Genomic DNA, 56212 nt, shown 5'->3' with positions numbered 1-56212 from the left:
CACCTCGCGCAGCAGGACTGGGGCGTGCCGGTCCGGGTCGTCGACCGCGGCGAGCCCGGGGACGTCCCCGCGCTCACGCTCCCGCTGCGAGGCTGACCGTCAGCCCCAGGTGAGCAGCTCCTCGCCGTGCGCGGCCCACGCGCCGACCTCGGCGAGCGACGTCACGTCGTCCGGCGCGGCCTCGAGCGCGACGACCGGGCACACGGCCGACCGCCCGCCGTCGCGCACCGCCCTCGGGTCCCACGAGACGAGCACGGCGCCGCGCTCCACGTGGTCGCCCTGCGCGACGTGCGTCGTGAAGCCCTCGCCGCCGAGCTGCACGGTGTTGATCCCGAGGTGCACGAGCACGGCGCGCCCGTCGTCGTGCTGGACGACGAACGCGTGCGGGTGCAGCTTGACGACCGTGCCGGTGATCGGCGCGACGGCCTCGCCGCCCTGCGCGTCGTCCGGCTCGACGGCGAGGCCGGGCCCGACGAGGCCGGCGGAGAACACGGGGTCGTCGACGTCGCGGACGTCGACGACGGTGCCCGTCACGGGCACGAGCACCGTGAGCGGCGCGGCCATCAGCGCAGGTCCTCGATGTCGGAGGCGATGTTGTCGGCGTCCGGCCCCACGATCACCTGGATCGCGGCGCCCGACCGCACGACGGCGACCGCGCCGGCCGCGGTGAGGGCGGCGTCGTCGACGAGGGCCGGGTCCTCGACCTCGACGCGCAGGCGCGTGATGCACGCCTCCAGGTCGACGACGTTCTCGTCGCCGCCGAGGCCTCGGAGGATCTGCTCTGCCTTGCTCACGGGTGCTCCTCGTGGTCCGGTCCCGGCCGGTGCCGGGTCAGGTGTGCCGACCGGCAGCCGTGCCGGTCGGGGTGCGCGGTGCGCGGGTCGGGGTGCCGCCGGTCGGCGGCGGGGTGGTGCGGCGGTGCGTCACATGAGGTCGGCGAGGTCGGACGCGATCGTGTCGACCTGCGGGCCGACGACGACTTGCACCACCCGGCCGTTGACCATGACCCCGAACGCCCCGGCGCGGCGCAGCAGCGCGGCGTCGACGAGCGCGGGGTCCTTGACGAGCGATCTCAGCCGCGTGGTGCACGGGTCGATCTCGTCGATGTTCGCGACCCCGCCGAGCCCGGCCAGGATCGTCGCGGCGCGCTCCGCGTCGGACTGTGTCATCGGTCGTTCCCTTCGGTCGCCCGTGCCGGGACGGGCACGGGGGCGAGGTGGTCGGTCGGCGCGGTCTCGGGGGTGTGCGCGGCGGTCGCGGGGGTCGGGTCGCTCGCGGCGGCGCGCGGCACGAGCGTGGGGCGGGCCTCGCGCAGCGGCACGAACACGCTGTACCGGTCGCCGCGGTAGCTCGACCGGGAGTACATGAGCGGCGCGTCGCCCGCGAACGTGCGGCGCACGGTGCGCATGACGGCGCGCGACGCGCGCAGGTCGAGCAGCTTGAGCTCCTGGACCGTCGCGTCCGACGCCGTGATGGTGTCCTCGCCCCAGGTCGGCGCCAGCCCGCGCTCGCGCAGCGCCCCGTACAGGCTCTCGGGCACGCCGTCGTCGAGCAGGTCGGGCGCGAGGTCGACGGGGATCCACGCCTCCTCGACGCTCATGGGCGAGCCGTCGGCCGTGCGCAGCCGCACCACGTGGTGCATGGGGTCGCCCGTGGCGCGGCCGAGCGACTCGGCGACCGACGCGGGCGCCGGCACGGTGCCGGCCTCCAGGACCTCCGCGCCCGGCTCCATGCCGCGGCGGCGGGCCTCCTCGCCGAACGTCGTCAGGCGCATCTCGAAGTCCGCGCGCGGCGGCGCGACGAAGGTGCCCCGCCCCTGCGCGCGCTCGAGCAGGCCCTCGGTGACGAGCGCGTCGATCGCCTGGCGCACGGTCATGCGCGAGACGCCGAACTTCTCGGTGAGGCTGCGCTCGGACGGGACCGCGTCGCCCACGGACAGCTCGCTCGCCACGAGGTCGGCGAGGTACGCGCGCACCGTGAGGTACTTGTGCTCGCTCGCCCGGGATCGTGACCTGCTCATCGTCGTGCCGCGTCCTCGTCCTGTCGTCGGTCCTGTGGTCGTGCCCGGCCGTCGTCGGCCGCCCTGCTCCGGTGCCTCGTTGTCCACGCGTGCATTCTCCGCCGTGCGACCTGCGACGGCGCAGGTCGCGGAGCCGCCCGTGTGTCCCCCGTCACCTCCGGGGGTTGACACATCATGAGGTCTAGACCACTCTTCCTGCAAGTGGTCCAGACAACCTGGACCGGGACTCCGGAGCGACGGCCCACGGCCGTTCCCAGTCGGCCTCGTCGCGCCCGGAGACCGGCAACGACGCCCGTACGACGTCGCGCCACAGCCGTCACGACGCACCTCGGCCTGCGCCCCAGGCCCACCCAGGAGGAGACCGACATGACCACCGTCGCCGAACCGACGAGGACGAAGCGGGGGGTGCCCGGCTTCGCGCAGCTCCAGCGCGTCGGGCGCTCGCTCATGCTGCCCATCGCGTCCCTGCCCGCCGCCGCGCTCCTGCTGCGGCTCGGGCAGCCCGACATGCTCGGCGCGGACGGCGTGGCCGGCACGTTCGCGTGGATGCAGCCCGTCGCCGACGTGCTCAACGCCGCGGGCAGCGCGCTCTTCAACAACCTGCCGATCATCTTCGCGCTCGGCGTCGCCGTCGGGTACGCGAAGAAGGCCGACGGGACCACGGGTCTCGCGGCCCTCATCGGCTACCTCGTGTTCTCCGGCGTCAGCGACTCCCTCTCCCCGTACGTGCTCGGGAAGGCCGCCGAGGGCGAGACGCAGGAGCTCATCAACTACGGCGTGCTCGGCGGCATCGTCATCGGCCTCACGGCCGCCCTGCTGTACCAGAGGTACTACCGGATCAAGCTGCCCCCGTACCTCGCGTTCTTCGGCGGCCGGCGGTTCGTGCCGATCGTGACGGCCGGTGCCTCGGTGCTCATCGCCGTGGTCGGCGCCCTGGTCTACCCGGCCTTCGACTGGCTCATCAACGAGCAGATCGGCGGGTTCGTCACCGGCTCGACGATCCTCGGCGCGTTCATCTTCGGCACGCTCAACCGCCTGCTCCTGCCGATCGGCCTGCACCACCTGCTCAACTCGCTGCCCTGGTTCCAGTTCGGCGAGTACACGACGGCCGACGGGAACGTCGCGCACGGCGACATCTTCCGGTTCCTCGCGGGTGACCCCACCGCGGGCACGTTCCTCACCGGGTTCTTCCCGATCATGATGTTCGCCCTCCCGGCCGCGGCCCTCGCGATCGTCCACACCGCCAAGCCGGCCCAGCGCAAGGTCGTCGCGGGCATCATGGGCTCGGCCGCGCTCGTCTCGGTCGTCACGGGCGTCACCGAGCCGCTCGAGTTCGCGTTCGTCTTCGTCGCCTACCCCCTGTACGTCATCCACGCGATCCTCACCGGCACGTCGCTCGCCCTCGTCAACGCGCTCGGGATCCGCGACGGGTTCGGCTTCTCCGCGGGAGCCATCGACTACCTGCTGAACTTCCGCATCGCCGAGATGCCGCTCCTGCTCATCCCCATCGGGCTCGGCTACGCGGTGGTCTACTACGTGCTCTTCCGGTTCGTCATCACCCGGTGGAACCTGCGGACGCCCGGGCGCGAGGACGACACGGACGGCACCGCCGCGGGCGCGGAGGGCGCCGGTACCGGGGCCGCGGGTGCGGCCGACACCCCGGCGTCCGACCGCCCGGAGCCCGCGACCGGCGACGTCGCGACCACGGACGCCGCGGAGCCCGGCACACCGAGCCGGGCCGGCGTGTCGGGCGGGGGCGCCGCGTGACCGTCGCCGACGGCGCGACGCGCGCACCCGCGCGGGTCTCCGACCCGGGGCTGACCGGCGTGCCGGCCAGCCCCGGGCGGGGCGCGGGCGCCGTCGTGCGGATGCCCGACCCGGTGCCCGAGCCCGACCCGGCACCGCTCGCCGCCGACGCCTCGGACGCCGACGTCGACCTCGCGGTGGCGCAGGTGCTCGCCGCGGTCACGACCGTCCAGGAGGACCTCACCGCGCGCGCCGCGCGCGCCGAGGGGACCGCGGCGGAGGTGCTCGGGGTGACGGCCGCGATGGCGGCGGACCCCGCCCTGGCGCGCGACGCCGTCGGGCGCGTGCGCGCGCAGCGGTCCACGCCCGCGCGCGCCGTGTGGGACGCGGCGGGCGTCGTGGTGGGCCGGCTGGAGGCGCTGGGCGGGCTCATGGCCGAGCGTGCGCGCGACGTGCGCGACGTGCGCGACCGCATCGTCGCGACGCTGCTCGGCCTGCCCGCTCCCGGGGTGCCCGACCCCGGGCACGGGTTCGTCCTCGTCGCGGACGACCTCGCGCCCGCGGACACCGCGCAGCTCGACCCCGCGCACGTGCTCGCCGTCGTCACGCGGGGCGGCGGCCCGACGTCGCACACCGCGATCCTGGCGCGCGCCGTCGGCATCCCGGCGGTCGTCGCGGTCGAGGGCGCGCTCGCGCTGCGCGACGGCGAGACCGTCCTCGTGGACGGCGGTCGCGGCACGGTCGAGCGCGACCCGTCGCCCGCGGACGTGGCCGCCGCCCGCGCGGCCCGCGGCGCCCGGGCGGAGCGGCGCCGGTTCGACGGCGAGGGGCGCACGGCGGACGGCCGCCGCGTCGAGCTGCTCGCGAACGTGGCGTCCGGGCAGGACGCGCGCGACGCCGCGGCCGCCGGCGCCGAAGGGGTGGGCCTGTTCCGGACCGAGGTGTGCTTCCTCGGCCGGACCGTCGAGCCGACCGTCGACGAGCAGGTCGCGGCCTACCGCGGCGTGCTCGCCGCGTTCCCCGGCCGCAAGGTCGTGGTCCGCACGCTCGACGCGGGCGCGGACAAGCCGCTCCCGTTCGTCACGCCGGACGCCGAGCCGAACCCGGCGCTCGGCGTGCGGGGCCTGCGAACGGCGCGCCGGCACCCCGAGGTGCTCGACCGGCAGCTCACCGCGATCGCGCGCGCCGCCGAGGCCGAGGCGGCCGACGTCTGGGTCATGGCGCCCATGATCGCGACGCCGGACGAGGCGGAGGCGTTCGTCGCGCTGTGCGCGGACCACGGCCTCGCCACGGCGGGCGTCATGGTCGAGGTGCCCGCGGCGGCGCTCGGCGCGCGGTGGGTGCTCGCCAGGGCGGCGTTCGCGAGCATCGGCACGAACGACCTCACGCAGTACACGATGGCCGCGGACCGCGAGGTCTCCGACCTCGCGCGGCTCTCGACGGCGTGGCAGCCGACGGTGCTCGCGCTCGTCGGGGCCACCGGGTCCGGGGCGGCGCTCAACGGTCGCCCGCTCGGCGTGTGCGGCGAGGCCGCGGCGGACCCGGTCCTCGCGCCGGTGCTCGTGGGGCTGGGCGTGAGGTCGCTGTCGATGACGCCGCGCGCGCTCGCGGACGTCGCGGCGGTGCTCGCGGCGACGACGTCGCAGGAGTGCGAGGAGCTCGCGTTCCTCGCGCTCCAGCAGCCCACGCCCGACGCCGCGCGCGCGGCGGTGCGCGCGCGGCTCCCCGTCCTGGACGAGCTCGGCCTCTGACGACCGTCGACGCCGGACCGGGGTGCCCGCCCCGCGCCGTGCGCACCGGCAGCGCCGTGCGCACGCCGTGGGGCGGGCGTCGCCGTCAGGCGACCTCGGTCTGCTCCAGGAAGGTCGCGAGCGCGTCGATCGACGCGCTCGCGTCGTCGCCGTCGGACTCGGTCGAGAGCACGACCTCGTCCCCGGCGCTCACGCCCAGCGTCATGACGCCGAGGATGCTGGCCGCCTCGACGGGCTCCGCCCCGGGCTTGGCGATGCGCACGGGCGCCGGCTGGGCGGCGGCCGCCTTGACGAAGAGGGCGGCGGGTCGGGCGTGAAGACCTTCGGTGATCGCGACGACGACGGCACGGTCCATGGGTGCTCCTTGGGCAGACAAGTGGTCTGGACCAGTGCATCCTAGGGGATCGAGCGCCGGAAGGGGAGGGTCGCAGGGCCCGGACCTCCCGGGACCTCACACGTCGCGCGCGACCCGGACGCCGTCCCGGCGGTCGAGCGTCGAGCGCGCCGCCGCGAGCCGCGCGATCGGCACGCGGTACGGCGAGCACGACACGTAGTCGAGGCCGATCTCGTCGAACAGCGCGACGGACGCCGGGTCGCCGCCGTGCTCGCCGCAGACCCCGGCGTGGAGCCCCGGGCGGGCGCGACGCCCGCGCTCCAGCCCGATCTGCACGAGCTCGCCGACCCCGTCGCGGTCGACCGTCGCGAACGGGTTCGCGTCCACGACCCCGGACTCCAGGTAGGCGGTGAGGAACGACCCCTCCGCGTCGTCGCGCGAGATGCCGAGCGTCGTCTGCGTGAGGTCGTTGGTGCCGAACGAGAAGAACTCCGCGTGCTCCGCGACCCGGTCCGCGACGAGCGCCGCGCGCGGCAGCTCGATCATCGTCCCCACCGCGTACGACAGCGGCTCGTCCGCGCTCGCGAGCTCCTCGGCCATCGTCGCGTCGACGACCTCGCGCATGCGCCGCAGCTCCTCGGCGAACCCGACGAGCGGCACCATGATCTCCACGCGCGGGTCGTGCCCCGCGGCTCGCACGGCGAGTGCGGCGCGCGCGACCGCCCGCACCTGCATCGCCGCGATCGGGGGGTGCAGGAGCGCGAGCCGCACGCCGCGCGTGCCGAGCATGGGGTTCATCTCGCTCAGCCGCCGCACCTGGGCGAGGAGGCGGCGCGCCGCGGCGAGCCGGGCCGTCGTCTCGCCCCCGCCGGCCGCGGCGGCCCAGCCCTCGAAGACGGCGTCCGTCCCGTGCAGCGGGGCACCCGTGTCCCCGACCTCGTCCTCGAGCCGCTGGACCACGAGCGACTGCTCGACGAGGTCGGGCAGGAACTCGTGCAGCGGCGGGTCGAGGAGGCGGATCGTCACGGGCAGGCCCGACATCGCGGTGAGGATCTCCTCGAAGTCGGCCTGCTGCATGGGGAGCAGGCGGTCGAGCGCGGCGGCGCGCTCGGCGTCGGTCTCGGCGAGGATCATCTCGCGCACCACGGGCAGGCGGTCCGGCGCCATGAACATGTGCTCCGTGCGGCACAGGCCGATGCCCTCCGCGCCGAGCTCGCGCGCCTTCGCGGCGTCCTCGCCCGTGTCCGCGTTCGCCCGCACGCCGAGGCGGCGCACGTCGTCCGCCCAGCCGAGCACGGCGCGGAAGTCGTCCGTGACCTGGGGCGGCACGAGCGGCAGCGCGCCGAGGTAGACGTCGCCCGTCGTCCCGTCGAGCGTGATCGTGTCGCCCTCGGTGAGCACGTGGTCGCCGACCGTGACGCGGCGCGCGTCCGCGTCGATCCGCAGCGCGCCCGCCCCCGCGACGCACGGCTTGCCCATGCCGCGCGCCACGACGGCCGCGTGCGACGTCATGCCGCCGTGCGCCGTGAGCACGCCCTGCGCGGCGATGACGCCCGCGATGTCGTCCGGGTTCGTCTCCCACCGCACGAGCACGACCGCCTCCCCGGCCTTCCCGCGCTCGGCCGCCGTCTCGGCGTCGAGCACGACGCGCCCGACGGCGGCCCCCGGCGACGCGTTGAGCCCGCGCGTCAGCGGGGTCGCGCCGTGGCCGGGGTCGAGCGCCGGGTGCAGGAGCTGGTCGAGCTGGGCGGGGTCGAGCCGCCGCAGCGCGGTCTCCCGGTCGATCACGGCCTCGTCGACGAGCTCGCGCGCCACGCGCAGCGCCGCCTGTGCGGTGCGCTTCCCGGTGCGGGTCTGCAGGAGGTAGAGGACGCCGTCGTCGACCGTGAACTCGATGTCCTGCATGTCGCCGTAGTGCTGCTCGAGCCGGTCCATCGTGGCGCGCAGCTCACGGAACGCGTCGGGCAGCACGGTCTCCATCTCGGCCAGCGGCCGGGGCGTGCGGATGCCCGCGACGACGTCCTCGCCCTGCGCGTCCACGAGGAACTCGCCGTAGAGCTCCTTGGCGCCGGTCGCGGGGTTCCGCGTGAAGCACACGCCCGTGGCGGACGTCGCGCCCTTGTTGCCGAACACCATCTGCATGACGTTGACGGCGGTGCCGAGGTCGTCGGGGATGCCGTTCGCCTTCCGGTACACCCCCGCGCGCGGGTTGCCCCACGACGCGAACACCGCGTCGACCGACCGGCGGAGCTGCTCGCGCGGGTCCGTCGGCAGGTCCTCGCCCGTGTGCTGCCGCGCGACCGCGCGGAACGTCGCGACGAGCCCCCGCAGGTCGTCCGCGTCGAGGTCCGTGTCCTGCGCGACGCCGCGGCGCGCCTTGAGCGCGTCGAGCTCGTCCGCGAACGCGTGCGCGGGCACGCCCTCGACGACCTCGCCGTACATCTGCACGAACCGGCGGTACGAGTCCCACGCGAAGCGCGGGTTGCCCGACTCCGCGGCGAGCCCCTCGACGGACTCGTCCGAGATCCCGAGGTTGAGGATCGTGTCCATCATCCCGGGCATCGACACCACCGCGCCCGACCGCACCGACACGAGCAGCGGGCGCTCGCGCGCGCCCAGGCGCCGGCCGGTGCGCTCCTCCAGCGCGTCGAGGTGCGCGAGCACCTCGTCCCACAGCCCGTCGGGCCACGACCCGCCGCGCTGCATCGCCGCGACGCACGCCGCCGTCGTCACGGTGAAGCCGTCCGGGACGGGCACGCCGATGCGCCGCATCTCCGCGACGCCCGCGCCCTTGCCGCCCAGCAGGGCGCGCATGTCCGCGCCACCCTCCGCGAGGTCGTAGACGTACCGGTCGCTCATGGCTCCTCCTCGTGGTCGGTGGCTGCAGGGTCGGCGGTCGCGCGGTCCGTGGTGCCGGGGTCGGCGTCGGGGGCGAGGGCGCGGCGGCGCGCGGCGACGAGCTCGACGACCCGCCCCGCGGCCTCCTCGAGCGCGAGCGCCGTCGTGTCGAGGACGGGGCACCCCAGGCGGCGCTGGACGCGCGAGACCTCGTCGAGCTCGTCGTGGATGCGCGCGAGGTCGGCGTACCCGGACAGCCCCGCCGCGCCCATCGCGTGCACGCGCCGGCGCCGGATCTCCAGGAGCCGCTCGGGGTCGATCGTCAGGCCCACGACCTTCCAGCGCTCCACCTCGAACAGCTCGCGCGGCGGCGCCACCCCGGGGACGAGCGGGATGTTCGCGGTCGGGTAGCCGAGGTACCCGAGGTACATGGACAGCGGCGTCTTGCCCGTGCGCGACGCCCCGACGAGCACGACCTGCGCCTCGTCGAGCCCGTCGGTGAGGTGGCCGTCGTCGTTCGCGACGGCGAACTCCATCGCGTGGATCCGGTCGAAGTAGTCCGCCGCGAGGCCGACCGGCTGCACGACGCGTGCCGGCTGCGCGCCCGTGCGCGCCGTGAACGCGTCGATCGCGGGGGCGAGGAGGTCGGCGCACGGGACGTCGAGCGCCGCGCACGCGTCGAGCACGCGCGAGCGCAGCGCGTCGTCCACGACCGTGCAGAACACCACGGCCGCCGCCGGGTCGGTACGGAGCTGCGCGACGACGTCGTCCACGCCCTGCGGCGTGTGCAGGCGAGGGTGCCGGACGACCCGGACGTCGTGGCCGGGGAACTGGGCCTGCGTGGCACGCGCGACGCGGGTCCCGGTGTCTCCCGTCGAGTCCGCGACCACGTGGATGTCGATGACGCGCGCCGTCGCCGCCATGGCCCCAGGCTAGGGCGCCCGGCCGGTTCCCCCCAGCCGAACGCCCGCTGGGTGTGGGCCACAGCCGACGGGTCTAGGGTGACCGGCATGTCAGACGCGACGACGCCGCGCGTGGCCTCCCCGGCACCGGGGGAGCCGCCGCGCATCCACGTCACGCTCTCCACGGCGAGCGTCTACCCGCGCAAGGCCCCGTACGCGTTCGAGGCGGCGGCCGACCTCGGGTACGACGGCGTCGAGGTCATGGTGTGGTCCGACGAGACGACGCAGGACGCCGCGGCGCTGCGCCGGCTCTCCGCCGAGCACGACGTCCCGGTCCGCAGCATCCACGCGCCCACGCTGCTCGTGAGCCAGCGCGTGTGGGGCCGCTCGCCCGGGCCCAAGCTGCGACGCTCCGTCGAGCTCGCGCAGGAGGTCGGGGCGAGCACGGTCGTCGTGCACCCGCCCTTCCGGTGGCAGTACCGCTACGCGCGCGAGTTCGAGGACCTCGTCGGCGAGCTCGACGAGACCGAGGGCGTGACCATCGCCGTCGAGAACATGTACCCGTGGCGGAGCCGCAAGCGCGAGATGCAGGCGTACCTGCCCGGCTGGGACCCGTCCGAGCACGGCTACGAGCACGTCACGCTCGACCTGTCGCACGCCGCCGTCGCGCAGCAGGACGCGCTCGCGCTGCTCGACGTGTTCGACGGCCGCCTCGCGCACGTGCACCTCGCGGACGGGTCGTCGTCCATCACGGACGAGCACCTCGTCCCCGGGCGCGGCGACCAGCCGTGCGACCTCGTCCTCGCCGAACTCGTGCGCCGCGGCTGGGAGGGGGACGTCGTCGTCGAGATCTCGACGCGGCGCGCCCGCACCGCGGCCGAGCGGCGTGAGGACCTCGCCGCCTCGCTGTTCTTCGCGCGCACCTACCTCACGCCCGGGCCGCACCCCGGGTACTCGCCGCCGCCCGGACCTCCGCACCGCCACGTCGACGCGTGGGGCGAGGCGGAGGCGCGCGACAGCGCCCTCGCGGACGCGGACGAGCCCGGCTCCACGAGGACGGGCCCACCCGCCGGCTGACGTAGGCTCGGCGGTCGTGGCTCGAGTCAACGGTCTTCTCGCCGACACGACCCCGCTGCGCATCTCCCCGCCGTTCCGCCGCCTGTGGTGGGGGCTCGGGATCTCCAACCTCGGCTCGCAGCTCACGGTCGTCGCCGTCGGGCTGCAGGTCTACGCGCTCACCGGCTCGTCGCTCGCCGTCGGCGTGCTCGGGATCTGCGCGCTCGTGCCGCTCGTCGTGCTCGGCCTCTACGGCGGGGCGCTCGTCGACGCCTACGACCGCCGCAAGGTCGCGCTCGCGGCGTCGACCGCCCTGTGGGTGGTCACGGCACTCATCGCCCTCCAGGCGTGGCTGCACCTCGACTCCGTCGGCGTGCTCTACGCGCTGGTCGCCGCGCAGTCCGCGGCGTTCGCCATCAACAACCCGGCGAGGTCGGCGATCATCCCGCGCCTCGTCGAGCCGCGGCTCCTGCCCGCGGCGAACGCGCTGCAGACGATCGCGTGGAACGTCGCGCTCACCGTGGGCCCGCTGGGCGGCGCGTTCCTCGTCGCGCTGTGGGGCTACCAGGTCGCGTACACGATCGACGCCGTGCTCTTCACCGCCGCGCTGTGGGCGGTGTGGCGCCTGCCGGACATCCCGCCGCTGTCCGCCGACGACGCGCCGGAGCCCGCCCCCGCGGCCCGCCGGCGCCGCGTCGTGGGGTGGCGGTCCGTCGTCGACGGCCTGCGCTACCTCGCGACCCAGCCCAACGTCCGCACGACGTTCCTCGTCGACCTCGCCGCGATGGTGCTCGCGTCGCCGCGCGTGCTCCTGCCCGCGGCGGGCGTCGTGTTCCTCGGGGGCGGGGAGGCGACGACCGGCGTGCTCACCGCGGCGTTCGCCGTGGGCGCCGTGCTCGCGGGCGTGTTCTCGGGCGGGCTCTCGCGCGTGCGGTGGCAGGGGCGCGTCATCGTGTGGGCGATCACGGCCTACGGCCTGTCGATCGTGCTGTTCGGGCTCGTGCTCGTCGGCGTGGGCCCCACCACCCCGACGACGGTCCTCGTGGGCGGGCTCGTCGCGGCGAGCGTCGCGCTCGCGCTCGCCGGCGCGTCCGACGCCGTGAGCGCCGTGTTCCGCCAGACCATCCTGCAGACCGCGACGCCCGACGACATGCGCGGCCGCCTGCAGGGCGTGTTCATCGTCGTCGTCGCGGGGGGTCCCCGCCTCGGCGAGCTCGTGCTCGGCGCGCAGGCCACCTGGGTGGGGGAGGCGTGGGCCGCCGTCGCCGGGGGCGTCGCGTGCGTCGTCGTGCTGTGGCTCGTGGTGCGCGCGCACCGCCGGTTCTGGCGCTACGACGCGCTGCACCCCGAGCCGTAGGCCGCACGGGCGGGGGCGGGCGGAGCCGCCAGGCGCCGCGTCACGGCTCGACCACCGCGGCACCGAGCCGCGCGATGCGCTCGCTGCCCCACGCGCCCAGGGACTCCAGCGCCGTGTTGAGCGCCCTGCCGTGCTCGGTGAGCGAGTACTCGACGTGCGGCGGCACCTCGGGGAAGACCTCGCGCACGAGCAGGCCGTCCGCCTCCATCTCGCGGAGCTGCTGGGCGAGCACCTTGTCGCTCACCCCGGGCAGGCCGCGCTTGAGCTCGGCGTACCGCCGCACGCCGTGCGCGGCGAGCTCCCACAGGACGAGCGACTTCCACTTGCCGCTGACCACGTCCATCGCGGCGTCGAGGCCGCACACGTAGGGTCCGCGGCGCGGCGGGGGGCCCTCCGCGCGCTCGCGGACGGCGGCGGTCCTGGTGGTCGTCGTCATCGCTCGCTCCTTCGTCGCCGCACAGGCCGGGGAGGCCCGTGCACGTCCGTGCCCGACCCGCGGGCGCGACCCGCGTGACCTGCACGCTCACCTGGAGGTGAGAACCCCACCTCGACGTGCGTTCTTCCCGGCCGACCGGATGCCGGGGAGGGTGGACCGCGAGGGCACGCCGCCCCGCCGACCAGCACCCGACCCGGAGGACCGATGCCCGACCACCCGCCCGCCGCACCGCACCCCGTCACCGTCCTCGGCCTCGGCGCCATGGGCAGCGCCCTCGCCGCCGCGGCCGTCGCCGCCGGCCACCCGACCACCGTCTGGAACCGGACGCCGGGACGCGCCGGCGCGCTCGTCGCGGCCGGCGCCCGCGAGGCGAGGACGGCGCGCGACGCCGTCACCGCGTCGCCCCTCATCGTCGCCGTCCTGCTCGACCACGACGCGGTGCACGCCGTGCTCGACCCCGTCGCCGACGCGCTCGCCGGGCGGACGCTCGTCAACCTCACCACGACGACGCCCGAGCAGTCGCGCGAGCTCGCGGCCTGGGCGGCCGACCACGACGTCGTGCACCTCGACGGCGGCGTCATGGCCGTCCCCGCGACGATCGGCGGCCCGGGCTCCGAGATCCTGTACAGCGGGTCGCGCGCCGCGTTCGACGGCGCCCGTCCCCTGCTCGACGCGTGGGGCGCGAGCACCTGGTTCGGCGAGGACCCCGGGCTCGCGCCGCTGTACGACCTGGCGCTCCTCGCGGGCATGTACGCGATGTTCGCGGGCTTCTTCCACGGCGTCGCGATGGTCGGGACCGCCGGGGTGAGCGCGGGCGACTTCGCGCGCCGCGCGGCGCCCTGGCTCGCCGCGATGACGTCCGCGCTCGCCGAGTACGCGGACGTCGTCGACCGGCGCGACTACGCCGGCCCCGGCCAGCAGAGCCTCGCGTTCTCCGACCTCGCCGACCTGGTCCGGGCGAGCGAGGAGGCCGGCCTCGCGACCGACGTCGTCGACGCGGTCCAGGCGCTGGTCCGCCGCCAGGTCGACGCCGGCCACGGCGCCCACGGCTTCGCGCGCGTCGTCGAGAGCATCCGTGCCCCAGCACCCACCACCGCACCCGGAGGAGAAGGATGAGCACCCCCACCCCCGTCACCCTGATCGGCCTCGGCGCGATGGGCCAGGCCATGGTCCGCACGCTCCTGGCCGCCGGTCACCCCGTCACCGTGTGGAACCGCACCCCCTCCCGCGCCGACGCGCTCGTCGCCGAGGGCGCGACGCGCGCCGCGACCCCCGCGGAGGCGGTCGCGGCGAGCGATCTCGTCGTGCTCAGCCTCACCGACTACGCCGCGGCCGACGCCGTCCTCGCCGCGGCGGCCGACGTCCTGCCCGGCCGCACGGTCGTCAACCTCAGCTCCGACACCCCCGGGACGACACGCCGCGCGGCGCACTGGATGGCCGACCACGGGGCGACGCTCGTCGTCGGCGGGATCATGGTGCCCGCGCCGCTCGTCGGGACGGCCGACGCGTACGTCTGCTACAGCGGCCCGGAGGCCGCGTTCCGCGCGCACGAGCGCACGCTCGCGACCCTCGGTGCGCCCCGCTACCTGGGCGAGGACCCCGGGCTCGCGCAGCTCCTCTACCAGGCGCAGCTCGACGTCTTCCTCACCGCGCTCTCGGGCGTCGCGCACGCCGCGGCGCTCGCGGAGGCGGCCGGGGTGCCGCCCACGCGGTTCGTCCCCGAGGCGCTGCGCACGCTGTCCGACACGCCCGCGATGGTCGGCAGCGGCGGCGCGGTCGGCGAGGCGTTCGAGACCGGGGTCCACCCCGGAGCCCTGAGCACCGCCACCATGATGGGCGCGACGGCGGCGCACGTCCTCGGGGCGAGCGAGGAGCTCGGCGTCGACACGGCACTGCCGCGCGCCGTCCTGTCGCACTACGAGGCGGCGCTCGCGGCCGGGCACGGACGCGACGACTGGACCTCGATCTTCGAGGTCGTCCGGGCCCCGCGGGAGGCCGACGACCTCCCCTCCGGACGGGTCGAGGCCGCCGCGCAGGGCGTCGGCACCACGGCATAGTCTCGACGCGTGGCACCCGCGACGCCGACGACCGAGCCGCCCGTGATCGACCCCGTCGTGCTCGACGACCTGCAGCGCGGCGACGCGTACGACCTCGAGCCGGAGGCCGACCTCGAGGGGTTCGAGATCGCCGACCTCCGGCTCGACCGGCTCGACCTGCACGGCGCGAGCGTGTTCGCCTCGCGGCTCGACCAGGTGCGGGCCGACGAGGCCGACCTGGGCGCGGTGACGTTCACGGAGGTCGTGCTGGAGCGCCTCGACGTGCCCGCGCTGCGCGGGACGCGGGGCCGGTGGCGCGACGTCGAGGTGCGCGGTGCGCGGATCGGCTCGGCCGAGCTCTACGAGTCGTCGTGGAGCGGGGTCCGGTTCGTCGGGTGCAAGCTCGGCTTCGTCAACCTCCGCGGAGCGACGCTGCGGGACGTGCGGTTCACCGACTGCACGGTCGACGAGCTCGACCTCGTCGCGACCGACGCGCTGCGCGTCGCGTTCGACGGCACGCGCGTGCGCCGCCTCGACGTGCAGTCGTCCACGCTCGCGCACGTCGACCTGCGTGGCGCGGAGCTCGACGAGCTGAGCGGGGTCGGGTCGCTGCGCGGCGCGACGATCGACTCCGCCCAGCTCGCGCGGCTCGCCGCGACGTTCGCGCACAGCCTCGGCGTCACCGTCGAGGACTGACGCCGCGATGCCGCGGGCGAGAGGCGGGGGATAGGATGCGGCGCGTGACCGCCGCGCCCCGCCCGCACGCCGCACCGCCCGACCCCACAGGCACCGAGGTGCTCGTCGCGGGCCCCGCGTCGTGGAACCTGCTCGTCCGGCTCGACGAGCTGCCCGCCCCGACGCCGCACACGGTCTTCGCGCGCTCGTCCCACCACGCCGTGGGCGGGACGTCGGCCGGCAAGGCGCTCAACCTCGCGCGGCTCGGGCGCACCGTGCTGCTGCGCACGGTGCTCGGGTCCGACGACGAGGCGGAGCACGTGCGGTCCGTGCTCGCGCGCGAGGGCGTGCGCGTCGTCGAGGAGCCGTCGCCTGACGGACGCACCGAGAGCCACCTCAACCTCCTCGACGACGACGGCGGGCGCGTCTCCGTCTACCTGCGCGCCCCGGGCGAGGTCCCCGCGGTCGGCGCCTCGTGGGACGTGACGACCGCGGCCCTCGACGCCGCGGCCGCCGTCGTCGTGGACCTCGCGGTCCCGGCGCTCCCGGTGCTCGACCTCGCGGTGGCACGCGGGCGCGACGTCTGGGTCGACCTGTGCACGACTACGACGGCGGGTCGGCGTTCCACCGGCCGTGGGTCGAGGCCGGCACGCACGTCTTCGTCAGCGGGGACCGGCTGCCGGACTGGCGCGGCTTCCTGCGCGCCCGGGTCGACGCGGGCGCGCGGCTCGCCGTGTGCACGCACGGGTCGCGCGGCGCCGTCGCGCTGACCCCCGACGGAGGGTTCGTCGAGGTCCCGGCGGAGCCGGTGCCGCGCGTCGTGGACACGAACGGCGCGGGCGACGGCTTCTTCGCCGGGTTCCTCGACGCGCACCTGCGGGGCGCGGACGTCGGCGAGGCGATGCGGGCCGGCGCCCGGCACGCCGCGCTCGTCGTGCAGAGCCCGGACCTCGTGCCCGCCTGACGGGCCCAGGTCAGCGTGCGGACGGTGCCGGCGTCGGCACGGGCGAGGCGACCTCCGTCCCGTGCAGCGCGGCCGACGTCGCGGCCCCGCGGTCGCGGACGTGCCCGACTATGGAGAGCAGGAGACCGAGCGCGGCCCACCCGCTGAGCACGAGCCACGGGAACGTGGTGTCGGCGCCGGGGAAGTAGGACAGGTCGCGCAGCAGGGTCGCGGCCGCGCCCGGCGGGAACCACTGGCCGACGGCGCCCCACGGGGGGAGCAGGAACTCGACGGGCACGGCCGCGGCGGACAGCGGGTTGGCGACGAGCAGGAACAGCACCAGCCCGGCGGCGATGCCCGGTCGTCCGAGGAGGCGGACCGCCCCGACGATCGTGGCGGCGATGCCGAGCAGCGCGAGCCCCACGGCGAGCGAGTCGGCGACGTACGCGCCGTGGAGGCCGCCGAGCCCGTGAAGGAGCCCAGCGACGGCAGGCCCGCCCAGCGCCGCGTAGACGACGATCGCGGTGACCCGGCGCCACGTCCCGGCGACGGTGAGCGACACCACGACTCCGCCGACCAGACCGCCGAGGACGAGCGGGAAGGAGGCCGCGGCGAGCGTGGTGCCCCGGGCGTCGTCGGCCGACAGCGGCACGACGTCGGTGACCGCGACGGTCGGCACGGCGTCGGCGGGCGCGCCCTGCGCGGCCGCGGCGGCGTCGACCTGCGCCTGCAGCGCGGGCTGGAGACCGGCGAGGAGCTGGGCGACGGCGGGGCTCGCGGCCGACGCCGTGAGCACCTCGGGCTGCGGCCCGAGCACGAGCGCCCCGTAGGCGTCGCGGGACTCGACGAGGTCGACGGCGGCGGCGCGGTCGGCCACCGGAACGAGCTCGACGGCGCCGGGCGCCCTCTCCTCGAGGCCCGCCCGGACCTGTGCGACGACGGCCGGCTCGCCCGCCACGGCGACGGGCAGGTCCCGCGGCTCGGCGGTGACGGACGGCCAGAGGAACGCGAGGACGACGACCGTGACGACGGCGACGAGGCCGACCGCGGTCGCGGCGACGCGTGCCCAACGGGTCTGCGGGGTGGTGCGGACGGCGGTCATGATGCCTCCTAGAACGAATGTTCGTTCTCTTAGACTCGACCCACGCAGGCCCGCTGTCAAGAACGTTCGTTCGGTTTAGGGTGGGGGCGTGCCCCGGGTCAGCGAGGAGTACCGCACGCGCCGCCGCGACGAGATCGCGGAGGCCGCCCTGCGCGTGTTCCGGCGCAAGGGCTTCACCGCGACGTCGATGGCCGAGATCATCGCGGAGTCCGGGCTGTCCGCCGGCGCGATCTACGGCTACTACGACTCCAAGACGGCGATCGTGCACGACGTCGCGGCGCGCGTGGTCGGGGGCCGCATCGCCGACGTCGAGCGCATCGCCGAGCAGGACCCGCTGCCCCCGCCGTCCGAGCTCGTCGGCGTGCTCCTGCGCGGCGCCGTCCGCGAGATCGGGAGCACGGGGATCCTCGTCCAGCTCTGGGGCGAGGCGGTGACCGACCCGCGCATGCTCGGCTTCGCGGCCGACGTCCTCGTGCAGCTCCGCACCGTCTTCGCCGGGTACGTCGCCCGGTGGCACGAGCAGGAGCACGGGCTCGACCCGCAGGACGCCGCCGCGCTCGGCGCCGAGCAGGCGCCGCTCTTCCTCGCCGCGTGCCAGGGGTTCATCCTGCAGAGCGCGCTGCTCGACGACTTCGACGCCGACGCCTACCTCGACGACGTGACGCGGCACCTGCCGCGCTGATCCCCGGCACGCGCCGGGACGCCGTCCGGCGGGCTCAGGCGAGGCCCGTGTCGCGCGCGACGATCGCGGCCTGCATGCGGGTCGAGACCCCGAGCTTCGCGAGCACGCGCGAGACATGGGTCTTGGCCGTCGCCTCGGTGATGAACAGGTCGGCGGCGATCCCCTGGTTGGACAGCCCGCGACCCAGCGCCGCGAGCACGTCGACCTCGCGGGGCGTCAGGTCCGCGAGTCGCGGGTCGGTGCCGGGCGCACCGGGGGCGCCGTCCGCCGTCGCACCTGCCGGACCCGCCGTGGCCCGCGTCCCCGGCGCCGTCTCCGGGCCGCGCGCGAAGGCCGCGAGGAGACGGCGCGTGACCTCGGGCGCGAGCACCCCGTCGCCGTCCGCGACGCGGCGCACCGCGTCGATCAGGGCGCTCGGCTCCGCGGACTTGAGCAGGAAGCCCGCGGCACCGGCCCGCAGCGCGCCGTCCACGTACTCGTCGAGGTCGAACGACGTGAGCACGAGGACCTCGGCGAGCCCTTCCGCGGTGATCGTGCGCGTCGCCTCGATGCCGTCGACGCCGGGCATGCGCAGGTCCATGAGCACCACGTCGGGCCGCAGCGCCCGCGCGTTCGTGACCGCGGCGGTGCCGTCCGCGGCCTCGCCGACCACCTCGACGTCAGGCGCGGCGTCGAGGAGGAGCCGCAGCCCGGCGCGGATCGCGGCGTGGTCGTCGGCCAGCAGCACCCGGACCGGTCGTGCCGTCATGCGTCCTCCGTCGCCGTCGCGTGCTCACCCACGGGCACCCGCGCGCGCACCGTCCACCCGCCGCCCGGGCCCGGCCCGGCGGCGAGCGCGCCGCCCAGGCCGTCCGCCCGCTCGCGCATCGTCAGCAGCCCCGTCCCCGCGCTCAGCGGGCCGTCGACCGGGGCCGCGGTGCCGCGCGCCCCGTCGTCGTACACCTCGAGCACGACGGCCGCGCCGTCGCGTGCGAGGCGCACGGTCACGGGAGAGCCCGGCGCGTGCTTGAGGGCGTTCGTCACGGCCTCCTGCGCGATGCGGAACAGGGCCTGGTCCGCGGCCGCGGGCAGCGCGGACCCCGCGACGCCGTCGGGGTCGTCGAGCGTGACGGCGGTCGTCGCGCGCGCGGCGTCGAGCAGCGTGTCGAGGCCCGCGAGCCGGCCCGGCGCGGCGACCGCGTCGAGGGAGCCCGCGCCGTCGCGCCGGCCCTCCGTCCGCAGCAGCAGGATCATCGAGCGCATCTCGTCGAGCGACGCGACCGCGCTGGCGCGCACCTGCTCGAGCGCCGCCCGGTCCTGCGCCGCGTCGGGCGGGTGCGCGAGCGCCGCGCCCGAGTGGATCGCGATCGTCGACAGGTGCGACGCGATGACGTCGTGCAGGTCGCGGGCCATGGCGGCGCGCTCGGCCCGGACCGCCTCGTGCCGGTCGAGCTCGGCGATGCGCTCCAGGTCGTGCGCGCGCTGCCGCTCGAGCTCGGCGGTGCGGGCCGCCGCCTCGGCCTCGCGCGCCGCGAGGTCCGCACGCTCGTCCGCGAGCTCGGCGAGCTCGCTCTTCGTCCGGACGTTCGTGGCCCACCACATCGGCACGAGCAGCACCGCACCGAGCTGCAGCGCGACGTACACGAACTGGCGCACGTCGCGAGCGGCCTCGCCCGCGGCGACCGACCCGACGACCGCGACCGTCACCGCGACGCCCCAGAGCCAGGCGCGGGCCCGCGGGCCCGACCACAGGGCGGCCGCGTAGAGCAGGTCCCACAGGACGAGGGTGATCGCGAGGCTGCCGCCCCACCACAGGTCGACGGCCGTGACGAGCACGCCGCCCAGGAGCGCGAGGACGGGGTGCGCGCGCTTGACGAGGATGAGCAGGCACCCCGCGGCGAGCAGCGCGACGCGCCACCACGGCGCGCCCGGCTCGACGACGAACGGCGCCCGGACGAGGCCCACGAGGCCCACCTCGATCAGGAGCCAGCCGAGGACGAACGTCATGACGGCGGAGAGCACGTCGTTGCGGCGGTCCTCGATGCGCCACACGTGGCGCAGCGACCGCGACGCGCCCGCCCTGCCGTCCGACGTGCTCACGACCCCATCCCAGCACAGCATCGCCACCGGCGGATCGGCCGAACGGTGTACGACGGCGCCGCGCCCGGCCCGTGCGGCGCGGCACCGGGGGCCCGGGATCGGTCGTTCGCCCGACGACGCGGTGCCCGCCGCGCGCGAGGCTCGTCGGCATGGACATCCCCTTCGACCTCGACGCCGCCGGAGGACCGGGCCTGGGCCTCGCCGCCCTGGCGGGCGTGCTCGTGGTGCTCGCGCTCGTCGACTCCACGAGCTTCGGCACGCTCCTCGTCCCGGTGTGGCTGCTGCTCGCGCCCGGCCGGCTCCGCGCCGGGCGCGTGCTCGCGTACCTCGTGACGGTCGCCGTCGCCTACCTCGCCGTCGGGGTCGTCGTCATGCTCGGGGCGGGCGCGGTCCTCGACCGGTTCGGCGACGCGCTCGACTCGCGGGCCGCGACGATCGTGCAGCTCCTGCTCGGGATCGGGCTGTTCGCGCTGAGCTTCCGCTTCGACAGCAAGCGCGCCGCACGGCGTGCCGCCCGCGACGGCGTCCCGGCCGACGGGGACCCGGAGCGCGCCGACCGCGTCCCGGGCGGGACGGGCGGCGAGCCGGGCGACGCGGGTGCGGGTCCGGCGCCGGGCCCCGCGCGACCGGGACGGCTGGCGCGCTGGCGCGAGCGCGCCCTGGGGATCGAGGCGGACGCGGCCGGCGCGGGCGCGGTCCGTACGCGCGCGTCGGTGCTGCCGCTCCTGGGCCTCGCGCTCGGGGCGGTCGCGGTCGAGGTCGGGACGATGCTGCCGTACCTCGCGGCGATCGGGATCATCACGACGTCGGACGTCGGCTGGCCCGCGAGCGCCGGGGTCCTCGCCGCGTACTGCGTCGTCATGGTCGCGCCCGCGCTCCTGCTGCTGCTCGGTCGGCTCGTCGCGGCGCGCGCGGTGGACCCGCTGCTGCGGCGCCTGGACGGGTGGCTGACGCGCAACGCGACCGACATGACGGGGTGGGTGCTGGGGATCCTCGGCGTGCTGCTCGCGCTCGACGCGTTCGGCCGCCTCGGCTGGACCTGACGGATCCCCCCCGCACTCGCCGAGCATGCGGCTGTGGCCCGCCCGGACGTCCGGACGGGCCACAGCCGCATGCTCGGCAGGTGGGTCAGTGCGAGGTGCCGTTCGTCGACGACTCGCCGGAACCCGCGAGCTGCGTGCCCGCGAGGTTCGCGATGAGCTGGTTGATGTCCACGCCCGTGAGCTGCTTGATGACGCCCTGGCCCTCGCCGAGGACTGACGCGACGTTCTTCGTCACCGCGGACGCGCCGTCGGTCGAGACGACGGTCATGCCCTGGATGTTGCCGATCGGCTCGGCGGCGGCGCGCACGATCTCGGGCAGGCGCTCGATGAGCTCCTGGACGAGCGCGGCCTCGCCGTACTTCTGAAGCGCGTCGGCCTTGGCGTCGGTCGCCGCGGCCTCGGCGCGACCCTCGGCCTCGATCGCCGCGGCGCGGGCCTCACCCTCGGCCTTGATACCGGCCGCGAGGGCGACCTGGCGGTCGCGCTCGGCCTCACCGGCGCGGCGCACGGCCTGCGCGGACGCCTCGGCGTCCTGGATCGCCGCGGTCTTGTTCGCCTCGGCGATGACGGTGCGCTTGTACGCGTCGGCCTCGGTGGCGGCGTTCGCGGCGTCACGACGCGCGTTCGCCTCCTGGACCTCGGCGTACGCCTTGGCCTCGGCGGGCTTGCGGATCTCGATGTCGAGGCGCTCCTGCGTGACGCGCGCCTGCTCGGCGAGCGCCTCGCGCTCCTGCTGAGCGACGAGGCGGTCCTGCTCGGCGCGCGCGAGCTGACCCGCGGCCTCGGCCTCGGCGTTCGCGCGGTCGGTGTCGGCCTTGATCGCGGCGCGCTTGAGGTCGAGGGCCTTCTGGCGCTCGGCGATCTGCTCGGCCGCCTCGATGACGGCGAACTCGGACGCGCGCTGCGCCTCGGCCTCGGAGACCTCGGCGACCTGGCGGGCGCGCGCCGACTCGGCGCGGCCGAGGTTGGACAGGTAGTCCGAGCCCGGCGTCGAGATGTCGGAGATGTTGAGCAGGTCGACCTGCAGGCCCTGCTCCGAGAGGTCGGCCTTGGTGGACTCGACGACGCGGTCGGACAGGCCCTTGCGGTCGGAGATGATCTGCTCGATCGTCATGTCGCCGACGATGGAGCGCAGCGAGCCCTCGAGCGACTCCTTGATGATCTCGGTCAGCGTGCCCTGCTGGGACAGGAAGCGCTGGGCCGCGCGGCGCACGCCCTCCTCGTCGCCCCGGACCTTGAAGTTGATCGACGCCTTGATGGCGATCTTGATGCGGTTCTTGTCGACGCCCTCGACGGTGATGCCGATCTGGCGCTGCTCGAGCGAGATCGAGAAGCCCTGCTGGAGGATCGGCCACACGAACGTGCGGCCGCCGACGACGACCTTCTGCCCGCTGCCCGCGGCCTCCTTGCGGCCCGCGCCGCGGCCGACGATGACCAGGGCCTCGTTCGGCGGGACGCGGCGGATGCGCTTGCTGATGAAGATGACCACCGCGAAGAACGCGATGACCAGGGCGACGATCGCCAAGGTCGTGATGAGGTTCGTGTCGTCGAACATGGTCCGCGCCGGAGCGCGTCTCCTTCCGTGGGTGCGGGCAGGTCAGGACGTGCGGCGGTCGAGCGGGCCGGTCCGACCGGCGTCGAGCGCCCGGCCGGTCCGGGCCGGTGGAGCGGTGCGGGTGCACGGGGCACCCTGCGTCGGTGCGCGACGGGCGCGCCCGGCGGTCCTCAGTCGTTCGGGTAGTGGCGCTGGACGCGCACGCGGCTCCCGGACTGCTCGAGCACGACGACGCGCGCGCCCTCCGGGATGGGCTCGTCGGACCACGCGAGGCGGCGCTCGAGCTCGTGCGCCGCGTCGAGCGAGACCTCGCCGCGGGCCGGGTCGATCGCGGTCGTCGCGGTGCCCTGCACGCCGACGAGGGACGCGGGCACGCCGTCCTCCGACGCGCGCAGGTGCTTGACGAGCGACTGGACGAGGACCATCACGACGAGCGCGACGACGAGCGAGCCCACGTACGCGAGCCACGTCGGCAGGTCGTTGGACGCGACGATCACGCCGACGGCTCCGAAGACCACGCCACCCACGCCGAGCGTCGTGCCCGACACCGCGCCGTCGCCCAGGTCGACGATCTCGCCGACGAGCAGCGAGAGGAGCAGGAGGGCGAGTCCGGCGATGCCGATGACGATGAACGCGATCATGCGAGGTCCCCTCGGGCGGCGGGCCACGGCACGGAAGTGGCGTGTGGAGTTGTCGTGAACGTACGCACACCTTACCGTGAGCCGACCATGCCGTGGGGCGATCTGGAGATACGTCACATGGGGAGGACTCCCCACGCCGCGCCGGGGGCGGAACGGGGCCGACCGGGCGTCGCGCGAGGCCGCGGGCGGCCTCAGCCCGGCGTGAGGAGGCCGTTCTCGGCGACCGCGTCGAGGCTCAGCGTGCGGTACCCGTACGCCTCGAAGAGCACGGTCACGCGGTCCTCGCCCTCGTACCCCATGACCGTGCCCTCGCCGAACTCCGGGTGCCGCACGGTCGTGCCGGTCGACCACGGCGCGGCCGCGTCGTCCGCGGCGCGCTCGGCCGCGGTGCCCGCCCAGCAGGTGTCGCAGCGCCCGCACGGCTCGGGCAGGTCCTCGCCGAGGTAGGCGAGCAGGAACTGCCGGCGGCACTGCTCCGTCTCGGCGTACGCGCGCATCATCTCCAGGCGCGAGTCGTCGACGCGGCGACGGGCCTGCGCGAGCTCGCGCGCGGCGTCGGCCACCGCGGCGGGCCGCGCGTCGTCCCCGGCGAGCGCCCGTGCGTCCTCGACGAGCGCGCGCAGGCGGGCGAGGCGTCGCGGCAGGCGGGTGCGGCCGTCGTCGGACGCGGCGGCGCCCGGCCCGAGGGCGCGCGCGACCGCGCGCAGGTCGTCGCGGTCGGGCACGCTCACCGCGAAGAAGCGCTGGAGGCCCAGGTCCTCCGGCCGGTAGAAGAGCACCGCGACCGCCGGCTCGCCGTCGCGGCCCGCGCGCCCGACCTCCTGGTAGTACGAGTCGGGGGAGCCGGGCACGTCGGCGTGCACGACGAACCGCACGTCCGGCTTGTCGATGCCCATGCCGAACGCGGACGTCGCGACGACGACGTCCAGCTCGTCCTCGGTGAAGCGCCGCTGGGCCTCGTCGCGCTCGGCCCGGCGCAGCCCGCCGTGGTAGGCCGCCGACCGCAGCCCGGCCTGCGCGAGCGCGTCCGCGATCTCGCCCGTGCGGCGCCGGGTGGCGACGTAGACGATCCCCGTGCCCTGCTCCGCCTCGGTCCGCACGCGCTCGACGACCGCGCGGTCCTTGTCCTCGGCCTCGACCGCGCGCACGACCTCGAGCGCGATCCCCGGACGCGCGAACCCGCGCACGATCACGGCGGGGTCGCGCAGGTGCAGGCGCTCGGCGACGTCCTCGCGCACGGGCGGCGACGCCGTCGCGGTGAGCGCGAGCACGGGCGGCCGCGGGTCCAGGGTGTCGAGGCGCTCGCCCACCCGCAGGTACTCGGGCCGGAAGTCGTGGCCCCACGTCGAGACGCAGTGCGCCTCGTCGACCGCGACGAGACTCGGCCGGGCCGCGCGGACGGCGTCCAGGACCTCCTCGTTCGCGAGCTGCTCGGGCGACAGGAAGAGGAACTCGAGGTCGCCCGCCGCGGCGGCCTCCAGGGCGGCGCGGCGCTCGGCCGCGGGTACCGCCGAGCTCACGGCCGCGGCCCGCGCGTCGTCGTCCCCGAGCTCGAGCAGCGAGCGCACCTGGTCCTGCTGGAGCGCGATGAGCGGCGAGACGACGAGCGTCGGCCCGGGCAGCTCGAGGCCCGGCACCTGGTACACGGCGGACTTGCCGGCGCCCGTGGGGAGCACGAGCAGGACGTCGCGGCCGTCGAGGAGCGCGGTGATCGCCTCGCGCTGCCCGGGGCGCAGGTCGCGGTAGCCGAAGACCTCCCGGGCGGTGTCGCGGACGTCGGCGAGGGTGGGCTCGTCCGTCACGGGCGGGGCACGTTGCGCAGGTTGGCGCGGGCCATCGAGACGACCTCGCCCATGCCGCCGCCGAGGACCTCCTTGCTCATCGCGACCGCGAACCCGCGCACCTGTCCCGCGGTGATCGTCGGCGGGATCGAGAGCGCGCGCGGGTCGGTCACGACGTCGACGAGCGCGGGCCCGGGCCGGTTGAGGGCGTCGGCGAGCGCGCGGCGCAGGTCCTTCGGCTTCTCGACGCGCACCGCGGGGATGCCGATCGCGTTCGCGACCGCCGCGTAGTCCACCTGCGGCGACTCGGTGCCGAACATCGGCAGGCCGTCGACGAGCATCTCGAGGCGCACCATGCCGAGGCTCGCGTTGTCGAACAGGACGACCTTCACGGGCAGGTCGTACTGCTTGAGCGTCACGAGCTCGCCGAGCAGCATCGACAGGCCGCCGTCGCCGGCCATGGCGACGACCTGGCGGCCCCGGCCGGCGTCGCGCGCGGCGGCCGCGGCGCCGATCGCGTGCGGCAGCGCGTTCGCCATCGACCCGTGGATGAACGACCCGATGACGCGCCGCTTCCCGTTGGGCGTGATGTACCGCGCGGCCCACACGTTGCACATGCCCGTGTCGACCGTGAACACCGCGTCGTCGGCGGCGAGCTGGTCGAGCGTGTCGGCCACGTACTCGGGGTGGATCGGCGTCGTGCGCTCGACCTTCTTCGTGTACGCCCCGACGACGCCGTTCATCGCCTTCTCGTGCTTGGCGACCATCGAGTCGAGGAACGTGCGCGACCGCGCCTTCCTCACGAGCGGCAGCAGCGCGCGCACGGTCTCGCCGACGTCGCCCACGACGGCGACGTCGAGGCGCGTGCGCCGCCCGAGGTGGGTCGGGTCCACGTCGACCTGCGCCGTGCGCACCGACTCGGGGAGGAACTGGTCGTACGGGAAGTCGGTGCCGAGCAGCAGGAGGAGGTCGCAGTCGTGCATCGCGTCGAACGCGGCGCCGTAGCCGAGCAGGCCGGACATGCCGACGTCGAACGGGTTGTCGTACTGGATGAACTCCTTGCCGCGCAGCGAGTGCCCCACGGGCGCCGCGATCTTGTCGGCGAGCGCGAGGACGTCGTCGTGCGCGCCGCGCACGCCCGCCCCGGCGAAGATCGTCACCTTCTTCGCGGCGTCGATCGCGGCGGCGAGCTCCTGGACGGCGCCGGCGTCGGGCACGACGCGCGGGGGAGCGGGCCGGCACACGGCGTCCGGCACGGGGGCGGGGGCGTCGAGGTCGGCGACGTCGCCCGGGAGGGTGAGCACGGAGACGCCGCGTGCGCCGTACGCGTGGTGGATCGCGGAGTTGATGACGCGCGGCGCCTGCTCGGCGCTGGAGATCATCTCGGAGTACACGGAGCACTCGGTGAACAGGCGGTCGGGGTGGGTCTCCTGGAAGAACCCGGTACCGATCTGCTTGCTCGGGATGTGGCTCGCGATCGCGAGGACCGGCACGCGGGACCGGTTGGCGTCGTAGAGGCCGTTGATGAGGTGGAGGTTGCCCGGCCCGCACGACCCGGCGCACACCGCGAGGCTGCCCGTCACCTCGGCCTCCGCGGCCGCGGCGAACGCGGCCGCCTCCTCGTGGCGCACGTGGATCCACTCGATGCCCTTGCCGGCGTTCTCGCCGACGTTGGAGCGGTGCACCGCGTCGACGACGGGGTTGAGGCTGTCGCCGACGATGCCGTAGATCCGGCGCACCCCCGCCTCGATGAGCTGCGCGACGAGCAGGTCGGCGACCGTGCGGTTGCGCTTGTCCTGCGGGGAGCGACCGATTCCGAACGGCATGACGTACCTCCACGGGTGGCTGGGGTCGTCCTCCATCGTGCGCCGGGTCGTCCGGGGGCGCAGCGTGAGCGGGCGTCTCGTGCGTCACCCTCCGGCCGACGGGCCCGCGGTCGTTCCCGGCCGCGGGCCCGGCCCGGTGCCTCGGGCCGCCGCCTCAGACCGCGGGCTCGGCGTGCGCGGCGAACGGCGTCCGGCGCTGCGCGACGGCCGCCGCGGCGTCGGCCTGCGCGAGCTCGCCGTGGATCCCCGCGCCGGCCATGACCCCGGCCGCGGCGGACGCGCCGACCTGCGCCATGAGGTCGCTCGAGTTGCCCGCGGCCCACACGCCCGGCACGGCGGTCGCGCCGCGCGGGTCGGCGGGCACGAACCGACCCGCCGGGTGCTCCTCGAGCGTTCCGCCGAGCTGCTCGAACAGCTCGCCGCGCGCGACGAACCGCGGCCCGACGACGACGGCGTCCACGCCGAACGACGTCCCGTCCGCGAGCACGACCGACCGCACGGACCGGCCCTCGACGTCGAGGCGCGCGACCTCGCCCTCGACCACGCGCACACCGAGCGCCGAGAGCTGCTCCCACGTGGCGTCGTCGAGCTCCGGCGCGGTGTGGTGGAACAGCGTGACGTGCGGCGTGAGCTGGCGGAACAGCAGCACCTGGTGCGCGGCGGCCGGGCCCGTCGCGAGGACCGCGACCCGCTGCCCCCGCACCTCCCACCCGTGGCAGAACGGGCAGTGCAGCACGCTCGACCCCCAGCCCTCCCGCACGCCGGGGACGTCGGGCAGCTCGTCGACGAGGCCCGTCGCGAGCAGCACGCGGCGCGCGCGGACCGTCCCGCCGTCGTCGAGCGTGAGGCTGAAGCCGGACCGGACGTCGCCGTCGGCGTGGACCACGCGCGCGTCGCGGACCTCGGCGCCGTAGCCCACGGCCTCGGCGCGGCCGGTGGCGAGCAGCTCGCGCGGCGGGACGCCCTCGCGGCCGAGCAGGTTGTGCGCGCCCTCGGCGGGCGCGTTGCGCGGTTCGCCGGCGTCGAGCACGACGACGGAGCGCAGCGACCGCGCGAGCGTCACCGCGGCGCTCAGCCCGGCGGGGCCGCCGCCGACGACGGCGACGTCGTACGGGGCGTCGGGGGTGGGGGTGGCAGGGGTGGTGGTCATGGCTCTCCTCGGCAGGGTTCGGGGTCTCAGCGCGGCCGGCGGGCGGCCCAGACGATGCGGCCGCCGCGCGCGGCGACCGTGTGCTCGCCCGGCGCGCGACCCGGGGCGGCGGGGTGGGTCCTGGTGGGGGCGGTCGGGTCGCTCGGGGCGGTCGCGGCGAGCACGGCGTCGAGCGCCGCGAGGCCGTCGGGGTCGAGTCGGTCCGCGAGGTGCGCACGCTGCCGCGCGGCCGTGGCGTGCGCCCAGCGCGACGCGGCGGGGCCGGGCGGCACGACGGCGGTCGGCTCGCGCCGGTCCACGACCTCCAGCCCCGCGTCGGTCAGGAAGGGCGTCCAGTCGGGGTAGCGGTTCCAGCCCGCCTGGGCGATCGCGCTCTCGAGGTGCGCGGCGAGGTCGGCGTGCGCCGCGTCGTCGGGCAGCACGGGCGCGGTCGCGGTCATCTCGACGACGACGAGGAGCCCGCCAGGCACGAGGGCGTCGCGGGCGTCGCGCAGCACGCGCGCCGGGTCAGCGACGTGGTGCAGCGAGGCCGACGCCCACACGACGTCCGCCGTGCCGACCTCGGGCCAGCCCGCGTCGAGGTCGGCCTCGACCGTGCGCACGCGGTCCGCGAGCCCCGTGCCGACGAGTCCGGCGCGCAGCCGGTCGAGCATCGCGGCGTCCGCGTCGACGGCGACGACGTCGGCACGGGGGAAGGCGCGCGCGAGCGCCCGCGTGCCGGTGCCGGTGCCCGCGCCGAGGTCGACGACGGTGCGCACCGCGTCCGGCGCGTGCTCCACCGCGACCGCGACGGCCGCGTCGAGGAGGCCGCCGAACACCTGCGCGTCGAGGTCGAGCACGTCGGCGCACCCGGTGCCGTCGTGGGTGTGGTCGTGGTGGGGCGTCCCGGTGGGGTGCGCGGGGAGGGAGGTCATGCGTCCACCGTAGGACGCTCATGCGCACAAGACATAGGATCTTGCCCATGACGCAAGAAGTCGATCTCGACGCGGTCGTCCGCCAGCGCATCCGCGGCCTCCGGCTCGCACGGGACTGGACCCTCGACGCACTCGCCGCGCGCTGCTTCCTCAGCGCCTCGACGCTCAGCAGGATCGAGACCGGGCACCGGCGCATCGCGCTCGACCAGCTCGTGCCCATCGCCCGCGCGCTCGGCACGACGCTCGACCAGCTCGTGGAGCCGGTCGACGACGAGGACGTCGTGATCCGGCCCGAGCCGCAGCGCCGCCCGGGCGAGACGACGTGGCTCCTGTCGCGCGACCGCCCGGGGACGATGGTCGCGAAGATGCGCATCACGCCCGAGCGCGCCGTCGGCCCCGAGCACCAGCGCGTGCACCCCGGCCACGAGTGGTTCACCGTGCTGTCGGGGACGGCCGTCGTCTACCTCGCCGACCGCCGGATCCTCGTGCACGAGGGGCAGGCGGCGGAGTTCTCGACGATGGTGCCGCACTCCTTCGGCGCGCACGACGGCCCGGTCGAGATCCTCACGATCTTCGACCAGGAGGGCGAGCGCGCGCACCTCTCGGGCGCCGACCCGGCCTGACGGGGCGCACCCGGGGCCCGGCGCGTCAGGGCGCGGGCGCGACGTCCTCGCGGTCGGCGCTGCGGCGCAGCGACCGGAGCGCGGCGAGCACGAGCACGACGGCGAGCACCGCGGCGGCCACGACGACCTCGAACCCGGCGTGCGCGCCGCCCGCGTCGACGCGCGACCCCGCGACCGACGACCCGATCGACACCCCGACGCCGAGCGACGTCCCCACCCACGCGAGCCCCTCGGTGAGCTGGTTGGGCGCCACGAGGTTCTGCACGAGGTTGTTGCCGTTGATGAGCGTGGGCGCGATCGCGAAGCCGGTCACGAACATGACCGCCGCGAGGACCGGGACCGACGTGACGAAGAAGAACAGCGACACGCCCGCGGCGAGCGCGAGGATCCCGAGGACGAACCGGCGCCACAGCGGCGAGACCCAGTGGCGCGCGCCGTAGACGAGCCCCGAGATGAGCGAGCCCATGGCGAACACCGCGAGGATGACGCCCGCCGCGCCCTTCTGGCCCTGCTCCTCGGCGAACGCGATGGTCGACACGTCGGTCGCGCCGAACACGATGCCCATCGCGACGAAGATCACCGCGAGCACGACCATCCCCGTGGAGCGCATCGCCGAGCGCTGCTTCACGCCCGCCTCCGGCACGACGACGGGCGGCTCGGTCGCGCGCTGCGAGAGGAACCACAGGCCTCCCACGACGGCCGCGACGAGCGGCACGAGGAGCCCGGCCGACGGGGACACGCTCGTCGCGAGGACCGTGGCCAGCACCGGCCCGACGACGAACACGAGCTCGTCGAGCGCGGACTCGAGCGAGTACGCGGTGTGCAGGCGCCGCGCGTCGGGCACGACGTGCGTCCACCGCGCGCGGACCATCGAGCCGTACGAGCCCGACGTCCCGCCGGTCAGCGCGGCGAACACGTAGAGCGTCCACTCGGGGGCGCGGAGCACCGCGCACAGGATGAGACCGCCGAGCCCGAGGGTCGTGGCCGCGAGCATCGGCAGCATGACGGCGCGCTGCCCGGTGCGGTCGACGAGGCGCGCGATCTGCGGCGAGACGATCGCCTGCGCGACGACGAGCGCGGCCGCGACCCGGCCGGCGAGCGCGTACTGGCCGTAGATCCCCTGGATCATGAGGATCGTGCCGATGCCGACCATCGACATGGGCAGGCGGGCGACGAGCGCGGCGGCGGAGAACCGCCACGCGCCCGGCAGCGAGAGGACGTCGCGGTAGGGGTTGCGCGAGGTCGCTCGGGCGGTGCCGGGCGGCGTCTCCTCGGTCGTCAGGTCGTCCCGCCGGGGCTCGGGGTGCTCGGGGTCGCCGGAGCGCGACGGGGAGTCCTGGACCACCGTCCCAGTGTCCCACCGAGAACCCGTCCGACCGGTAGCGAATTGCCCGCGCCGCAGGTCGTGTGACGGCCGTCTCGCGCTGTTGTCCTCGCGGCGCGCGGCGGCGACGATGGGCGCCATGAGCGACAGCAGCGCGCCGAGCGCCTCGACCGTCACCGTGACCGACGAGGGCGACCGGTTCGAGGCCCGGACCGACGACGGCACGGTGGCCGGGTTCGCCGCCTACGAGCGCACCCCGGGCACGGTGATCTTCACGCACACGGAGGTCGACCCCGCGTTCGAGGGGCGCGGGGTCGGGTCGGCGCTCGCGGCGGGCGCGCTCGACGCGGTGCGGGCGTCGGGCGAGCGCGTCGTCGCGCTGTGCCCGTTCGTCCGGGCCTACATCCGTCGCCACCCGGAGTACCAGGACCTCACGACGCGCTGAACGACCGGGAGCCCCGGTCCCGCAGGACCAGGGCTCCCGGTGGGGGCGTGCGGCGTCAGGAGATCGTGCCGGTGCCCTCGCCCTCCATGCGCTCGTCGTGCAGGAGCTCGCCCTCGGCGTCGACGGGCGTGATCACCGCGTCGAACGTGATCGGCGAGCCCGGCTGGTAGCGGAAGTTCGTCGCGTACGAGTAGGACTGGCCGGTCGCGAACGGGTACACCGTCGGCTCGCGGTACGCCTGGTCGTGCATCGCGTCGGCGTGCACGCCCTGCGCCTCGTACAGCGCGTCGTCGACGATCGTGTCCATGCCCTGCATGTACGGCCAGTCGTCGTAGCGCTCGTCGATGCTCACGAGGCTCGAGCCCAGGTCGATCGGCGCGCCCTCGTTGGTGATGACGTAGTTGACGAACACGATGTCGTCGCCCTCGGCGATGATCGGCTCGTTGTTCTCGGGGTCGACGAAGAGGCCGTCCTTCGACGCCTGCGTGACGCCCACCTGGTAGACGTCGACGCGGACGTCGCCGACCGTGAACGTCGAGATCTGCTCGCCCGGGTCCGTGACGGGGTTCGCCCAGTCGGGCAGCTCGCCGCTCGCACCGGCGTCGCCCGCCGCCTCGTCGTCGACCTCCTCCGCGTCCTCGACCGGGGCCGTCTCCTCGGCCGCCGTCGTCTCCTCCGGCGCCGGCGTCTCGGGGGAGCCCCCACCCACGTTGATCGTGCACGCGGTGAGGCCGAGCGCGAGCGCGGCGGCGGCGGTCAGGCGGGCGGCGGAACGGGCGGGACGCATGAGTACTCCGGGAAGTTCGGGGAGGGGTGCCGCACGGACCATACCCGGACGCGCGCGCCGCGCACGATGGGGAGGGGTGCCCATGACCGCGCCCGGACGCGGGACCTTCGCCTGTTGCGCGAGGGTCCGGGCGCGAGGACCCTTCCCGTATGCCTCGCCGCACCCTCTCCCCGGCCACGCCCGCGCGCACCGGACCGGCCCGCCCCGCGGCGCGACGCCGGGAGCGGAGCCGGTGAGCGCGCTGCGCGTCGAGCGCGCCGACGTGGTCGTCGTGGGCGGGGGCGCCGCCGGGCTCAGCGCGGCGCTCGCGGTCGCCGAGGCGGCGGCCCGCGACAAGGGGCGCGCGCCCGTCGTCGCGCTCGTGTCGAAGGTCTACCCCCTGCGCTCGCACACCGTCGCCGCCGAGGGTGGCGCGGCCGGGGTCGTGGGCGACGACGACTCGCTCGAGCAGCACGTCGCGGACACCGTGGCCGGCGGGGCGGGGCTGTGCGAGGAGGACGCCGTGCGGTTCGTCGTCGAGCGCGCGGCGGGCGAGCTGTACCGGCTGGAGCGGTGGGGCCTGCCGTGGTCGCGCACCGACGACGGCGACGTGGCGGTGCGCCGGTTCGGCGGCATGAGCCGCGCGCGGACGTGGTTCGCCGCGGACAAGACGGGCTTCCACCTGCTGCACACCCTGTTCCAGACGTCGCTGCGGTACTCCGGTCCCGACGGCCCCGTGCGCCGGTACGACGAGCACCACGTGCTCGACCTCGTGGTCGACGACCCGGGCGGGCCGGACGCGCGGGTGCGCGGCGTCGTCGTGCACGACCAGCACCGCGGCGAGCCGCTGCTCCTGGAGGCGCCCGCCGTGGTGCTCGCCACAGGCGGCTCGGCGCGGGCGTGGGGGACCAGCACGAACGCGGGCATCTGCACGGGCGACGGCACCGCGATGGCGCTGCGGGCGGGCGTGCCGCTGCGCGACATGGAGTTCCTCCAGTTCCACCCGACCGGTCTCCCGGGCAGCGGCATCCTCCTCACCGAGGCCGCGCGCGGCGAGGGCGGGGTGCTGCTCGACGCCGAGGGTCGCCGCTACCTCGCCGACTACGGCCTCGGGCCCGAGACGCCCGTCGGGGCGCCCGTGCCGCGCACGATGGAGCTCGGGCCGCGCGACCGGCTGTCGCAGGCGTTCTGGCACGCCGACCGCGACGGCCGCACGATCCCCACGCCCGACGGCGGCGTCGTGCTCCTCGACCTGCGGCACCTCGGCGCCGCGCGGCTCGCGGAGCGGCTCCCGCTCGTCACGGGCCTCGCGAAGCAGTTCGCGGGCGTCGACCCCGCGACCGAGCCCGTCCCCGTGCGCCCCACGGCCCACTACACGATGGGCGGCGTCCGCACCGACGCGCGCGGCGCCACCTCCGTCGCCGGGCTGTTCGCGGCGGGGGAGTGCGCGTCCACCGGCCTGCACGGCGCCAACCGGCTCGGGTCCAACTCGCTCGTCGAGACGCTCGTCGTCGGGCGCGCGGCGGGGGAGGCCGCACTCGCGTGGTCACGCGAGGCCGGGCACCTCGGGGCCGACGGCGGCGCGGCCGGCGCGGGGGCCGGCGTCGGCCCGGCGTCCGCGGACGGCCAGGTCGTCGACCGCGCCGCCGAGATCGCCGACGGCTACCTCGCGATGCGTGGGCGCGGCACCGAGCCGCCGGCCGCGATCCGGGCCGAGCTCGGCCGCGTGCTCGACGCCGACGCCGGGATCTACCGCGACGCCGACGGGCTGCGGCGGGCGCTCGCGACCGTCGAGGACCTGCGCGCGCGGTACGCCGCCGTGCGCGTCGTCGACACGAGCGCCGTGCTCAACACCGACTGGGCCACGACCGTCGAGCTCGGCGCGACCCTGCTCGTCGCGCACGCGACCGTCGCCGCCGCGCTCGCGCGCGAGGAGTCCCGCGGCGCGCACCAGCGCCTCGACTTCCCGGACGTCGACGACGTGCCGCGCCACTCGGAGGTCCGGCTGGACGCGGGCGGAACGATCGAGGTGGCGCACGTCCCCGTGGGCGCCGAACACGACATGAGCGCCGGAAAGAGACCGATAACGACCCCCATGTCGTTCTCGGCGGAGAGGGGAGCGGGTTCGTGAGCGAGGCAGACCTGCCGGTGGAGGCGCGGACGGTGCGGCTGGAGGTCGCGCGGACGTCGGTCGATGGCGCCGACACGGGGCGGCGCGACGTGTTCGACGTGCCCTACGACGACCGCACGTCCGTGCTCGACGCGCTGCAGTGGGTCAAGGACCACGCGGACCCCACGCTGACGTTCCGGTGGTCGTGCAAGATGGCGGTCTGCGGGAGCTGCGGCGTCATGGTGAACGGCCGCCCGGTGCTCGGGTGCGAGACGTTCGTGCGCGGCTACCGCACGTCCGGCCTCGTCGTCGAGCCGCTCGCGCACGCCGAGGTGCTCCGCGACCTCGTCGTCGACACCGACGCCTTCCTCGGCAAGCTCGCCACCGTCCAGCCCTGGCTCGTGCCCGACGGCGCCACGCGCCTCCCACTCGTCGACGCGCCCGCGCCCGTAGCCGGGTCGGGCGCCGGCGACGACGCCGCGGACCCAGCGACGGCGGACGACAGCGACGCGCTGCGGGCGCACGGACCGGCGTCGGGCCACCGGCAGACGCCGGGCGAGCTCGCCGCGTTCAAGGGCTTCGCCGAGTGCATCGACTGCATGCTCTGCTACGCCGCGTGCCCGCAGCTCGACGTGGCGCCGGACTTCCTCGGCCCGGCCGTCGTCGCGACGGCGCGCCGCTGGGACGAGGACTCGCGCGACGCGGGCGAGCTCGACCGCGCCGACGTCCTCGACACCGAGTTCGGCGCCTGGCCCTGCATCCAGGTCGGCGCGTGCACCCAGGTCTGCCCCAAGGGCGTCGACCCGGCCCGCGCGCTCCGCGACGCCCAGCGCGTCGCGACCGAGACGTGGGACGCTCGCAGTCGGCGCGGGTGAGTCGCCCGGCGCGACCGTCGGCCGCACCGCTCGACCGGTGCGGCGCATGGTTCAGGGCCGTGGACCCGGTGCTCCCGGACGCTCAGATGCGCCGGGGCCCCGGACCGTCCGAGCCGAGTGCGTCCTCGGGGTTGAGCAGGCGGCACGCCTTGAGCGAGAGGCAGCCGCAACCGATGCAGCCGGTCAGCTCGCGCTGCAGGTGGTCGATCTGGGTGCGCCGCAGCTCGAGCTGGTCGTTCCAGAGCTTGGCCACGCGCCGCCAGTCGCGCTGCGACGGCGGGTGGTCCAGCGGGAGGCTGGTGAAGACCTCCTGGACGTCGGCGAGGGGTATGCCGAGCCGTTTCGCGACGACGACGAGCGAGATGCGCCGGAGCATGTGCCGGGGGTAGCGGCGCTGGTTGCCGGCCGTGCGGGTCGAGGCGATGAGGCCGAGCTGCTCGTAGTAGTGCAGCGCTGACACGGCGACGCCCGTGCGGCGCGCGACCTCGCCGACAGCGAGGAGATCGTCGGGTTCGAGCGACACGGATACCTCCCTTGACCTCAAGTTTACTCGAGGTATTAGCGTCGCGGCGGGTCGTCCACCGGGGCGCCCGCAGGGGGGCGTACGCCCCGACCGGACGTGGCGAGAGGACGGCCCGAGATGACCCAGACCGAGCAGGACCGGCAGGACACGGGGACGGCAGGCACGTGGCGCGAGCTGCTGGGCGGGCGGTACGCCCCCGTCGCGGCGGTGCTCGCGGGCGGCGTCTGCTGGAGGCGAGCAACGTCTACCTCACGACGAGCCTGCTCCCGACGATCGTCGCCGAGATCGGCGGTGCCGAGTTCTACGCCTGGACGATGACGACCTTCCTGCTGGCCTCCGTCGTCACCTCCATGCTCGTCAGCAGGGTCCTCACGCAGCAGGGCGCCGTCCGGGCGTACCTGCTCGCGCTCGGGCTGTTCGCGCTGGGGTCGCTGCTGTGCGCGGCCAGCCCGTCGATGCTCGTCCTGCTGCTCGGCCGCACGGTGCAAGGGCTCGGCGGAGGGCTGCTGGCCGGCCTGGGGTACGCCCTGATCCAACGAGCCTTGCCCGCGCGGCTCTGGGCCCGCGCCGCGGCGCTCGTCTCGGCCATGTGGGGCGTCGGGAACATCGTCGGGCCGGTCGTGGGAGGCGGGTTCGGGCAGGTCGGCGCCTGGCGCGCCGCGTTCGTCAGCCTCGCGGTCGTCGCGGCGCTCGTGTGCGTGCTCGTCGTCCGCTCGATGCCGCGGACGGCGCGGAGCCGCTCCAGCGAGTCGGTGCCGTGGGCGTCGCTCGTGCTGCTCGCGAGCGCCGTCGCAGCGGTGGGCGTCGCGAGCGTCGTGCCCTCCGGAGTCGCGACCGCGGCGGCGCTCGTCGTCGGGGTCGTGCTCGGCGTGTGGTTCGTCCGTCACGAGCGGAGCGGGCGCAGCGGGATCCTGCCCCAGGTCACGTTCGCGCACGGGTCCTCGCTGCGCTGGGTCTACCTCACCGTCGCAGTCCTCGCGTTCGGCATCGGCACCGAGGCGTTCATCCCGCTCTTCGGGCAGGAGATCGGAGGACTCGGTCCGCTCGTCGCGGGACTGCTCGGGGCGGCCCTCTCGCTCGGCTGGTCCGTGACCCAGATGGTCACCGCGAACGCCACGACGGTCCGGGCGCGGCGGGGCCTGATCACGGTGGGCCCGCTGGTGGTCGCGCTCGGTCTCACCGCGTACGGGTTGCTCCATCACGACGGGCCGTCGGGCACGGTGATCGCCCTCTGGTTCGTGACGCTCTTCCTCGCGGGAGCCGGGATCGGGCTCGGGTTCCCGCACCTGACGGTCGCCGCGCTGGGGAGCACGGTCGGCGAGGAGGAGGGTGCCAAGGCCGCGGCCGCGGTCAACACCGTCTTCCTCATCGCGACGGCGCTGAGCGCCGCCCTCGCCGGCGTCCTCGTGAACCTCGGGACACCCGACCTCGTCCGGTCCGCCCAGCTGCTCATGCTCACGTTCGCCGGTGTCTCCCTCGTCGGGACGATCGTCGCGCGCCGCGCCGCGGCGGGAGTCAGGGCGGTCGCGTGAGGCGGTGGGCCAGCCGGCCCACCGCGCCGAGGGAGAACCCTGGTCCTGCCGAGAGAGAACCGCGGTTCGCCGAGGGAGAACCAGGGTTCTCCCTCGGCAGGGAGGTCAGCCTCCGAGGGCGGCGGAGACGACGTCCTTCGCCTCGGCCTGGACCTGGGTGAGGTGCTCTGCGGAGACGAACGACTCGGCGTAGATCTTGTACACGTTCTCCGTGCCCGACGGCCGGGCCGCGAACCACGCGTTCTCGGTCGTCACCTTGAGCCCGCCGATCGCGGCGTCGTTGCCGGGCGCGTTGGTGAGCTTCGCGGTGATCGGCTCGCCCGCGAGCTCGGTCGCGGTGACCTGCTCCGGCGACAGCCTGCCCAGCGTCGCCTTCTCCTCGAGCGTCGCGGGGGCGTCGACCCGCGCGTACCAGGACTCGCCGTAGCGCTCGACGAGGTCGCGGTGGTGCTCGGAGGGGCTGCGGCCCGTCGTCGCGATGATCTCGGACGCGAGGAGCGCGAGCAGGAGCCCGTCCTTGTCGGTCGACCACACGCGGCCGTCCGTGCGCAGGAACGACGCCCCCGCGGACTCCTCGCCGCCGAACCCGACCGTCCCGTCGAGCAGGCCGGGCACGAACCACTTGAACCCGACGGGGACCTCGACGAGCCGGCGACCCAGCCCGCCCGCGACCCGGTCGACGAGCGCCGACGACACGAGCGTCTTGCCGATCGCCGCGTCGTCGCGCCAGCCCTCGCGCGCGCCGCCGTAGAGGTACTGGATCGCGACGGCGAGGTAGTGGTTGGGGTTCATGAGCCCGGCGTCGGGCGTGACGATCCCGTGGCGGTCGGAGTCGGCGTCGTTCCCGGTCGCGACGTCGAACGGCGCGCCGCCCTCCGCGTTCCCCGACTCGCCGGTCATGCCCGCCACGAGCGACGCCATCGCGTACGGCGACGAGCAGTCCATGCGGATCTTGCCGTCCCAGTCGAGCGTCATGAACGCCCAGCGCGGGTCGACCTGCGGGTTGACGACCGTGAGGTCGAGCCCGTACCGCTCGCCGATCTCGCCCCAGTACTCGACGGACGCGCCGCCCAGCGGGTCGGCCCCGATCCGCACGCCGGAGTCGCGGATCGCGTCGAGGTCGAGGACGTTCGCGAGGTCGTCGACGTACGTGGTGAGGAAGTCGTGCTTGTGCACGTGCTCGGACGTGAGCGCCTGGGTCAGCGGCACGCGCGGCACGCTCGCGATGCCCGTGCGCAGGATCTCGTTCGCACGGTCCGCGATCCAGCCGGTCGCCTCGGACCCGGCGGGGCCGCCGTGCGGCGGGTTGTACTTGAAGCCGCCGTCGCGCGGCGGGTTGTGCGACGGCGTGACGACGATCCCGTCCGCGAGGCCGGGGCCGGTGGTGCGGACGCCGTCGACCGTCGTCGCCTCGTTGTGCAGGAGGATCGACTGCGAGACGGCGGGCGTCGGGGTGAACGAGTCGCGCGCGTCGACGTACGTCTCGACGCCGGCGGCGGCGAGGACCTCGAGCGCGGTCTGCCACGCCGGGAGCGACAGCGCGTGGGTGTCGCGCCCGATGAACAGCGGACCGTCCGTGCCCTGCGAGCGGCGGTACTCGACGATCGCCGCGGTGATCGCGACGATGTGCGCCTCGTTGAACGCGTGGTCCAGGCTCGACCCGCGGTGGCCGGACGTGCCGAACACGACCTTCTGGGCCGGGTCGTCGACGTCGGGCGTGAGGTCGTAGTACGCGCCGACCACGGCGTCGACGTCGATGAGGTCGCTGGGCTGGGCGGGCGTGCCGGCGCGGGGATCCATGGGGTCGATCCTGCCAGGGGACGCGGCCGCACGTCAGCCGGGGCGGGGGTCCTCGGCGGGCCGCTGCGCGTTCGCGCGGTCGATCGCCATCTCGACCGCGTCGAGGAGGCGGTCGAGGCTCGCGTCGAGGGGGCCCTGGGGCGCGTCGAACCCGCCCGCGACGTAGATGCGCGTCATGACCGGGTAGCGCTCGACGTCGAACCAGTCCTCCCAGAAGCTTCCGAGCGTCGTCCAGTACTCGTCGTTGCCGATGCCGGTCGCGTCACGGTCGGCGGTCTCGGCGATGTTCGCGCGCGCGAGCCCCTGCACGTAGTTGTCGACGAGGCCGAGGGTCTCGACGACCTGGACCTCGGACAGCCCCGTGTCGACGAGCGTGCGCAGCCCGGCCTCCTGCGCGTCGAGCACGTGCGGGGCGAGGGGAGCGCGCCACATGTTGGTCTGCAGGATCCAGGGGTGGCGCTGGTACAGGCCCCACATCTCGTGCGCGTACTGCGCGAGCGCGGGCCGCCACGGCGCACCCGCGGCGGGCAGGTCGAGCTCGCCGTAGGCGCGGTCGATCATGAGGTCCACGAGCTCGGTGCGCCCGGGCACGTACGTGTAGAGCGACATGGCGCCGACGCCGAGCTCGGTCGCGACGCGGCGCATGGACAGCGCGTCGAGGCCGCCCTCCTGCGCGACGGCGATCCCGGCGCGCACGACGTCGTCGAGCGTGAGGCGCGGCTTGCGCCCGCGCGTCGCGGGTGCGGGCGGGTCCCACAGGAGCGCGAGGCGGCGCGTGATCTCGGGCGTGCGGACGACCTCGGTGAACTGGGCCCGCGCGTGCTCGGCGGCCTGCACGGCCGACGCGACGCCCGCGTCCGCGGCGGCGACGACGCCGCGCGGCCGTGCGGGCGCACCGGGCTCCGGGCTCGTCGGGGCGGTCTGCGGGGTGCCCGACGCCGCGAGGTCGTCCTCGCGGTCGTCGCTGCGGTCGGTCGTCACGTGCGTATCCTCCCCGACTTCCGGCCCGGACGAAGGCTTGCCTATTCCCGTACACCGTATGCTAGCGTGATTCGTCCATTTCGGTACGGCGTACGAAGGGGCGTGCTCCCGGTGATCCGAGCCCGTGGCCTGACCAAGACCTTCCACCGCAAGAAAGAGACCGTCGAGGCCGTCAAGGGCATCGACGTGGACGTGCGCGAGGGCGAGCTCGTCGCGTTCCTCGGCCCCAACGGGGCCGGCAAGTCCACGACCCTGAGGATGCTCACGAGCCTCCTCGAACCGACCGCCGGGACCGCCGAGGTCGCCGGCTACGACGTCGCGCGCGACCCGGCCCGCGTGCGCTCGCGCATCGGATTCATCGGCCAGGGCAACGGCGGCGGGTACTCCTACCGCGTGCTCGACGAGCTGCACAACCAGGGCCGCTTCTACGGCCTGCCGGCGTCGGAGTACGCGCGCCGCGCGGCCGACCTCGTCGCGGCGCTCGACCTCGAGGGCCTCGAGAAGCGCACGGTGCAGTCCCTCTCGGGCGGGCAGCGGCGCCGGCTCGACGTGGCGCTCGGGCTCATGAACCACCCGCCGCTGCTGTTCCTCGACGAGCCGACGACGGGCCTCGACCCCCACGCGCGAGCCAACCTGTGGGAGCACATCGCCGCGATGCGCGAGCGCTACGGCATGACGATCGTCCTCACCACGCACTACCTCGACGAGGCCGACAGCATGGCCGAGCGCGTCGTCGTCATCGACCACGGCGAGATCATCGCCGACGCGACGCCCGACGCCCTCAAGCGCGACCACGCCGACGACGTCATCACGCTCGCGGTCGTCCCCGCGCCGGGCGGTGCGCCCGCCACCGGCGGCGAGGCGCCTGGGGCGCGCCCGGGGGAGGTGGCCGACGTCGTCGGCCGCGTCCGCGCGTCCCTCGCCGAGGGCGTGGGTCAGGTCGAGACCGCGAGCGGCGCCGACGGCGTCGTCTCCGTGCGGATCTCGACGACCCACGGCGCCGACCGGCTCCCCGAGGCGATCGAGGCGCTGCGCGTCGGCGGGCTCGCCGTGCGCTCGGCGGCGCTCCAGCAGGCGAGCCTCGACGACGTGTTCCTCAACCTCACCGGGCGCAGCCTGCGAGAGGAGGCGGCATGAGCACGCGGACCGACCTGACCGGGGACCGGGCCACGCCGGTCACGGAGGGCGCGGACGCGGTCCCGCGGACCGGTGTCGCGAAGTTCGTCGGCGACACCTGGGCCGTCTTCACGCGCGAGATCCTGCTCGTCCTGCGCGACCCGTTCACGCTGATCTTCTCGCTGCTGCAGCCCCTGATCTTCCTCGGGCTGTTCGGGCCGCTGCTCACGGGTGCGGTCGGCGGGTTCGGGGGCGGCGCGCCCGGCGGGGGCGGCTCCACCGCCGACACCCTGCAGTGGTTCGTCCCGGGTGTGATCGTCATGATCTCGCTCTTCGGCACCTCGATGAGCGGGTCCAACCTGCTCTACGAGATGATGACCGGCTCGTACGAGCGCGTGCTCGCCACGCCGCTCGACCGCTCCGCGATCCTCGTGGGCCGCTCGCTCAAGGAGTTCGCGCCGCTCGTCGTGCAGGGCCTGCTCATCGCGCTCGTGTGCGTCCCGTTCGGGTTCACGCTCTACCCGCTGCACCTGCTCGTGGGCCTGCTGCTCCTCGGGCTGTTCGGCGTCGGCGTCGGGGCGCTCTCGATCGCGCTCGCGCTCGCCGCGAAGAACCGCGAGTGGCTGTTCTGGGGCGTGCAGCAGTCGCTCCTGTTCCCGCTGCTCATCCTCTCCGGAATGATGCTGCCGCTCGAGGCCGGACCCGCCTGGATGCGCACCGCCGCGCTGTTCAACCCGCTGACCTACGTCGTCGACGCCGAGCGCGCCCTGCTCGCCGGGTCGTTCACCGACCCCGACGTGCTGTGGGGGTTCGTCGCCGCAGCCGTGACGTGCGCCGTCGGGCTGTGGGTCGGCATCCGCCGGACCCGCCGGACCGTCTGATCACCGGCTTTCTGCCGAGGCGCGCTCGCCCCGGCCTGGGCGGACGGCGTGCCGAGCGGCCCGCAGTTCAGGAACTCCCAGGCGGTGCAGGGAGCGCGAGACCGCCCACCGGGCCGAGCATCGGACCGCACGCGTCGAGGAGTCGGAGCTCTCCCGGTGCGTTCCACGGGCTAGACCGAGGTCGGGTTCGGTGTGCCACTCCACAACGCCTGGTGTGCCCAGCCCTGGGGTGCTCCAACCGCGGCGATGGTCAGGCCGGGTGCGGAAGGGAAGGACTCGAGCAGCTCGACGAGTCCCCGGCGCCAAGCGGCGTCGTCACCGATCGACCGCAGGAGGTAGGCGATCACCGCTAACGCGTTGTACACGCCGAAGGTGCTCTTGGCGGTGTCTTCGGCGCGGAGGTGATCCAGGAGGGGCACCTTCCCGGCTTTCGGGCGGCTCGGCGCGTTCTGCAGCTTGCGGTTGAAGAGGCGTGCGTGGTGCGCGGCGACGTTCCGGACGTAGTTCACGCTCGCAAGCCAGCTTGTCATGAGTCGTTTGGTCGGGACACCGAAGGCGGCGGCGATCTCCAGCGCGTCCTGCTCGTGAAGTCCCTGGTACGGATGAGAGAGGTGGCCGAGCTCGAGGATCTCCGTGAGCGCCCAGATCGGCATCTGGCCGTCGTACTTTTCCTTGAAGTGGGCGACGAATGCTTCGTCCGACCCGTTGCATCGTTCGCCGACGCGGCGAAGCTACTCGGTGTGCTTGCTCGGCTGGGTCCGCCAGCCGGTCGAGTCGTCGATCTGTGCGATGCTCCTATGTCAATCGCCCTCTCCTCACGCCGCCGCGGGCAGGGCGGTGAGGGCGTGATTATCGTCGCGTGGTCCGCACTCTGGGGCTGCTGCGCGTCCTGCATCGAGTCGTGTCTCATCGGAGCGCATGGCGATGAATACCCGGTCGGAGATGCGCCTGCGCAGTAGCCGCAGGGCCTCGGTGCGGGTCTTGCCGGCCGCGATGAGCTTGGCGTAGTAGACGGACCCCTCGGCACCGATCCGGATCTGGGTGACGGCCGCCATATGCAGGGCGGTGTTGATCCGACGGTTGCCGCCGCGCGAGAGTCTGACGCGGACGTTGTTGCCCGACCAGACCGGGATCGGGGCGGTGCCGTTGAAGCGGGCGAAGGAGTCCTTGGACTTGAAGCGTCGGGCTCCGGCGGTCTCGCCGACGATCATCGCCGCGCCGAGCACGCCCATCCCGGGCACCTCGAGCAGGCTGGGGTGGCTCACTGCGACGAGGCGGGCCAGGCGCTTCTCGATGTCGTTGATCCGGCGGGTCAGCGATCGGATGTCGTCGAGCAGGTCGCGGGCGATCTCGGCCACGGCGCCGGGACGCCCGTCGAGGTGGTCGATCAGCTCGTCCAACAGCTGGTAGCGGCGCAGCGCGCGGGAAGGAACGCGCAGGTCAGGGTCGAGCTCGTGCAGCAACCAGCGCACCTTGGACTGCATCGCGGTGCGGCGCGCGACGAGGGTTCGGCGGTGGTCCGAGAGCAGCTTGACCTCCCGCATGGGGCCGGGGAGCTCGGCGGTCGGAAGGTCGTCCTCCCGCAACGCCACCCGCGCCACGGCCTCGGCATCGATGGGATCGGACTTGCCCGGTTCACGGCCCGAGCGACGCATGCCCGCCATCAACCGGGTGTGGACCCGCACGACCCGGTGGCCGGCGTTGAGCAGGTCCGCCTCGAGGCGGCGGGTGAGGTGACGACAGTCCTCGACGGCGACCTGCACGGACTCGAACTGCTCCAGCCAGGACAGAATCTGCCGGTGACCGGCTGCGCGGGCTTCGACGGTCAGGACCGCCAGCCGCTTGCCGACATCGTCGACCGCCACGAGCGTGTGCCAGTTCTTGTGGGCGTCGATCCCGACGACCGTCATCCAGGGCCTCCCGAGCTCCATCGCGTTTACCAGGGCGGCGGCGATGATCGAGGGCGGGCACGCCTCAGTCGGGCAGGATGAGCGAGCAGGCTCCTATCAGGCCACGCCCGCGACCACCGACGCCGGTCCGGCGGAGCGGCACATCGCGGAAAGGCCACACGGGCAGCGAAGAAACGAGCCAGCCCCGCCGGACCACCCTCAGTCTGGTACTGAGGCGGTGAAAGCCGGAAGGAAGTTGTCGGGGTCGAGGTGCGCCAGAGGGGACCGGCGCCCGAGTACGTAGCCGATCCGCATCCGAACGGCGACTTCGATGCGTTCGACGCCGTCCAGGACGTGCAGCCGTAATTGCCGGTCGAAGTCAATGACCCGCGCGATGTGCTTTGCCGAGGCCCCTGGACGATACGTGCTCAGCACCTCGACCCGGGTCTTGCCGTCTGCTCCGTCCGTGTGCTTCTCGGAGTCGCGAAAGGGGTAGAGGTAGCCCGTGAGGCGGTAGTAGCCGATCCCACGGAGGAGCGCGAGGGTGTGCTCACGCGGTTCGACATCGACCCCGCGGTCAGCGAGCTTGGTGGCTTGCTCGTCGACCGAGAGCCACGTCTTCGTGTAGTCGCCCATGACCCCCCAGCCGGCGAAAGAAAATCAGCCCGCTGCCTGACGGCAACGGGCTGATCGTGATGGGACCAGGATAGCCGGGGCTGCTTCTGCCTGTCCAGGTACGCAGGATGACCGCCCGCTCTGCACGCTCAGCGGGCCGTGTGTCGCGGAAGGCGTCGCCAGGGGACGGCGTGGCCCGTCGCGAGCGAGGCCCGCGCGTCGAGGACGCGCTGGTTGGTGCTGCCGCGGAACGTGAGCGTGAGGTCGCGGCGCGCGAGGTCGAACCGGCCGTCCACGAGCACGTCGACCTCGGCGAGGAGCGCGCGCTGGTCCGCCGGGCCCGCGCGCAGCTCCTCCAGCGTGTAGCCCGTCCAGCACCACACGTCCTTGCGGTCGCCGTGCTCCGCGCGCACGCGGCGCACGAGCCGCAGGCACACGCCCGTGTTGAGGAACGGCTCCCCGCCGAGCAGTGACAGGCCCTGCACGGCGGGGTGCGCGAGGTCGGCGAGGACGCGGTCCTCCAGGGCGTCGTCGTACGGCTGCCCGTAGCGGAAGCTCCACGCGGCCTCGTTGAAGCAGCCCTCGCACGCGAACAGGCACCCGCTCACGTACAGCGCGCAGCGCACGCCCTCGCCGTCGACCATGACGAACGGCTTGTAGTCCGCGACGTACCCCTGGCTGACGCGGTCCGAGCGCCAGCCGGGGCCGGGGGTGCGCGCCACGGCCGCCCCCTCACGCGCCGGCGGGGTGTGCCGTCGGGCCGGCGAGGTGCTTGGCCCGCGCCGCGATCTCGGCGTGGCGGCCGTGCACCATCGGGCGCTGCTGCGGGTTGCCGAGGTACCCGCACGTGCGCTTCACGACGTCGCACGTGCGCGGGTCGGCGTTGCCGCACGACGGGCACGCGAAGCCCCGCGCGGTCGGGTCGAAGTCGCCCGCGAACCCGCACGCGTAGCAGCGGTCGATGGGTGTGTTCGTGCCGAGGTAGCCCACGCGGTCGTACGCGTAGTCCCACACGGCCTCCAGCGCCCGCGGGTTCTGCTGGAGCACGGGGTACTCGCAGTAGTGGATGAACCCGCCCGACGTGTACCGCGCGTACTCGGCCTCGAAGTCGAGCTTCTCGAACGGCGTCGGGCTCTTGCGGACGTCGTAGTGGAAGCTGTTCGTGTAGTAGTCCTTGTCGGTGATGTCGGGCACCGCGCCGAACCGCTCCCGGTCGAGGCGGCAGAACCGGTCGGTGAGGCTCTCGCTCGGCGTCGCGTAGACGCTGATCCGGTACCCGAGCCGCGCCGTCCACCCGGCGGCGTGCGCGTGCAGGGACCGCAGGACGTCGAGCGTGAGCTTCTTCGCCTCCGGGTCGTGCTCCCACGCGCCGCCGTAGAACGCGGCGGCGACCTCGTAGAGCCCGATGTACCCGAGCGACACCGTGGCGCGGCCGTCGCGGAACAGCCGGTCGACGTCGTCGTCCGGGGCGAGTCGCTGCCCGAACGCCCCGTGCACGTAGAGGATCGGCGCGTTGCCCGGCGTCGCCTCCTTGCAGCGCTCGATGCGGAAGACGAGCGCGTCGTGCACGGTCTCCAGGCGCTCGTCGAGCAGGCGCCAGAACGCGTCGAGGTCGCCGTCCGCCTCGAGCGCGATGCGCGGGAGGTTGAGCGTCACGACGCCCAGGTTCATGCGGCCCTCGGAGACGTCCCGGCCGTCCTCGTCCTGCCAGCCCTGGAGGAACGACCGGCAGCCCATGGGCACCTTGAAGGAGCCCGTGAGCTCGACGATCTTGTCGTACGACAGCACATCCGGGTACATGCGCTTCGTCGCGCACTCGACGGCGAGCTGCTTGAGGTCGTAGTTCGGGTCGCCGGGGTCGAGGTTCACGCCGCGGCGCAGGGTGAGGACGAGCTTGGGGAAGATCGCGGTGCGGCCCTCGCTGCCGAGCCCGCGGATGCGGATCCGCAGGATCGCGCGCTGGATCTCGCGCTCGAGCCAGCCGGTGCCGAGCCCGAACCCGACCGTCGTGAACGGCGTCTGCCCGTTCGACGTGAACAGGGTGTTGATCTCGTACTCCAGCGACTGCATCGCGTCCTCGATGTCCTTGGACGTCTTGGCGCGCGCGTACTCCTCGTGCACGGACTCGTCGGGGATCCAGCGGCGCGCGTCCGCGAGGTGCTTCTCGAGGTTGCGCGCGGCGTACGGGGCGAGGAGCTCGTCGATGCGGTTGACCGAGCAGCCGCCGTACTGGCTGGACGACACGTTCGCGATGATCTGGCTGATCTGTGCCGTCGCGGTCTGGATCGAGCGCGGCGGCTCCACCTGCGCGTTCCCGATCCGGAACCCGCTCGACAGCATCGACCGGAAGTCGATGAGGCAGCAGTTCGTCATGGGGGCGTACGGGTGGTAGTCGAGGTCGTGGTAGTGCAGGTCGCCCTTCTGGTGCGCGTTCGCGACGTGCGGCGGCAGCATCCGCAGCCCGATCGCCTTGCCTACGGCCCCGGCCGTGAGGTCGCGCTGCGTGTTGAAGACCTCGCTGTCCTTGTTCGCGTTCTCGTTGACGACCGTGGACTCCTTGTCCAGCAGCCGCACGATCGCGTGGTCGAGGTCCGTCGCCCGGCTGCGCGCGACGTCGCGCTGCACGCGGTAGTCGATGTACGCGCGTGCGACGACGTACTCGTGCGACTCGAGCAGCACGTGCTCGACGACGCCCTGGATCTCGTCGATCGTCACGGTCGCGTCGAACCGCGCCGCGATCTCCGCGTCCACGCGTGCGACGACCTCGTCGACGCGGCGCCGGTGCGTCGCGTCGAGGTCGCCGTGGACGGCCGCGAACGCCTTGGTGACGGCGGCGCGGATGCGGGCGTCGTCGAACGGGCGGCGCCGCCCGTCCCGCTTGAGGACCTCCAGCGGCGCGGTCGTCGTGGTGGTCGGTGCTTCCTGGTCGAGCTCGACGGTGCTCATCGGACCCGTTCTCTCTGCCCACCGGACTCGCCGCCGCGCGGGGATGCGCGACGGCCCGCACCCCAACATGTGGGGTCTGGATCACGGCTGCGCCACCATATCTAGTCATCGAGGTGCAGGTGACGCCGAGGTCCGGCGTGGCGCGGCACACGGGACAGGTCGGGACGAACGTCCCGGCCGGACGGGCCGGAGGGCCGTGCCGCGGCGGGACCTCCCGCGGCCGGGCACGCGCGCCGCGGCGATAGCGTCGAGGGGTGTCCCGACGTCCGCCCGGCTGGGTGCCGAACCAGCACGGCGCGTGGCCCATGCTGCTGCTGCCGTTCGTCGTCGGCACGGTGCGCGGTGTGCAGGACGCCGGGTTCCGGCCCGTCACGCTCGCGCTCGGCGCCCTGTGGCTCGCCGGCTACCTCGCGTACTTCGCCGGCGGGCTCTGGCTGAAGTCGCGCCGCCGTTCGCGCTACCGGCGCCCGATGCTCACGTACGCCGCGGTCGCCGCGGCGCTCGGGCTGGTCGTGCTCCTGCTCGACCCGCCGCTCGCGGTGTGGGCGCCCACCTTCCTGCCGTTCCTCGCGCTCGGCCTGTGGGCGTCGGCGCAGCGGACGGAGCGCTCCGTCGCGGCCGGCGGGGCGATGACCGTCGCCGCGTCCCTCATGACGGTCGTCGCATACGCGGCGTGCCGGCCACCGGGCGCCTCCGCGCTCGCCGTCCCCGCCGTCGTCTGGCTCGTCGCCGGGCTGCTGCTCGCCTACCTGTTCGGCACCGTGCTCTACGTCAAGACGATGATCCGCGAGCGCGGCGTGCGCGCGTACGTCGTCGCGTCGGTCGCGTACCACGCGGCGGTCACCGTCGCGGCGGCCGTGCTCGCCGTCGTGCACGACCCGTCGTGGTGGTGGGCGACGGCGTTCCTCGCCGCGGCGACGGCCCGCGCCGCCGTGCTGCCCGGTCGAGCGCTGAGCCCCCGGGCCGTGGGGATCGGGGAGATCGTCGCGACGCTGCTGCTCGCCGCGGTCGCGCTCGTCGTCCGGTAGGTCCCGCGTGCGACCCGCGGGCGCCGCTCGTAGCGTCGAGAGACCCGCGGCGCGCCGGGCGCCGCCCAGCCTTGGAGGCCACCATGAGGGCGGACGCGATGCTGCGCTCCTACCCGGGCGACGTCGACCTCGACCACGACCTGCTGACCCGCGCGCTCGACGCGCTCGCCACGTGCGCGCAGGCGTGCACCGCGTGCGCCGACGCGTGCCTCGCCGAGGACATGGTGGCCGACCTGCGCCGGTGCATCACGACGGACCTGAACTGCGCGGACGTCTGCACGGCGACCCTCAGGGTCCTGTCCCGGCACACCGGGTACGACGCGGCGGTCACGCGCGGCCAGCTCCAGGCGTGCGTCGCGGCGTGCGGCGTGTGCGCGGCCGAGTGCGAGCAGCACGCCGGGATGCACGAGCACTGCCGCGTGTGCGGCGAGGCGTGCCGCACGTGCGAGGAGGCATGCCGGGAGCTGCTCGCGTCGATCGCCTGAGGGCCGGGCCGCGGCGCGCGAGGACGTGCGGGGCCGGCTCGTGGGGAGGCCGATTGCGCCGACGAGGACCCGCCCGTCCGGTCGGCCCGGTCGCTAGGGTGGGCGCCGTGACCGACCACCGCACCGACCCGCCCGTCAGCGCCGACGAGGTGGCCACGCTGCGGGGCTTCCTCGACTTCCACCGCGACACGCTGCGGTGGAAGACGTCGGGCCTCGACGCGGCCGAGCTCGCCCACCGGCTCCCGCCGTCGTCGATGACGCTCGGCGGCCTGCTCAAGCACCTCGCGTTCGTCGAGTCCCAGTGGTTCTCCCAGGTGCTGCTCGGCGAGCCGCTCATGGCCCCGTTCGACACCGCCGACTGGGCCGAGGACCGCGACTGGGACTGGACGTCCGCCGCGGGCGACACGGCCGTGGAGCTGCGCATGCTCTTCGACCGCGCCGTCGCGGCCTCCGACGCGATCCTCGACGCCGCGCTCGCCGACGGCGGGCTCGACCGGCTCAGCGCCCGCGCGAGCAGCCAGACGGGCGAGCGCTGGACCCTGCGGTGGATCCTCGTCCACATGATCGAGGAGTACGCCCGGCACAACGGTCACGCCGACCTGCTCCGCGAGGCCGTCGACGGCACGGTCGGCGAGTAGCCGCCGCGCCCGCGGCCGACGGGGGCAGGTTGCCCTCGGTCCGCCCGCCCGGGACGATGACCGGCGTGACCGCTCCCGAGCCCGCCCCGTCCGCCCCTCCTGCGCGCCGCGCGACCACCGCGGCCGTCGTCCTCGCGGGCCTCGTCGTGCTCGGCGCCGTGCTGCTCGGCGCGGCGGCGTGGGTCGCGAGCCGGCCGGTGACGTCCGGGTGGTTCGCGTACGCGCCCGAGGCCGGGGTGGCGTTCAGACCCTCCGGCGCGTACCCGGTCGGCGCCGCGGCGCTGCTCGCCGGCGCGGGCGCCCTCCTGCTCGGCGGGGTGCTTGGCTTCGTGCTCGGACGTCGCGACCGCCCGACGGTGAGCGCACCCGGGCCGGCCGGCCGCACCGGTCCCGCGCCGTCCGGGCCCGGTGACGACGCCTCGCCGACGCCGTGAGCGCGCGCTACGGTCTCCACGAGCACCTGGACCGCGGCCTCGACGACGTCTTCGGGGCGACGTTCGACGGCTCACGCAGCACGAAGGGCGACGTCGTCGCGCACGCGCTCGCGTCCCTCGACGCGGCTGCGCTCTCGCGCGCCGGGCGGGTCGTCATGGTCGGCGACCGTGAGCACGACGTGCTCGGGGCCGCGGCGCACGGCGTCGCGTGCGTCGGGGTCGCGTGGGGCTACGCGCGCCCGGGCGAGCTCGCCGCCGCGGGCGCGGCCGCCGTCGTCGGGACGCCCGCCGAGCTCACGGCGGCGCTCGTGGGCGAGTAGCTCCCCGAGGCGCTCAGGCGCGCGCGAGCACGAGGACGGGGGCGAGGAGGCCCGCGCGGGTCGCGGCGACGCTGTTGGCGAGGCGCGCGGCGAAGTCGTCGCCGAACACGACGACGAGGCCCTCCTGGCGCGGCCCCCCGGACGCGGCGAGCGCGGGCCGGCGGTCCTCGACGCGCAGCACGTCGAACCCGGCGTGCGCGAGCGCGTCCTGGTAGGCGTCGGGGGTCTCGACGAACGACGCGTCCGGGGTGGTCGCCCACGGCTGGGGGAACGGCAGGTCGCCCTCGCCGACGCGCATCTGGTCGAGCAGCGCGAACGGCGCACCGGGGCGCACGACGCGGTGCACCTCGGCGAACAGCGCCGCCTTGTCCGGGACGTTCATGCCCACGTGGAGCTGCATCGCGCGGTCGTGCGACGCGTCGGCGCAGGGCAGCCGCTCTCCGTCGCCGAGCTCGACGGTCACGAGGTCGGTGAGACCGGTCCGGTCGGTGAGCTCGCGCGCCGTGTCGACGAAGTCCGGGCTGACGTCGACGCCGGTGACGTGGCAGCCGTGCCGCCGCGCGGCGAGGCGCGCCGGACCCCCGAGCCCGCAGCCGACGTCCAGGAGGACGATCCCCGCGGTGAGCCCGAGCAGGTCGAGCAGCGCCGTGGTGGCCGGGGCGCCCCCCGCGTGGAGCTGGTCGTACGGCGTGAGCGCGTCGACGTCCACCGGGCCCGCACCAGCGCCCGCGGCGGCGAGGATCCTCGCCGCGAGGTCTCGTCCGGCGTAGAGCCGCCGGACCTGCTCCGTCGTGGCCATGGCGGCCTCCGTGCTCGTCGCGCGCCCGACCGGGTCTTCCTCCTCGACGGTACGCCCGGCCTCGCAGGGTCGCCCGCTCCGCCACGCCGCACCGAGAGAGACCGGTTGACCTTGACGTAACGTCAACTTCTAGCGTGGTCCACGTCGTCGCACCCGCGACGCGAAGACCGGGAAGGAGACACGCCCGTGCCCACCACGAGCGCGACGCGCGGGCGCTCGGCCGACTGGTCCATCCAGGAGGTCGCGCGCCTCGCGGGGACGACGAGCCGCACGCTGCGGCACTACGACGCGGTCGGGCTGCTGCCGCCCACCCGGGTCGCGGCCAACGGCTACCGCCACTACGACGCCGACGCGCTCGTGAGGCTCCAGCGGATCCTGCTCCTGCGGGACCTCGGGCTCGGGCTCCCCGCGATCCGCGAGGCGCTCGACGGGACGCCGGACGGCCCCGGCGACGGGACGGCGTCGGGCACGGCAGGGCGCGCCGCCCAGGTGCGGGCGCTGCGCGGCCACCTGGAGTGGCTGCGGGCGGAGCGGCAGCGGCTGGCGCGGCAGATCGCGTCGGTCGAACGGACGATCACCACGATGGAAGGAGGTGGCGAGCTCATGGCGGACGACATGTTCGACGGGTTCGACCACACGCAGTACAAGGACGAGGTCGAGGACCGCTGGGGCAAGGACGCGTACGCGCGCGGCGACGCGTGGTGGCGCGAGATGTCCGACGACGACCGCACGGCCTGGCTCGCCCGCACGCGCGAGCTCGGCGAGGACTGGGCGGCCGCGGCCGCCCGGGGGGTCGACCCGGAGTCCGAGGAGGCGCAGGCGCTGGCACGTCGCCACGTCGAGTGGCTCGGCGGCATCCCGGGTACGCCGGGTGCCGGCGCGGCCCCGGTCAAGGAGTACGTCGTCGGGCTCGGCGAGATGTACGTCGCGGACGAGCGGTTCGCGAAGAGCTACGGCGGGGTCGAGGGCGCCACGTTCGTGCGCGACGCCCTGCGCGTCTACGCGGACGCCCACCTGTAGTCGGCGCCCGGGCCGGGACCTCCGGCCCGGGCACGAACCGCGCGACGTCACTAGCCTGGACCGTGGCGGGACACGGCGCCCCGCCGCGTGCCAGGAGGCAGCCATGGCCATGACGTCGTCGTCCACCGGCCCCGCCACGACCCGCAACGTCGCCCTGGTGGGGCACAGCGGGTCGGGCAAGACCACGCTCGCGGAGGCGTTCCTCCATCGCGCGGGCGCGATCCCGCGGGCCGGCTCCGTCGCCGAGGGCACGACCGTGTGCGACCACGAGCCCGAGGAGGTGGCGCGCGGCATCTCCGTGGGCCTCGGCGTCGCGCACCTCGACTGGCGCGCGCCCGACGGCACGACGTACCAGGTGACGCTGCTCGACACCCCCGGGTCCCCGGACTTCGCGGGATGCGTCGACTCGGCGCTCGCCGTCGCCGACCTCGCGGTGGTGGTGGTGAGCGCCGTCGACGGGGTGCAGGCGGGCACGCTCGAGGTCTGGCGACGCTGCGACGAGGCGGGGATCCCCCGCCTCGTCGTCGTCTCCCAGGAGGACCGCGCGCGAGCCAGCTTCCGCACCGTGCTCGACGCGCTGCGCGGCACGCTCGACGCGCCGTTCGTGCCGCTCGAGCTCCCGCTCGGCGAGGAGCAGTCCCTGCACGGCGTGGCCGACGTCCTCACGGAGCGCGCGCGGGAGTACGACGGCGACGGGAAGGGCCACGAGGACGACGTCCCCGCGGACGTGCGCGACGAGGAGCACGCGCTGCACGACGAGGTCGTCGAGGAGATCGTCACGCACGACGACGACCAGCTCGAGGCGTACCTCGCGGGCGACGAGCCCGGCGCGGCCGACCTCGAGCGCACGCTCGCGCACGAGGTCCTCACGAGCGAGGCCGTGCCGGTGCTGCTCGCGTCCGCCGTCACGGGCGTGGGCGTGGACCGCGTGCTCGACCTCGTGTGCGAGCTCGGGCCGTCGCCCGCGGACCGCCCGGCCGTCGTCGTGCTGCCCGACGGCTCGGGGGCCGACGCCGCGACGTCCGAGGTCGTCGCGGACCCGGCGGGGGACGCGCTGCTGCACGTGTTCCGCACCGTCGTCGACCCGTTCGTCGGGCAGGTGTCCGTGTTCAAGGTGCTGTCCGGCACCGTCGCGACGGGCGACCGGCTCGTGAGCACCACGACCGGCGCCGAGGACCGCGTGCACGCGCTGTTCCGCCTGCGCGGGCGCGAGCACGTCGCGGTCGAGCGCGTCGTGGCGGGCGACGTCGCCGCCGTCGCGAAGCTCTCCGCCGCCGCGACCGGGACCCTGCTCGCAGGGCGGCGCACGCCCGTGGCGGCGCCCGACCTGCCCGCGCGGCCACCCGTCTACGCGCTCGCGCTGCGGCCCGTCTCGCAGTCCGACGACGACAAGCTCTCCGCCGCGCTCGCGCGCCTGCGCGTCGAGGACCCGACGCTGCACGTCGACCTCAACGGCTCCCAGGCCGTGCTCGGCGGCCTCGGCGACACGCACCTCGCCGTCGCCGTCGAGCGGCTCGAACGGTCGTTCGGCGTGCGCGTCACGACCGAGCCCGTCCAGGTCGCCTACCGGGAGACGATCACGCGCGCCGTCGAGGTCGAGGGCCGCGTGAAGAAGCAGTCCGGCGGGCACGGGCAGTTCGCCGTCGTGCAGCTCCGCGTCTCCCCGCTCCCGCGCGGCGAAGGGTTCGCGTTCGTCAGCTCCGTCGTCGGAGGCTCGGTGCCGCGCCAGTACCTGCCCGCCGTCGAGCGCGGGGCGCGCGAGGCCATGGAGCACTGCGGGCCCCACGGCTACCCCGTCGTCGACCTGCGCGTCGAGGTCCTCGACGGCAAGGCGCACTCCGTCGACTCGTCCGACATGGCGTTCCGCACCGCAGGCGGCCTCGGCGTGCGCGAGGCCCTCGCCGCGGCAGGGACCGTCGTGCTCGAACCCGTCTCCGCGGTGTCCGTGACCGTCCCTCCCGACGCGCAGGGCGACGTCATGGGCGACCTCTCCGCACGCCGCGGCCACATCACCGCGACCGACTCCCTGCCCGACGGCCGCGTGCGCGTCGACGCGCTCGTCCCCGAGGCCGAGCTCACGCGCTACGTCCTCGACCTGCGCTCCCTCACCGGCGGGCGCGGGTCGTTCACGGCCGTCCCCGACCGCTACGAGGTCCTGCCCGGCGGCGTCGGGGCGAGTCGCTAGGGGTGTTCACCTCGGCGAGTCGCGGTGCGACCATCACCAGTTTGGCGCCGATAAGGTCCGTTACGTCCTTATCGCGGCAAGTGCACTGACGAGAGTTAGCGCGCGGCTGAGCGCCGTCCGGTCGGGCGCAGGCACCGGCTCCCGATCGCCCTCCCCGGGCTCCGCGTGACGTGGGAGGAGCCTCTCCAAGAGGTCAGTCAGTGGTGTCCTGGATCCGCCCGTGTGCTGCGGTGAGTTGTTCGTGGTAGTTAGACGCCATCACGGCAGTCAGGCTGCTTTCCAGCTGGGCTTCGAGGTCCCACAGCACCCGTAGTTCCGCCTGGTCAGCGAACGGTACATGCCCGTCTGCGTTCAGGCGCGCGAGAAGCTCGAAGAGGACTAGGCCCTGGCCTGCGAATGTTCTTGGCATGTGTCCGGTAATGTCCGGGTTGTGGGTGTGGGGCGTGGTGAGCTGACTGACACGGCGTGGGCGCGGATCGAGCCGCTGCTGCCGGTCGCGACCGGGCGTGGTGGGCGCTGGCGTGATCACCGGCAGGTGATCAACGCGATCTTGTGGCGGCTGCGCACCGGGGCGCCGTGGCGCGACGTGCCGGCCAAGTACGGCCCATGGAAGACGGCGCACGAGCGGTTGCGGTTGTGGGCCGCGGACGGTACCTGGGACAAGATCTTGGACCAGGTGCAGGTCAAGGACGACGCGGTCGGGAAGGTCGAGTGGGTGTTCTCGGTCGACTCCACGCACGTGCGGGCTCATCACCATGCGGCGGGAGCCCGCAAAAAGGGGGCTGTCAGACAGGGTGGGTCAACGACCTCGCCCTCGCGGGTGAGGCACTCGGCCGCTCGCGCGGCGGACTGACGACCAAGATCCACCTCGCCACGGACGGGCGCGGACTGCCGATGAGCGTGATCCTCACGCCCGGCCAGGCCGGGGACAACCCGCAACTGGTGCCGTTGCTGGAGCAGGTCGCCGTGAAGCGTGACGGGCCGGGTCGGCCGCGCAAGCGTCCGGACCGGGTGCTCGCCGACAGGGCGTACTCCAGCCCCTCGACCCGACGAGCGATGCGCGCCCGGGGCATCGCGTTCACCAGTCCAGAGAAGGCCGACCACGCCGGCCACCGGCTACGTCGGGGCAGCCGAGGCGGGCGCCCGCCCGCGTTCGACACCGAGATCTACAAGGGCCGCAACGTCGTCGAGCGCTGCTTCAACCGGCTCAAGCAGTTCCGCGCGCTGGCCACCCGCTTCACCAAACGCGCCGCCTACTACCGCTCCGAACTCACCATCGCCGCGATCATCCTCTGGCTCCGCGATTCACCGGACACGCCCTAGGGCAAAATGGCCTGCACTATCGAGATGTGACGGGTCGCTTTCGGAGGTGCGCAGTGAGTGGACGCCGGCGGCACCCTCCGCTGATCGTTGTCGCGTCGGCGCTCGTGCTCCTCAGCTCGTGCGCCCCTGCGTCGCCAGAGGCGGCACCACCCGAGGACAGCGCGGGTGGGGACTCGATCGCCGTAGACCGCTTCCTGACCGAGGACTCGGACCTTGCACCACCTCCGGAGGGCAGGACCAACGCGGTGCTCGAGACATCCAGCGCGCCACCTCTGCTGACCGTAACGATGTGGGGAAGTTCAAGCTGCGTGGACGTCCCCGTCGACATCGTGTGGAAGGACTCGTCGACGCTGTCCGTCTCGATGGGCCCGAGCGGCTCGCGTGAGTGCACTGCCGATCTCACGGCCGTGAGTCAGGTGATTGAGGTGCCGACAGACCACCCTGCTACCGATGTCACCACCGTGGAGGTAGACGCTGAGCCGGTCCGCTTCGTACGTGCCGGCTGATGTGCACCGGGCTTTCTAGCGTTCGTCGCCGGACGCTGAACGCGCTTTGCTCGCGCGGCCACCGCGGCTGCTGCGAACTCGTCTGCGGGCGCCGACCAGCCGAGCACGCGACGTGGACGTTCGTTGAGCCGTGTTTGGATCCGTTGTTGCGCCCCGGGTCTGATGGAGGCTCTCATTCCAC

54 protein-coding genes and 2 pseudogenes (1 of these 56 cut by a window edge) are annotated in these 56212 nt (G+C 74.7%); 27 read left to right on the top strand and 29 right to left on the bottom strand.

All coding sequences use genetic code 11. The features are described 5' to 3' along the window. Positions 1–96 carry the 3' end of an NHL domain-containing thioredoxin family protein gene (locus GJV82_RS06480; RefSeq protein WP_318657363.1) on the top strand. It extends 1935 nt beyond the left edge of the window, so 96 of the gene's 2031 nt are visible here — the last part of the coding sequence; its start codon lies off the left edge, out of view; the stop codon is at positions 94–96. A gap of 3 nt (positions 97–99) precedes the next feature. On the opposite strand, the gene GJV82_RS06475 is transcribed toward GJV82_RS06480, so the two are convergent. The 4 genes from GJV82_RS06475 to GJV82_RS06460 form a co-directional block, all read right to left on the bottom strand. Next, the gene (locus GJV82_RS06475) at positions 100–564 is read right to left on the bottom strand and encodes a PTS sugar transporter subunit IIA (protein ID WP_024839828.1); all 465 of its coding nucleotides are present in this window, start codon (positions 562–564) and stop codon (positions 100–102) included. Beyond that, complete coding sequence (locus GJV82_RS06470) at positions 564–851, bottom strand: PTS transporter subunit EIIB (protein WP_081772229.1); 288 nt, start codon at positions 849–851, stop codon at positions 564–566. Before GJV82_RS06470 ends, GJV82_RS06475 begins: the two co-directional genes overlap by 1 nt. Before the next feature lie 72 nt (positions 852–923). Then, entirely contained in the window at positions 924–1169 is a 246-nt protein-coding gene (locus tag GJV82_RS06465; protein ID WP_024839826.1) for a PTS transporter subunit EIIB, read from the bottom strand. Further along, positions 1166–2020, bottom strand: a complete 855-nt coding sequence (locus GJV82_RS06460; protein WP_115941741.1) for a GntR family transcriptional regulator — start codon at positions 2018–2020, stop codon at positions 1166–1168. Before GJV82_RS06460 ends, GJV82_RS06465 begins: the two co-directional genes overlap by 4 nt. Before the next feature lie 366 nt (positions 2021–2386). On the opposite strand from GJV82_RS06460, the gene GJV82_RS06455 reads away from it, so the two are divergent. Beyond that, positions 2387–3787 carry a PTS transporter subunit EIIC gene (locus tag GJV82_RS06455; RefSeq protein ID WP_155098658.1) on the top strand — a complete coding sequence of 467 codons (1401 nt, stop codon included), beginning with the start codon at positions 2387–2389 and terminating at the stop codon, positions 3785–3787. Then, entirely contained in the window at positions 3784–5517 is a 1734-nt protein-coding gene (ptsP, locus tag GJV82_RS06450; protein WP_318657362.1) for a phosphoenolpyruvate--protein phosphotransferase, read from the top strand. The genes GJV82_RS06455 and ptsP overlap by 4 nt, the downstream gene beginning before the upstream one ends. Positions 5518–5602: 85 nt before the next feature. On the opposite strand, the gene GJV82_RS06445 is transcribed toward ptsP, so the two are convergent. From GJV82_RS06445 to GJV82_RS06435, 3 genes are all read right to left on the bottom strand, one after another. Continuing rightward, the gene (locus GJV82_RS06445; RefSeq protein WP_024839822.1) at positions 5603–5872 is read right to left on the bottom strand and encodes an HPr family phosphocarrier protein; all 270 of its coding nucleotides are present in this window, start codon (positions 5870–5872) and stop codon (positions 5603–5605) included. A gap of 96 nt (positions 5873–5968) precedes the next feature. Beyond that, positions 5969–8710, bottom strand: coding sequence for a pyruvate, phosphate dikinase (gene ppdK, locus GJV82_RS06440; protein WP_155098657.1), 2742 nt, complete (start codon positions 8708–8710; stop codon positions 5969–5971). Beyond that, complete coding sequence (locus tag GJV82_RS06435) at positions 8707–9612, bottom strand: pyruvate, water dikinase regulatory protein (protein WP_155098656.1); 906 nt, start codon at positions 9610–9612, stop codon at positions 8707–8709. The genes ppdK and GJV82_RS06435 overlap by 4 nt, the downstream gene beginning before the upstream one ends. 87 nt (positions 9613–9699) lie before the next feature. Here GJV82_RS06435 and GJV82_RS06430 point away from each other — a divergent pair, with 87 nt between their 5' ends. Both GJV82_RS06430 and GJV82_RS06425 read left to right on the top strand, forming a co-directional pair. Beyond that, entirely contained in the window at positions 9700–10668 is a 969-nt protein-coding gene (locus GJV82_RS06430) for a sugar phosphate isomerase/epimerase family protein (RefSeq protein WP_155098655.1), read from the top strand. Between the two features lie 16 nt (positions 10669–10684). After that, entirely contained in the window at positions 10685–12004 is a 1320-nt protein-coding gene (locus GJV82_RS06425) for an MFS transporter (RefSeq protein ID WP_318657361.1), read from the top strand. 40 nt (positions 12005–12044) lie between these two features. Here the strand turns inward: GJV82_RS06425 and GJV82_RS06420 are convergent, their stop codons facing one another. Continuing rightward, a complete protein-coding gene (locus GJV82_RS06420) occupies positions 12045–12440 on the bottom strand; it encodes a winged helix-turn-helix transcriptional regulator (protein ID WP_155098654.1) in 396 nt (131 codons plus the stop codon). A gap of 204 nt (positions 12441–12644) precedes the next feature. Between GJV82_RS06420 and GJV82_RS06415 the strand changes: the two genes are divergently transcribed. Genes GJV82_RS06415 through GJV82_RS19945 form a run of 5 tightly spaced genes read left to right on the top strand, consistent with a single transcriptional unit; the run spans position 12645 to position 16115 of the window. Beyond that, on the top strand, positions 12645–13556 hold the full coding sequence (locus GJV82_RS06415) for an NAD(P)-dependent oxidoreductase (RefSeq protein WP_155098653.1): 912 nt from the start codon (positions 12645–12647) through the stop codon (positions 13554–13556). Next, complete coding sequence (locus GJV82_RS06410; RefSeq protein WP_155098652.1) at positions 13553–14497, top strand: NAD(P)-dependent oxidoreductase; 945 nt, start codon at positions 13553–13555, stop codon at positions 14495–14497. Before GJV82_RS06415 ends, GJV82_RS06410 begins: the two co-directional genes overlap by 4 nt. 9 nt (positions 14498–14506) lie before the next feature. Next, on the top strand, positions 14507–15172 hold the full coding sequence (locus tag GJV82_RS20700; RefSeq protein ID WP_155098651.1) for a pentapeptide repeat-containing protein: 666 nt from the start codon (positions 14507–14509) through the stop codon (positions 15170–15172). Positions 15173–15216: 44 nt separating this feature from the next. Next, a complete protein-coding gene (locus tag GJV82_RS06400) occupies positions 15217–15921 on the top strand; it encodes a PfkB family carbohydrate kinase (RefSeq protein ID WP_318657360.1) in 705 nt (234 codons plus the stop codon). Beyond that, positions 15885–16115, top strand: coding sequence for a carbohydrate kinase family protein (locus tag GJV82_RS19945; protein WP_318657359.1), 231 nt, complete (start codon positions 15885–15887; stop codon positions 16113–16115). Before GJV82_RS06400 ends, GJV82_RS19945 begins: the two co-directional genes overlap by 37 nt. Before the next feature lie 10 nt (positions 16116–16125). On the opposite strand, the gene GJV82_RS06395 is transcribed toward GJV82_RS19945, so the two are convergent. Next, on the bottom strand, positions 16126–17196 hold the full coding sequence (locus GJV82_RS06395) for a hypothetical protein (protein ID WP_155098650.1): 1071 nt from the start codon (positions 17194–17196) through the stop codon (positions 16126–16128). 88 nt (positions 17197–17284) lie between these two features. On the opposite strand from GJV82_RS06395, the gene GJV82_RS06390 reads away from it, so the two are divergent. Continuing rightward, entirely contained in the window at positions 17285–17878 is a 594-nt protein-coding gene (locus tag GJV82_RS06390; RefSeq protein WP_024839813.1) for a TetR/AcrR family transcriptional regulator, read from the top strand. A gap of 34 nt (positions 17879–17912) precedes the next feature. On the opposite strand, the gene GJV82_RS06385 is transcribed toward GJV82_RS06390, so the two are convergent. Next, positions 17913–18626, bottom strand: coding sequence for a response regulator (locus GJV82_RS06385; protein WP_155098649.1), 714 nt, complete (start codon positions 18624–18626; stop codon positions 17913–17915). Further along, entirely contained in the window at positions 18623–19957 is a 1335-nt protein-coding gene (locus tag GJV82_RS20695) for a sensor histidine kinase (RefSeq protein ID WP_196217193.1), read from the bottom strand. The genes GJV82_RS06385 and GJV82_RS20695 overlap by 4 nt, the downstream gene beginning before the upstream one ends. A gap of 149 nt (positions 19958–20106) precedes the next feature. Here GJV82_RS20695 and GJV82_RS06375 point away from each other — a divergent pair, with 149 nt between their 5' ends. Next, positions 20107–21000: a GAP family protein gene (locus GJV82_RS06375; protein WP_155098647.1), complete on the top strand. Its 894-nt coding sequence runs from the start codon at positions 20107–20109 to the stop codon at positions 20998–21000. An 85-nt stretch (positions 21001–21085) separates the two neighbouring features. Here GJV82_RS06375 and GJV82_RS06370 read toward each other — a convergent pair whose 3' ends face one another. The 6 genes from GJV82_RS06370 to GJV82_RS06345 form a co-directional block, all read right to left on the bottom strand. Beyond that, on the bottom strand, positions 21086–22555 hold the full coding sequence (locus tag GJV82_RS06370) for a flotillin family protein (RefSeq protein ID WP_024839809.1): 1470 nt from the start codon (positions 22553–22555) through the stop codon (positions 21086–21088). A 170-nt stretch (positions 22556–22725) separates the two neighbouring features. Next, positions 22726–23196 carry an NfeD family protein gene (locus GJV82_RS06365; protein ID WP_024839808.1) on the bottom strand — a complete coding sequence of 157 codons (471 nt, stop codon included), beginning with the start codon at positions 23194–23196 and terminating at the stop codon, positions 22726–22728. Between the two features lie 191 nt (positions 23197–23387). Continuing rightward, complete coding sequence (locus GJV82_RS06360; protein ID WP_318657358.1) at positions 23388–24998, bottom strand: RecQ family ATP-dependent DNA helicase; 1611 nt, start codon at positions 24996–24998, stop codon at positions 23388–23390. After that, positions 24995–26803, bottom strand: coding sequence for a pyruvate dehydrogenase (locus tag GJV82_RS06355; protein ID WP_155098646.1), 1809 nt, complete (start codon positions 26801–26803; stop codon positions 24995–24997). Before GJV82_RS06355 ends, GJV82_RS06360 begins: the two co-directional genes overlap by 4 nt. Positions 26804–26957: 154 nt before the next feature. Continuing rightward, positions 26958–27953, bottom strand: a complete 996-nt coding sequence (locus tag GJV82_RS06350; RefSeq protein ID WP_155098645.1) for an NAD(P)/FAD-dependent oxidoreductase — start codon at positions 27951–27953, stop codon at positions 26958–26960. A gap of 26 nt (positions 27954–27979) precedes the next feature. Further along, on the bottom strand, positions 27980–28867 hold the full coding sequence (locus GJV82_RS06345) for a class I SAM-dependent methyltransferase (RefSeq protein WP_155098644.1): 888 nt from the start codon (positions 28865–28867) through the stop codon (positions 27980–27982). A gap of 47 nt (positions 28868–28914) precedes the next feature. Here GJV82_RS06345 and GJV82_RS06340 point away from each other — a divergent pair, with 47 nt between their 5' ends. Beyond that, positions 28915–29490 (top strand): helix-turn-helix domain-containing protein, encoded by a 576-nt coding sequence (locus GJV82_RS06340; protein ID WP_155098643.1) that lies wholly within the window; start codon positions 28915–28917, stop codon positions 29488–29490. Between the two features lie 25 nt (positions 29491–29515). On the opposite strand, the gene GJV82_RS06335 is transcribed toward GJV82_RS06340, so the two are convergent. After that, positions 29516–30835, bottom strand: coding sequence for an MFS transporter (locus tag GJV82_RS06335; RefSeq protein WP_404812935.1), 1320 nt, complete (start codon positions 30833–30835; stop codon positions 29516–29518). A 118-nt stretch (positions 30836–30953) separates the two neighbouring features. Between GJV82_RS06335 and GJV82_RS06330 the strand changes: the two genes are divergently transcribed. Beyond that, positions 30954–31259: a GNAT family N-acetyltransferase gene (locus GJV82_RS06330; protein ID WP_051471484.1), complete on the top strand. Its 306-nt coding sequence runs from the start codon at positions 30954–30956 to the stop codon at positions 31257–31259. Between the two features lie 55 nt (positions 31260–31314). Here GJV82_RS06330 and GJV82_RS06325 read toward each other — a convergent pair whose 3' ends face one another. Further along, entirely contained in the window at positions 31315–32046 is a 732-nt protein-coding gene (locus GJV82_RS06325; RefSeq protein WP_024839800.1) for a hypothetical protein, read from the bottom strand. A gap of 232 nt (positions 32047–32278) precedes the next feature. On the opposite strand from GJV82_RS06325, the gene GJV82_RS06320 reads away from it, so the two are divergent. After that, positions 32279–34156, top strand: coding sequence for an FAD-binding protein (locus tag GJV82_RS06320; RefSeq protein WP_187308609.1), 1878 nt, complete (start codon positions 32279–32281; stop codon positions 34154–34156). Next, complete coding sequence (locus GJV82_RS06315) at positions 34153–35010, top strand: 2Fe-2S iron-sulfur cluster-binding protein (protein WP_115941762.1); 858 nt, start codon at positions 34153–34155, stop codon at positions 35008–35010. The genes GJV82_RS06320 and GJV82_RS06315 overlap by 4 nt, the downstream gene beginning before the upstream one ends. 82 nt (positions 35011–35092) lie before the next feature. On the opposite strand, the gene soxR is transcribed toward GJV82_RS06315, so the two are convergent. After that, on the bottom strand, positions 35093–35533 hold the full coding sequence (gene soxR, locus GJV82_RS06310) for a redox-sensitive transcriptional activator SoxR (protein WP_115941763.1): 441 nt from the start codon (positions 35531–35533) through the stop codon (positions 35093–35095). A 164-nt stretch (positions 35534–35697) separates the two neighbouring features. On the opposite strand from soxR, the gene GJV82_RS06305 reads away from it, so the two are divergent. Further along, on the top strand, positions 35698–37065 hold the full coding sequence (locus tag GJV82_RS06305) for an MFS transporter (protein WP_318657357.1): 1368 nt from the start codon (positions 35698–35700) through the stop codon (positions 37063–37065). Positions 37066–37170: 105 nt separating this feature from the next. Here the strand turns inward: GJV82_RS06305 and pgm are convergent, their stop codons facing one another. Both pgm and GJV82_RS06295 read right to left on the bottom strand, forming a co-directional pair. Further along, positions 37171–38865, bottom strand: coding sequence for a phosphoglucomutase (alpha-D-glucose-1,6-bisphosphate-dependent) (gene pgm, locus GJV82_RS06300; RefSeq protein WP_155098640.1), 1695 nt, complete (start codon positions 38863–38865; stop codon positions 37171–37173). 33 nt (positions 38866–38898) lie between these two features. Then, positions 38899–39846, bottom strand: coding sequence for a TetR/AcrR family transcriptional regulator (locus tag GJV82_RS06295; protein WP_155098639.1), 948 nt, complete (start codon positions 39844–39846; stop codon positions 38899–38901). Positions 39847–39957: 111 nt separating this feature from the next. On the opposite strand from GJV82_RS06295, the gene GJV82_RS06290 reads away from it, so the two are divergent. Then, positions 39958–40983 (top strand): ABC transporter ATP-binding protein, encoded by a 1026-nt coding sequence (locus tag GJV82_RS06290; protein ID WP_115943489.1) that lies wholly within the window; start codon positions 39958–39960, stop codon positions 40981–40983. Then, on the top strand, positions 40980–41843 hold the full coding sequence (locus GJV82_RS06285; protein WP_155098638.1) for an ABC transporter permease: 864 nt from the start codon (positions 40980–40982) through the stop codon (positions 41841–41843). Before GJV82_RS06290 ends, GJV82_RS06285 begins: the two co-directional genes overlap by 4 nt. 170 nt (positions 41844–42013) lie before the next feature. Here GJV82_RS06285 and GJV82_RS06280 read toward each other — a convergent pair. The 5 genes and pseudogenes from GJV82_RS06280 to nrdD all read right to left on the bottom strand — a co-directional run. Continuing rightward, positions 42014–42541, bottom strand: a pseudogene (locus GJV82_RS06280) (Abi family protein); the annotation flags it as partial. A 117-nt stretch (positions 42542–42658) separates the two neighbouring features. Beyond that, complete coding sequence (locus GJV82_RS06275; RefSeq protein ID WP_225873151.1) at positions 42659–43753, bottom strand: IS110 family RNA-guided transposase; 1095 nt, start codon at positions 43751–43753, stop codon at positions 42659–42661. Positions 43754–43951: 198 nt separating this feature from the next. Beyond that, entirely contained in the window at positions 43952–44368 is a 417-nt protein-coding gene (locus GJV82_RS06270; RefSeq protein WP_155098637.1) for an Abi family protein, read from the bottom strand. Between the two features lie 128 nt (positions 44369–44496). Continuing rightward, positions 44497–45069 (bottom strand): anaerobic ribonucleoside-triphosphate reductase activating protein, encoded by a 573-nt coding sequence (nrdG, locus tag GJV82_RS06265; protein WP_318657356.1) that lies wholly within the window; start codon positions 45067–45069, stop codon positions 44497–44499. A 10-nt stretch (positions 45070–45079) separates the two neighbouring features. After that, complete coding sequence (nrdD, locus tag GJV82_RS06260; protein WP_155098636.1) at positions 45080–47293, bottom strand: anaerobic ribonucleoside-triphosphate reductase; 2214 nt, start codon at positions 47291–47293, stop codon at positions 45080–45082. 254 nt (positions 47294–47547) lie between these two features. Between nrdD and GJV82_RS06255 the strand changes: the two genes are divergently transcribed. The 5 genes from GJV82_RS06255 to GJV82_RS06235 all read left to right on the top strand — a co-directional run bounded on the left by GJV82_RS06255 (position 47548) and on the right by GJV82_RS06235 (position 50198). Then, a complete protein-coding gene (locus GJV82_RS06255) occupies positions 47548–48321 on the top strand; it encodes a YwiC-like family protein (RefSeq protein ID WP_151192052.1) in 774 nt (257 codons plus the stop codon). Positions 48322–48404: 83 nt separating this feature from the next. Then, positions 48405–48806, top strand: coding sequence for a four-helix bundle copper-binding protein (locus GJV82_RS06250; protein ID WP_115941770.1), 402 nt, complete (start codon positions 48405–48407; stop codon positions 48804–48806). Between the two features lie 107 nt (positions 48807–48913). After that, complete coding sequence (locus GJV82_RS06245) at positions 48914–49444, top strand: DinB family protein (protein WP_051471512.1); 531 nt, start codon at positions 48914–48916, stop codon at positions 49442–49444. Between the two features lie 65 nt (positions 49445–49509). Further along, positions 49510–49878: a hypothetical protein gene (locus tag GJV82_RS06240; RefSeq protein ID WP_155098634.1), complete on the top strand. Its 369-nt coding sequence runs from the start codon at positions 49510–49512 to the stop codon at positions 49876–49878. Beyond that, positions 49875–50198 carry an HAD hydrolase-like protein gene (locus GJV82_RS06235; RefSeq protein WP_318657355.1) on the top strand — a complete coding sequence of 108 codons (324 nt, stop codon included), beginning with the start codon at positions 49875–49877 and terminating at the stop codon, positions 50196–50198. The genes GJV82_RS06240 and GJV82_RS06235 overlap by 4 nt, the downstream gene beginning before the upstream one ends. A gap of 13 nt (positions 50199–50211) precedes the next feature. Here GJV82_RS06235 and GJV82_RS06230 read toward each other — a convergent pair whose 3' ends face one another. After that, the gene (locus GJV82_RS06230; RefSeq protein WP_155098633.1) at positions 50212–50997 is read right to left on the bottom strand and encodes an SAM-dependent methyltransferase; all 786 of its coding nucleotides are present in this window, start codon (positions 50995–50997) and stop codon (positions 50212–50214) included. A 186-nt stretch (positions 50998–51183) separates the two neighbouring features. Between GJV82_RS06230 and GJV82_RS06225 the strand changes: the two genes are divergently transcribed. After that, a complete protein-coding gene (locus tag GJV82_RS06225) occupies positions 51184–52017 on the top strand; it encodes a MerR family transcriptional regulator (protein ID WP_318657354.1) in 834 nt (277 codons plus the stop codon). 103 nt (positions 52018–52120) lie between these two features. Beyond that, a complete protein-coding gene (locus GJV82_RS06220) occupies positions 52121–54202 on the top strand; it encodes an elongation factor G (protein WP_318657353.1) in 2082 nt (693 codons plus the stop codon). 193 nt (positions 54203–54395) lie between these two features. Here the strand turns inward: GJV82_RS06220 and GJV82_RS20690 are convergent, their stop codons facing one another. Beyond that, positions 54396–54731, bottom strand: a complete 336-nt coding sequence (locus GJV82_RS20690) for a hypothetical protein (RefSeq protein ID WP_318657371.1) — start codon at positions 54729–54731, stop codon at positions 54396–54398. On the opposite strand from GJV82_RS20690, the pseudogene GJV82_RS06210 reads away from it, so the two are divergent. Beyond that, positions 54639–55525 (top strand): annotated as a pseudogene (locus tag GJV82_RS06210) (IS5 family transposase). The gene GJV82_RS20690 and the pseudogene GJV82_RS06210 sit on opposite strands and share 93 nt — an antisense overlap. Positions 55526–56212: the final 687 nt, after the last annotated feature.

The sequence above is a fragment of the Cellulosimicrobium composti genome (assembly GCF_009711085.1).
Taxonomy (GTDB): domain Bacteria; phylum Actinomycetota; class Actinomycetes; order Actinomycetales; family Cellulomonadaceae; genus Cellulosimicrobium; species Cellulosimicrobium composti.
This window is presented reverse-complemented; position numbering and strand designations above follow the sequence as displayed.

Bases quoted from the DNA above. Each gene is read 5' to 3' on its own strand.
- GJV82_RS06475 (WP_024839828.1), bottom strand. From the start codon at position 564: ATGGCCGCGCCGCTCACGGTGCTCGTGCCCGTGACGGGCACCGTCGTC.
- GJV82_RS06465 (WP_024839826.1), bottom strand. From the start codon at position 1,169: ATGACACAGTCCGACGCGGAGCGCGCCGCGACGATCCTGGCCGGGCTC.
- GJV82_RS06460 (WP_115941741.1), bottom strand. From the start codon at position 2,020: ATGAGCAGGTCACGATCCCGGGCGAGCGAGCACAAGTACCTCACGGTG.
- GJV82_RS06455 (WP_155098658.1), top strand. From the start codon at position 2,387: ATGACCACCGTCGCCGAACCGACGAGGACGAAGCGGGGGGTGCCCGGC.
- GJV82_RS06445 (WP_024839822.1), bottom strand. From the start codon at position 5,872: ATGGACCGTGCCGTCGTCGTCGCGATCACCGAAGGTCTTCACGCCCGA.
- ppdK (WP_155098657.1), bottom strand. From the start codon at position 8,710: ATGAGCGACCGGTACGTCTACGACCTCGCGGAGGGTGGCGCGGACATG.
- GJV82_RS06435 (WP_155098656.1), bottom strand. From the start codon at position 9,612: ATGGCGGCGACGGCGCGCGTCATCGACATCCACGTGGTCGCGGACTCG.
- GJV82_RS06430 (WP_155098655.1), top strand. From the start codon at position 9,700: ATGTCAGACGCGACGACGCCGCGCGTGGCCTCCCCGGCACCGGGGGAG.
- GJV82_RS06420 (WP_155098654.1), bottom strand. From the start codon at position 12,440: ATGACGACGACCACCAGGACCGCCGCCGTCCGCGAGCGCGCGGAGGGC.
- GJV82_RS06415 (WP_155098653.1), top strand. From the start codon at position 12,645: ATGCCCGACCACCCGCCCGCCGCACCGCACCCCGTCACCGTCCTCGGC.
- GJV82_RS06410 (WP_155098652.1), top strand. From the start codon at position 13,553: ATGAGCACCCCCACCCCCGTCACCCTGATCGGCCTCGGCGCGATGGGC.
- GJV82_RS06395 (WP_155098650.1), bottom strand. From the start codon at position 17,196: ATGACCGCCGTCCGCACCACCCCGCAGACCCGTTGGGCACGCGTCGCC.
- GJV82_RS06385 (WP_155098649.1), bottom strand. From the start codon at position 18,626: ATGACGGCACGACCGGTCCGGGTGCTGCTGGCCGACGACCACGCCGCG.
- GJV82_RS06375 (WP_155098647.1), top strand. From the start codon at position 20,107: ATGGACATCCCCTTCGACCTCGACGCCGCCGGAGGACCGGGCCTGGGC.
- GJV82_RS06370 (WP_024839809.1), bottom strand. From the start codon at position 22,555: ATGTTCGACGACACGAACCTCATCACGACCTTGGCGATCGTCGCCCTG.
- GJV82_RS06365 (WP_024839808.1), bottom strand. From the start codon at position 23,196: ATGATCGCGTTCATCGTCATCGGCATCGCCGGACTCGCCCTCCTGCTC.
- GJV82_RS06355 (WP_155098646.1), bottom strand. From the start codon at position 26,803: ATGCCGTTCGGAATCGGTCGCTCCCCGCAGGACAAGCGCAACCGCACG.
- GJV82_RS06350 (WP_155098645.1), bottom strand. From the start codon at position 27,953: ATGACCACCACCCCTGCCACCCCCACCCCCGACGCCCCGTACGACGTC.
- GJV82_RS06345 (WP_155098644.1), bottom strand. From the start codon at position 28,867: ATGACCTCCCTCCCCGCGCACCCCACCGGGACGCCCCACCACGACCAC.
- GJV82_RS06340 (WP_155098643.1), top strand. From the start codon at position 28,915: ATGACGCAAGAAGTCGATCTCGACGCGGTCGTCCGCCAGCGCATCCGC.
- GJV82_RS06330 (WP_051471484.1), top strand. From the start codon at position 30,954: ATGAGCGACAGCAGCGCGCCGAGCGCCTCGACCGTCACCGTGACCGAC.
- GJV82_RS06325 (WP_024839800.1), bottom strand. From the start codon at position 32,046: ATGCGTCCCGCCCGTTCCGCCGCCCGCCTGACCGCCGCCGCCGCGCTC.
- pgm (WP_155098640.1), bottom strand. From the start codon at position 38,865: ATGGATCCCCGCGCCGGCACGCCCGCCCAGCCCAGCGACCTCATCGAC.
- GJV82_RS06285 (WP_155098638.1), top strand. From the start codon at position 40,980: ATGAGCACGCGGACCGACCTGACCGGGGACCGGGCCACGCCGGTCACG.
- GJV82_RS06275 (WP_225873151.1), bottom strand. From the start codon at position 43,753: ATGACGGTCGTCGGGATCGACGCCCACAAGAACTGGCACACGCTCGTG.
- GJV82_RS06270 (WP_155098637.1), bottom strand. From the start codon at position 44,368: ATGGGCGACTACACGAAGACGTGGCTCTCGGTCGACGAGCAAGCCACC.
- nrdD (WP_155098636.1), bottom strand. From the start codon at position 47,293: ATGAGCACCGTCGAGCTCGACCAGGAAGCACCGACCACCACGACGACC.
- GJV82_RS06250 (WP_115941770.1), top strand. From the start codon at position 48,405: ATGAGGGCGGACGCGATGCTGCGCTCCTACCCGGGCGACGTCGACCTC.
- GJV82_RS06230 (WP_155098633.1), bottom strand. From the start codon at position 50,997: ATGGCCACGACGGAGCAGGTCCGGCGGCTCTACGCCGGACGAGACCTC.
- GJV82_RS06220 (WP_318657353.1), top strand. From the start codon at position 52,121: ATGGCCATGACGTCGTCGTCCACCGGCCCCGCCACGACCCGCAACGTC.